General features: G+C 46.9%; 47 protein-coding genes and 9 tRNA genes (1 of these 56 cut by a window edge). 47 read left to right on the top strand and 9 right to left on the bottom strand.

Annotation, left to right across the window (positions count from 1 at the left end):
• The first annotated feature begins 342 nt into the window (after positions 1-342).
• The 10 genes from MMG82_RS03470 (at position 343) to MMG82_RS03425 (ending at position 4,535) form a co-directional block, all read left to right on the top strand.
• On the top strand, positions 343-1,557 hold the full coding sequence (locus MMG82_RS03470) for an FAD-dependent oxidoreductase (RefSeq protein ID WP_241406465.1): 1,215 nt from the start codon (positions 343-345) through the stop codon (positions 1,555-1,557).
• Positions 1,558-1,724: 167 nt separating this feature from the next.
• Entirely contained in the window at positions 1,725-2,312 is a 588-nt protein-coding gene (gene pth, locus MMG82_RS03465) for an aminoacyl-tRNA hydrolase (RefSeq protein WP_037415200.1), read from the top strand.
• 137 nt (positions 2,313-2,449) lie between these two features.
• Positions 2,450-3,541, top strand: a complete 1,092-nt coding sequence (gene ychF / locus MMG82_RS03460; protein ID WP_037431408.1) for a redox-regulated ATPase YchF — start codon at positions 2,450-2,452, stop codon at positions 3,539-3,541.
• 207 nt (positions 3,542-3,748) lie between these two features.
• Positions 3,749-3,825, top strand: a tRNA-Met gene (locus MMG82_RS03455).
• A 54-nt stretch (positions 3,826-3,879) separates the two neighbouring features.
• Positions 3,880-3,964: transfer RNA gene (locus MMG82_RS03450), tRNA-Leu, on the top strand.
• A 45-nt stretch (positions 3,965-4,009) separates the two neighbouring features.
• Positions 4,010-4,084, top strand: a tRNA-Gln gene (locus MMG82_RS03445).
• A 22-nt stretch (positions 4,085-4,106) separates the two neighbouring features.
• Positions 4,107-4,181, top strand: a tRNA-Gln gene (locus MMG82_RS03440).
• A 1-nt stretch (position 4,182) separates the two neighbouring features.
• Positions 4,183-4,259, top strand: a tRNA-Met gene (locus tag MMG82_RS03435).
• A gap of 81 nt (positions 4,260-4,340) precedes the next feature.
• Positions 4,341-4,425 (top strand) — tRNA-Leu (locus MMG82_RS03430).
• A 35-nt stretch (positions 4,426-4,460) separates the two neighbouring features.
• A tRNA-Gln gene (locus MMG82_RS03425) sits at positions 4,461-4,535 on the top strand.
• Between the two features lie 291 nt (positions 4,536-4,826).
• On the opposite strand, the gene MMG82_RS03420 is transcribed toward MMG82_RS03425, so the two are convergent.
• Entirely contained in the window at positions 4,827-5,462 is a 636-nt protein-coding gene (locus MMG82_RS03420) for a hypothetical protein (protein ID WP_047540206.1), read from the bottom strand.
• 411 nt (positions 5,463-5,873) lie between these two features.
• On the opposite strand from MMG82_RS03420, the gene MMG82_RS03415 reads away from it, so the two are divergent.
• From MMG82_RS03415 to secF, 7 genes are all read left to right on the top strand, one after another.
• Positions 5,874-6,470, top strand: a complete 597-nt coding sequence (locus MMG82_RS03415; RefSeq protein ID WP_047535327.1) for a PepSY-associated TM helix domain-containing protein — start codon at positions 5,874-5,876, stop codon at positions 6,468-6,470.
• 16 nt (positions 6,471-6,486) lie between these two features.
• Positions 6,487-6,999: a DUF2271 domain-containing protein gene (locus MMG82_RS03410; RefSeq protein WP_037415282.1), complete on the top strand. Its 513-nt coding sequence runs from the start codon at positions 6,487-6,489 to the stop codon at positions 6,997-6,999.
• Between the two features lie 29 nt (positions 7,000-7,028).
• The gene (locus MMG82_RS03405; protein WP_037431543.1) at positions 7,029-7,847 is read left to right on the top strand and encodes a DUF4198 domain-containing protein; all 819 of its coding nucleotides are present in this window, start codon (positions 7,029-7,031) and stop codon (positions 7,845-7,847) included.
• Between the two features lie 265 nt (positions 7,848-8,112).
• Positions 8,113-8,589: a transcription elongation factor GreA gene (gene greA / locus MMG82_RS03400; protein WP_011071421.1), complete on the top strand. Its 477-nt coding sequence runs from the start codon at positions 8,113-8,115 to the stop codon at positions 8,587-8,589.
• 295 nt (positions 8,590-8,884) lie between these two features.
• Entirely contained in the window at positions 8,885-9,394 is a 510-nt protein-coding gene (locus tag MMG82_RS03395; protein ID WP_047540209.1) for a hypothetical protein, read from the top strand.
• 377 nt (positions 9,395-9,771) lie between these two features.
• Positions 9,772-11,646 carry a protein translocase subunit SecD gene (gene secD, locus MMG82_RS03390; RefSeq protein ID WP_047535332.1) on the top strand — a complete coding sequence of 625 codons (1,875 nt, stop codon included), beginning with the start codon at positions 9,772-9,774 and terminating at the stop codon, positions 11,644-11,646.
• Positions 11,647-11,648: 2 nt separating this feature from the next.
• Complete coding sequence (secF, locus tag MMG82_RS03385) at positions 11,649-12,533, top strand: protein translocase subunit SecF (protein ID WP_037415220.1); 885 nt, start codon at positions 11,649-11,651, stop codon at positions 12,531-12,533.
• Between the two features lie 56 nt (positions 12,534-12,589).
• On the opposite strand, the gene yhbY is transcribed toward secF, so the two are convergent.
• Positions 12,590-12,889 carry a ribosome assembly RNA-binding protein YhbY gene (gene yhbY / locus MMG82_RS03380; protein WP_011071425.1) on the bottom strand — a complete coding sequence of 100 codons (300 nt, stop codon included), beginning with the start codon at positions 12,887-12,889 and terminating at the stop codon, positions 12,590-12,592.
• Positions 12,890-12,979: 90 nt separating this feature from the next.
• Between yhbY and rlmE the strand changes: the two genes are divergently transcribed.
• The 14 genes from rlmE to rpsO all read left to right on the top strand — a co-directional run bounded on the left by rlmE (position 12,980) and on the right by rpsO (position 26,278).
• Positions 12,980-13,609 carry a 23S rRNA (uridine(2552)-2'-O)-methyltransferase RlmE gene (gene rlmE, locus MMG82_RS03375; protein ID WP_011625490.1) on the top strand — a complete coding sequence of 210 codons (630 nt, stop codon included), beginning with the start codon at positions 12,980-12,982 and terminating at the stop codon, positions 13,607-13,609.
• 29 nt (positions 13,610-13,638) lie between these two features.
• On the top strand, positions 13,639-15,612 hold the full coding sequence (ftsH, locus tag MMG82_RS03370; protein ID WP_037429699.1) for an ATP-dependent zinc metalloprotease FtsH: 1,974 nt from the start codon (positions 13,639-13,641) through the stop codon (positions 15,610-15,612).
• 158 nt (positions 15,613-15,770) lie between these two features.
• Positions 15,771-16,604, top strand: coding sequence for a dihydropteroate synthase (gene folP / locus MMG82_RS03365; protein WP_047535337.1), 834 nt, complete (start codon positions 15,771-15,773; stop codon positions 16,602-16,604).
• A 74-nt stretch (positions 16,605-16,678) separates the two neighbouring features.
• Entirely contained in the window at positions 16,679-18,016 is a 1,338-nt protein-coding gene (glmM, locus tag MMG82_RS03360; protein WP_047535342.1) for a phosphoglucosamine mutase, read from the top strand.
• Between the two features lie 193 nt (positions 18,017-18,209).
• Positions 18,210-18,992, top strand: a complete 783-nt coding sequence (tpiA, locus tag MMG82_RS03355; RefSeq protein ID WP_011071430.1) for a triose-phosphate isomerase — start codon at positions 18,210-18,212, stop codon at positions 18,990-18,992.
• A gap of 1 nt (position 18,993) precedes the next feature.
• Entirely contained in the window at positions 18,994-19,326 is a 333-nt protein-coding gene (secG, locus tag MMG82_RS03350) for a preprotein translocase subunit SecG (protein WP_011716140.1), read from the top strand.
• An 11-nt stretch (positions 19,327-19,337) separates the two neighbouring features.
• Positions 19,338-19,424, top strand: a tRNA-Leu gene (locus tag MMG82_RS03345).
• An 83-nt stretch (positions 19,425-19,507) separates the two neighbouring features.
• Positions 19,508-19,584: transfer RNA gene (locus MMG82_RS03340), tRNA-Met, on the top strand.
• A gap of 168 nt (positions 19,585-19,752) precedes the next feature.
• Complete coding sequence (gene rimP / locus MMG82_RS03335; protein WP_037415241.1) at positions 19,753-20,208, top strand: ribosome maturation factor RimP; 456 nt, start codon at positions 19,753-19,755, stop codon at positions 20,206-20,208.
• A gap of 29 nt (positions 20,209-20,237) precedes the next feature.
• Entirely contained in the window at positions 20,238-21,737 is a 1,500-nt protein-coding gene (nusA, locus tag MMG82_RS03330; protein WP_037415246.1) for a transcription termination factor NusA, read from the top strand.
• Between the two features lie 25 nt (positions 21,738-21,762).
• Positions 21,763-24,420, top strand: a complete 2,658-nt coding sequence (gene infB, locus MMG82_RS03325) for a translation initiation factor IF-2 (RefSeq protein ID WP_037415258.1) — start codon at positions 21,763-21,765, stop codon at positions 24,418-24,420.
• A gap of 66 nt (positions 24,421-24,486) precedes the next feature.
• Entirely contained in the window at positions 24,487-24,930 is a 444-nt protein-coding gene (rbfA, locus tag MMG82_RS03320) for a 30S ribosome-binding factor RbfA (RefSeq protein WP_047535354.1), read from the top strand.
• The gene (gene truB / locus MMG82_RS03315) at positions 24,930-25,883 is read left to right on the top strand and encodes a tRNA pseudouridine(55) synthase TruB (RefSeq protein WP_047535357.1); all 954 of its coding nucleotides are present in this window, start codon (positions 24,930-24,932) and stop codon (positions 25,881-25,883) included. Before rbfA ends, truB begins: the two co-directional genes overlap by 1 nt.
• A 125-nt stretch (positions 25,884-26,008) precedes the next feature.
• Entirely contained in the window at positions 26,009-26,278 is a 270-nt protein-coding gene (gene rpsO, locus MMG82_RS03310; protein WP_037415266.1) for a 30S ribosomal protein S15, read from the top strand.
• Positions 26,279-26,364: 86 nt separating this feature from the next.
• Here the strand turns inward: rpsO and MMG82_RS03305 are convergent, their stop codons facing one another.
• Positions 26,365-28,419: an EAL domain-containing protein gene (locus MMG82_RS03305; RefSeq protein ID WP_047535359.1), complete on the bottom strand. Its 2,055-nt coding sequence runs from the start codon at positions 28,417-28,419 to the stop codon at positions 26,365-26,367.
• A 195-nt stretch (positions 28,420-28,614) separates the two neighbouring features.
• Here MMG82_RS03305 and pnp point away from each other — a divergent pair, with 195 nt between their 5' ends.
• The 11 genes from pnp (at position 28,615) to deoD (ending at position 41,863) form a co-directional block, all read left to right on the top strand.
• Positions 28,615-30,714: a polyribonucleotide nucleotidyltransferase gene (gene pnp, locus MMG82_RS03300; protein WP_037415351.1), complete on the top strand. Its 2,100-nt coding sequence runs from the start codon at positions 28,615-28,617 to the stop codon at positions 30,712-30,714.
• Positions 30,715-30,905: 191 nt separating this feature from the next.
• On the top strand, positions 30,906-31,808 hold the full coding sequence (gene nlpI, locus MMG82_RS03295; protein WP_047535362.1) for a lipoprotein NlpI: 903 nt from the start codon (positions 30,906-30,908) through the stop codon (positions 31,806-31,808).
• A gap of 99 nt (positions 31,809-31,907) precedes the next feature.
• Positions 31,908-33,488: a peptide chain release factor 3 gene (gene prfC / locus MMG82_RS03290; RefSeq protein WP_037415348.1), complete on the top strand. Its 1,581-nt coding sequence runs from the start codon at positions 31,908-31,910 to the stop codon at positions 33,486-33,488.
• Between the two features lie 69 nt (positions 33,489-33,557).
• Positions 33,558-33,740 (top strand): hypothetical protein, encoded by a 183-nt coding sequence (locus MMG82_RS21655; protein ID WP_306299126.1) that lies wholly within the window; start codon positions 33,558-33,560, stop codon positions 33,738-33,740.
• Between the two features lie 10 nt (positions 33,741-33,750).
• Positions 33,751-34,515, top strand: a complete 765-nt coding sequence (locus MMG82_RS03285; protein WP_172587603.1) for a TatD family hydrolase — start codon at positions 33,751-33,753, stop codon at positions 34,513-34,515.
• Positions 34,516-34,691: 176 nt separating this feature from the next.
• Positions 34,692-35,951 carry a NupC/NupG family nucleoside CNT transporter gene (locus MMG82_RS03280; protein WP_037415347.1) on the top strand — a complete coding sequence of 420 codons (1,260 nt, stop codon included), beginning with the start codon at positions 34,692-34,694 and terminating at the stop codon, positions 35,949-35,951.
• Positions 35,952-36,299: 348 nt separating this feature from the next.
• A complete protein-coding gene (locus tag MMG82_RS03275; protein WP_037415346.1) occupies positions 36,300-37,139 on the top strand; it encodes an outer membrane protein OmpK in 840 nt (279 codons plus the stop codon).
• A 411-nt stretch (positions 37,140-37,550) separates the two neighbouring features.
• Positions 37,551-38,321, top strand: coding sequence for a deoxyribose-phosphate aldolase (deoC, locus tag MMG82_RS03270; RefSeq protein ID WP_047535365.1), 771 nt, complete (start codon positions 37,551-37,553; stop codon positions 38,319-38,321).
• Positions 38,322-38,505: 184 nt separating this feature from the next.
• Entirely contained in the window at positions 38,506-39,837 is a 1,332-nt protein-coding gene (deoA, locus tag MMG82_RS03265) for a thymidine phosphorylase (RefSeq protein ID WP_241406464.1), read from the top strand.
• Between the two features lie 9 nt (positions 39,838-39,846).
• Positions 39,847-41,061: a phosphopentomutase gene (locus tag MMG82_RS03260; protein ID WP_047535370.1), complete on the top strand. Its 1,215-nt coding sequence runs from the start codon at positions 39,847-39,849 to the stop codon at positions 41,059-41,061.
• Positions 41,062-41,152: 91 nt separating this feature from the next.
• A complete protein-coding gene (deoD, locus tag MMG82_RS03255; protein WP_011071449.1) occupies positions 41,153-41,863 on the top strand; it encodes a purine-nucleoside phosphorylase in 711 nt (236 codons plus the stop codon).
• Positions 41,864-42,031: 168 nt separating this feature from the next.
• On the opposite strand, the gene MMG82_RS03250 is transcribed toward deoD, so the two are convergent.
• Positions 42,032-43,243, bottom strand: coding sequence for an AhpA/YtjB family protein (locus tag MMG82_RS03250; RefSeq protein WP_047535372.1), 1,212 nt, complete (start codon positions 43,241-43,243; stop codon positions 42,032-42,034).
• A gap of 43 nt (positions 43,244-43,286) precedes the next feature.
• Between MMG82_RS03250 and serB the strand changes: the two genes are divergently transcribed.
• Complete coding sequence (serB, locus tag MMG82_RS03245; RefSeq protein ID WP_047535375.1) at positions 43,287-44,279, top strand: phosphoserine phosphatase SerB; 993 nt, start codon at positions 43,287-43,289, stop codon at positions 44,277-44,279.
• A gap of 104 nt (positions 44,280-44,383) precedes the next feature.
• The gene (locus MMG82_RS03240) at positions 44,384-45,370 is read left to right on the top strand and encodes an alpha/beta hydrolase (protein WP_047535378.1); all 987 of its coding nucleotides are present in this window, start codon (positions 44,384-44,386) and stop codon (positions 45,368-45,370) included.
• 1 nt (position 45,371) lies between these two features.
• On the opposite strand, the gene MMG82_RS03235 is transcribed toward MMG82_RS03240, so the two are convergent.
• The gene (locus MMG82_RS03235; protein ID WP_047535380.1) at positions 45,372-47,750 is read right to left on the bottom strand and encodes a PilZ domain-containing protein; all 2,379 of its coding nucleotides are present in this window, start codon (positions 47,748-47,750) and stop codon (positions 45,372-45,374) included.
• Between the two features lie 102 nt (positions 47,751-47,852).
• On the opposite strand from MMG82_RS03235, the gene radA reads away from it, so the two are divergent.
• Positions 47,853-49,217: a DNA repair protein RadA gene (gene radA / locus MMG82_RS03230; protein WP_037430274.1), complete on the top strand. Its 1,365-nt coding sequence runs from the start codon at positions 47,853-47,855 to the stop codon at positions 49,215-49,217.
• A 95-nt stretch (positions 49,218-49,312) separates the two neighbouring features.
• Here the strand turns inward: radA and MMG82_RS03225 are convergent, their stop codons facing one another.
• Positions 49,313-49,705: a PilZ domain-containing protein gene (locus MMG82_RS03225; protein ID WP_086024078.1), complete on the bottom strand. Its 393-nt coding sequence runs from the start codon at positions 49,703-49,705 to the stop codon at positions 49,313-49,315.
• Positions 49,706-49,884: 179 nt separating this feature from the next.
• On the opposite strand from MMG82_RS03225, the gene torR reads away from it, so the two are divergent.
• A complete protein-coding gene (torR, locus tag MMG82_RS03220) occupies positions 49,885-50,595 on the top strand; it encodes a two-component system response regulator TorR (protein ID WP_037430273.1) in 711 nt (236 codons plus the stop codon).
• A gap of 28 nt (positions 50,596-50,623) precedes the next feature.
• Here the strand turns inward: torR and torT are convergent, their stop codons facing one another.
• Positions 50,624-51,691 carry a TMAO reductase system periplasmic protein TorT gene (gene torT / locus MMG82_RS03215; protein ID WP_047535384.1) on the bottom strand — a complete coding sequence of 356 codons (1,068 nt, stop codon included), beginning with the start codon at positions 51,689-51,691 and terminating at the stop codon, positions 50,624-50,626.
• A 56-nt stretch (positions 51,692-51,747) separates the two neighbouring features.
• Between torT and torS the strand changes: the two genes are divergently transcribed.
• Entirely contained in the window at positions 51,748-54,840 is a 3,093-nt protein-coding gene (gene torS / locus MMG82_RS03210; RefSeq protein WP_241406463.1) for a TMAO reductase system sensor histidine kinase/response regulator TorS, read from the top strand.
• Positions 54,841-54,927: 87 nt separating this feature from the next.
• On the opposite strand, the gene torD is transcribed toward torS, so the two are convergent.
• Positions 54,928-55,581: a molecular chaperone TorD gene (torD, locus tag MMG82_RS03205; RefSeq protein WP_047537394.1), complete on the bottom strand. Its 654-nt coding sequence runs from the start codon at positions 55,579-55,581 to the stop codon at positions 54,928-54,930.
• Positions 55,582-55,648: 67 nt separating this feature from the next.
• Positions 55,649-57,671, bottom strand: the 3' portion of a protein-coding gene (gene torA / locus MMG82_RS03200) for a trimethylamine-N-oxide reductase TorA (protein WP_172591389.1). It continues 467 nt past the right edge of the window; only the last 2,023 of its 2,490 coding nucleotides appear in the window; the start codon falls outside the window, past its right edge; its stop codon occupies positions 55,649-55,651.

Genomic DNA, 57,671 nt, shown 5'->3' with positions numbered 1-57,671 from the left:
ATCCTATCGGATTATGATACCCACAAAGAAGCTAGGTTTATCGCTATTGATGGGTTTTAGGTTGGTGACTTAGTGCGACATTTGCCATTGGCAACAAGCTATTGCTGGAGCAAATGCCAATGTCTTCACGGATTTAGAGTCGAAATACGTTCAACATTTCCGTGGTGTAGTGATATAGGGCATAATCGAGCCTGTTGCGGTAACTGACGGTAACGTTTACATGGTTGGTGTGGCAGCCAATGCATTATTTACAGCGCAGCTGTTGCGAATGGCGATGGTGTGACAAGGTGTATTTGACAAGTCTAAACAACAATATGAGTGGTAATTAAGATGAGCCGAACAATGAGCCAAACACAGCAATCTGCACCGATAACATCAGAGACTCAATCCTTTGATGTGGTTTTAGTCGGTGGCGGCATGGTGGGCGCGGCAACGGCGATTGGTCTTGCACAGCAAGGACTTAACGTTGCTGTAGTTGAGTCCTTTACGCCCGAGGCTTATTCTCCAGAGCAAGCATTAGATGTACGCGTTTCGGCAATAAGCGTTGCCTCTGAACATTTACTTGAACAGTTAGGCGCATTAGACAGCTTACTTAAGATGCGTAATGTGCCTTATCTTGGCTTAGAGACTTGGGAGCTTGATGGCTGTATTACTCAATTCCATAGTTCACAAATCGGCGCTAGCCATTTAGGCCATATCGTTGAAAACCGTTTAGTGCAGCTCGCTCTGTGGGAGCAAATGCTGCAATGGGAAAATATTCAACTCTTTTGCCCTGAGCGCGTTGCCTACTTTGCGCGTGGTGTTGATACGGTAAGCGTGCACTTACAATCCGGTTATTCACTCGAGGCTAAGCTGTTGGTTGGCGCTGAAGGTGCGAATTCTCAAGTACGCCAATGGGCGGGCATTGGGATTTCGGGTTGGGACTATGCTCAATCGGCCATGCTGATTAATATCCAAACCGCCCAAGGTCAACAAGATGTGACTTGGCAGCAATTTACACCTAGCGGCCCACGTTCCTTGTTACCTTTACCCGGTAATCATGCCTCGTTAGTTTGGTATGATGATGCCAATCGCATCAAACAGTTAATGCAACTGAACAATAAGCAGTTGGCCGACCAAATTCGCCAGCATTTTCCATCTCGTTTAGACAGTGATTTTACGGTTGAGGCAAAGGGCAGCTTTGCGCTCACGCGCCGGCATGCTCAGGCTTATTTTAAGCCAAATGTGGTGATTTTAGGGGATGCAGCGCACACCATTAATCCGCTTGCTGGTCAAGGGGTTAACCTTGGATTTAAAGATGTTGGAGCTTTGTTGACAGCCATCAAGACGGCATTAACTGAGGATAAACCATGGTGGTCAACCGAGGTGTTAAGCCAATATCAAGCAAAACGTTACCTTGATAATCAGCTGATGATGACCACCATGGATGTGTTTTACGCTAGCTTTAGTAATGATATTTTGCCGCTTAAATTACTTCGCAATGGCGCATTAAAATTGGCCAATATCAATTCTCCCATCAAACAAACTGTACTTAAGTATGCGATGGGGCTCAATTAGTTCCTCGTTGTGAGCACTTGCTCACTCGGTATTTGTTGACTTACGCATTGAGTGCTAAAATGCCGCGTTTTTAACGAGTATAAGCGGCATTATTAGCTCAATATGGTCGACCTGTGTGCTTTGCCATCGACCAATTAACGCAGTATTGAGTGCCATTAGTGAGTGTCATGAGCGAAATTAAATTAATCGTAGGGCTTGCCAATCCGGGCGCTGAATATGCCCAGACTCGCCATAATGCGGGTGCTTGGTATGTGGAAGAATTAGCCCGTATTTGTGGTGTGAGCTTAGTCGCCGATAGCAAGTATTTTGGCTTGACAGCCAGAGCCGTATTACACGGTAAAGATGTGCGTTTACTCATACCGACTACGTATATGAACTTAAGTGGTAAAGCCGTAGGTGCTTTAGCTAATTTCTTTCGTATTACACCTGAAGAAATTCTGGTGGCCCACGATGAGCTGGATATGCCACCTGGCGTGGCTAAATTTAAACTCGGTGGCGGCCATGGTGGTCATAACGGCTTAAAAGACATTATTGCCAAATTAGCGAATGATAAAAACTTCTATCGTTTACGGATTGGGATTGGTCATCCCGGCGATAAAAATAAAGTCAGTGGCTACGTATTGGGTAAGGCTCCCGCGAAAGAGCAAGAGCTGATCAATGCTGCCGTAGACGAAGCCGTGCGCTCAACTGAAATTTTATTTAAAGAGGACATGGTGAAAGCCATGACTCGATTACACTCCTTTAAAGCGGAGTAATGTTTGGGTCGGCGCTTTGTTATAGGTCGCTATTCAAACGTCAAGACGATTTATCAATGTGCTGCCAAGGGGCAGTGCGACTAAAACTTGCTGGTGAGTGTGACTTGCCAGCCAATCATCGAGAGAAAGGTAAGAATATGGGTTTTAAATGCGGCATTGTTGGTCTTCCTAACGTAGGTAAATCAACGCTTTTTAATGCGTTAACTAAGGCTGGCATCGAAGCGGCAAACTTCCCGTTTTGTACCATTGAGCCAAACACTGGTGTAGTGCCTGTGCCGGATCCTCGTTTAGATGCGCTGGCGGCAATTGTTAATCCTCAACGTATACTGCCAACCACTATGGAGTTCGTGGATATCGCTGGCCTAGTTGCAGGCGCTTCTAAAGGTGAAGGTTTAGGGAACAAGTTCCTTGCTAACATCCGTGAAACCGATGCTATTGGTCATGTGGTACGTTGTTTTGACGATGACAACATCGTTCACGTTGCAAACAAAGTGGATCCTGCTCGCGACATCGAAGTGATCAATACCGAGTTGGCGCTTGCCGACTTAGATAGCTTAGAGCGCGCCGTTATTCGTCAGCAAAAACGTGCTAAGGGTGGCGATAAAGACGCTAAGTTTGAGGTTGAGGTTCTTGAGAAAATGCGTCCAGTGCTCGATGAAGCCAAAATGCTGCGCTCGATGGATCTTTCTAAGGAAGAATTAGAAGCTGTTGCTTACTTAAACTTCTTAACCTTAAAGCCAACCATGTACATTGCCAACGTGGCTGAAGATGGGTTTGATAATAACCCACACTTAGATGCAGTGCGTGCCATTGCTGAAAAAGAAAACGCCATTGTGGTTTCAGTGTGCGCTGCAATTGAATCTGAACTAGCTGAAATGGATGTTGAAGAACGCGATGAGTTTATGGCAGACCTTGGGTTAGAAGAGCCTGGGTTAGATCGCGTGATCCGTGCTGGTTACCAGTTATTGAACCTGCAAACTTACTTCACTGCGGGCGTAAAAGAAGTGCGTGCTTGGACCGTTTCTGTAGGCGCGACTGCACCACAGGCGGCGGGCGTTATCCATACCGACTTCGAACGTGGGTTTATCCGTGCGCAAGTGGTGGCATTTGACGACTTTATTGCCTATAAAGGTGAAGCTGGCGCCAAAGAAGCGGGTAAGTTACGTGTAGAAGGCAAGACTTATATCGTTCAAGATGGCGATGTGATGCACTTCCTGTTTAACGTATAAGTTAGCCATTATTGGGCTAAGCTTTAGAAAGTTAGGCAAAATACGGGCAACAGAGGCTGATTTAGTGTATCTGTTGCTCAGTTTGGTGAAGTAATAGCCGAACGGTTTGTATCAAGGAAAATAGCGAAAAAAAGCTGTTGACCTCGATACCTCGAATAAGCATAATACGCCCCGTTCCTCGCTACGAGGGGCGCGCAATAACGAAGTGGCAATGTAGCTCAGCTGGTTAGAGCACAGCACTCATAATGCTGGGGTCGCAGGTTCAAGTCCCGCCATTGCTACCATTTCGTTATACTAGCTTTTGCTAGCATCACTTCAGGATGTAAAATTGAAACTGTGCGGGAATGGTGAAATTGGTAGACACGCCAGATTTAGGTTCTGGTGCCGTAAGGTGTGAGAGTTCAAGTCTCTCTTCCCGTACCATTATTTTAAACATCTGCGTTAGCGGGTGATGAAACAAGTTTTAGTTGGGGTATCGCCAAGCGGTAAGGCACCGGGTTTTGATCCCGGCATACCTAGGTTCGAATCCTAGTACCCCAGCCATCATTTCATGTTTCTCAGTTTTTGGGGTATCGCCAAGCGGTAAGGCACCGGGTTTTGATCCCGGCATACCTAGGTTCGAATCCTAGTACCCCAGCCATGGCAATGTAGCTCAGCTGGTTAGAGCACAGCACTCATAATGCTGGGGTCGCAGGTTCAAGTCCCGCCATTGCTACCATATTTAAATCCACGTAAATCAATTGGTTTATCTGGTAAAAATCCAGAGATGCTTGTATGAGTGAATCTGGTACATTTTGATGCGGGAATGGTGAAATTGGTAGACACGCCAGATTTAGGTTCTGGTGCCGCGAGGTGTGAGAGTTCAAGTCTCTCTTCCCGTACCATCAAAATGCAACCTTTACGGTTAAAACAAGTTAATTGGGGTATCGCCAAGCGGTAAGGCACCGGGTTTTGATCCCGGCATACCTAGGTTCGAATCCTAGTACCCCAGCCATAGTTAAAAAGCCCGTCCTTTGACGGGCTTTTTGCTTTCTGTCGTTTGTATATGCTTGTCGAATCATCCTCTGGTTACTTCGCTATTTTTCAATCTTCTTCTCCATTGTTAGTGTGTTATGGCATTGCTGAGTGTTTTGGCGATATGAGAATGACTAATGGCTAAGATGCGCTTAATTGGCTTAGATAGGTGTTTATAGAGATAAAAAAGCCACAGTGTTCAATAAACACTGTGGCTAACACCGATAAAAGTGAAATGCGACTAAAAAGCTCGCCGAGCGTTGAGTAGTGGTTATTGTACGGGTTTTACTTCTTTAACTGCTGTGGGAGCTGCGACTTCGTTCACCGCTTTTTCAAGCACCGTTTCCTGTGTAGCTTTTACATCGCCTGTGGCAACCGCTTTTAGGGGCGCAGCTGCTGGGATTTGTTCTTGCAGTTTTTCCGTGCCAGCTTCTATGGCCTTTTGCTGCAGTTTTTGCGGATCCGTATAGTCAGCCAGTTCTTTTGGCCAGCTTGGAACGAGTTTCTCTGCTTGATTGGTAAACTGCTCAGAGATAATTTTTGGCGAGCCACCCGTTAATAACATCACTGCCATTTGGTTGGTTTCTGAATTCCATACAAATCCGGCTTTTTCGGCCATTTCAGGCACTGGAGTATAAGTCGACACCATATAAAATAAGGGGCCTTCCTGTTGAATTTTGTCGGCAGTTTTTAACAGAGATACTGTGGTCTCATAGTTATCACCGAGTAGCGACTTCATACGATCTTTAATGAGAGGCTGTTCGAATAGCCCGACATCATTAGGATTTAATCCTACTAGGGGTTTTAGCAGTGCCCACATCAGTTGGCCTTGAGGCGACATTAACAACAGTGGAGCAACACAGGCGTTTAGCATTAATGCGAGCCAAATAATGTTAAGGCAACGCATTTTTTTGAGCAGAGTTGTACCCAAGATGATATTTCCTTTGGAAGTACCAGCAAGTCGCCGGCGGCGGATTGTAGCCGATTGTGATTCTGTAAACGAGAGGGGGAAGAGGGTAAATTTTAAGTGTGATTTTAAGTCCAAATGTTGCTTTTTATCTATATGAATTAATTGTAATTCTCCAAATGTTGCAAAGTCTCTTTATTCGAGAGTTTGTCTCCCTTCAAGCTATATCAGCGCTGCTTTTATCTAACGCTACCGTATTGAGTATGTAAAGATTGTAAACTTGGTGCTTTTTGATAATAAATATCATTTACTATCAGTCAATTAATTTTATTTCATACAAGCACTAAGTTCTGCAGTGTTTTGGCGATTTTAGGCAGCAATCCCTGAAATACCTTTTTTGAGAGTCAGTCGTTGAAATTTAAAGTCAGTAAATCATCTCTTTCCTACGCACGCATTATCCATGTCTACGTCTCAATGGCGTTGCTTTTGTTAATGCTATTTTTCGCGATTACGGGGATCACCTTAAATCACCCCAATTGGTTTTCGTCTGCGGATCAAGAGCCACTGCGCGAGCAGTTTGATATTCCCAGTTATTTAATTCCCGCTGCGTCGCAGGAGCCCGAGTGGCGTTTAGCTGCGGGGCATTGGCTTAAAAGTCAATGGGATATGGATATTACCACTGCCGATATCGATGAGGATGAAATCAGCCTAGTGAGTAAGGGGCCTGGTACCTATCGCACAGTCACCCTCGATCTGCTCGACGGCAAAGCCTATATCGAGACCTTAGATTATGGCGTTGTCGCAGTGCTAAATGATCTGCACAAGGGCCGTAATACTGGAAGTGTCTGGGCTTGGGTACTCGATCTTTGTGCGCTGTTGATTATTTTGTTCTCACTCACGGGTGCTTATTTACTGTTACCTCAAACCAAAAGACTAAAAAAATCGTTGTTTTATATGGTGATCGTCAGCTCTGGCTGCGCACTTGTTTATGTTTATTTTGTTCCATAGGGAGAGCCGATTGATGATGCGTCATCTTATTCGCACCACTGCTATCGGTGCGTTGTTTGTGAGTTCTGCGGTATTGGCCGCACCGAAAATGACCGTAGATTTAACCTTGCCAGAAATTACCGAGGGCCAGTATCACAGACCCTATGTGGCTGTATGGGTTGAGGATGCCAAGGGCCAAACCGTTAAAACCATAAGCCTATGGGTATGGGATGAAGGCCATAAATGGCTCAAGGATATTCGTCGTTGGTGGCGTAAAGCCGGACGTGAGGATATGAGCTTTGTCGATGGTATCGCCTCAGCAACACGTCCTGCTGGCCACTACAAAATTGATTGGGACTTAAAAGATGATGCAGGTAAACCTCTTGTTCCTGCCTCCTACACGGTGTTTATCGAAGTGGTGCGTGAGCATGGTGGCCGTGATTTGGTCAGACAAAACTTTGATTTATCGGCGGGGGATTTTACAGCCCAATTACCCGCCACCACTGAAACTGGCGTCATTGATATTCGCTTAAGCGGCATGACTCGCTAAGCCTAGTATTTAACGAAAAGGATGTGAAGATGAAATTACGTTTTGTTGCCTTAGTTAGCGCACTGTGCATCAGCCCATTTGCCAGCAGCCATGACCGCTGGATTCTACCTAGCCACTACAATGTGTCGGCAGAAAGTAATGAGGCAGTTTGGATTACTTCTGATGTTTCCGCTAGTAACCAAGTGTTTATGGTTGATAAGCCTGTTACGGCTAGCGATGTGAAAGTGTATTTACCCGATGGCAAGTCGAGTTCACCAAGTTCGAGCTACACTGGCGGCCGTAAATCAGTTTTTGATGTGCAGCTCTTACAAGACGGCACCTATAAGTTCGAGAAAGAAGTTACGCCTCGGTATTTTTCGGTTTACAAAGTCAAAGGAAAAGAAGAGGTAGTGCGTAGTCGTCTTGATAAAAAAGCGACCGCAGCTGTCATGCCAAAGGATGCCTATGATCTTAAAGGCTCATTAACCGTTGCTAGGGTTGAAACCTATGTGACTCGCAATAAACCAACCGATAAGGTACTGGCACCTAAAGGTGAATACTTAGAATTAGTACCTATCACGCATCCTGCTGATATTGTTGAGAATGAACCTGCAACACTGCAATTTGTTTATGATGGAAAGCCCGTTGAAGGCGTCAGCGTAGCCATTATGAAGGACGGTAGCCTATACCGTAACAAGCCAGAGGAAATTAGCTTAACCTCTGATAAAGAAGGTAAAGTGGCGATGACGTTACCTGCCGCTGGCCGTTATTTATTACATGCCTCTATCGAGCGCCCAAGTCCTGATAAATCCCTTGCCGATAAGACGGTAAGCGAAATCTTTTTGACCTTCGAAGCAGGGCTTGAATAAGCTAAGACTTTATTACTAAAGTGATTAATGCCCACAAACTTAGTTTGTGGGCATTTTTGTTTTTAGCTCTTGCCGTAATTAAGATCGCACTATCATTCTTTACTACTAGCATCTGGGCGCTAGCTTCAGTAAGCTGCAAGGGTGCACAGTTCTTGATGCATCCCACGCGCATAACGATTAGAATAGCGCAATTCCACCCTGATTTTACTGTGTTGACCTTAGCGTCGGCACGGGTTGCTTTTGTTTAAAGGAGACGAAAGAAGTTATGACTAAGGTTCCTATGACAGTTGTCGGTGCAGAACAGCTGCGTAAAGAGTTAGATATGCTCAAGTTTGAACGTCGCCCTAAAATCACTGAAGCGATTGCCTCAGCGAGAGAATTAGGCGATCTGAAGGAAAACGCTGAATACCACGCAGCCCGTGAAGAGCAAGGTATTTGTGAAGCGCGTATCCGTGATATTGAAGGCAAACTTTCTAACGCGCAGATCATCGATGTGACTAAGATGGTGAACAACGGTCGTATTATTTTTGGCGCGACTGTGACTATCTTAAATCTCGATACCGATGCTGAAGTTACCTACCGAATCGTAGGTGACGATGAAGCCAACATCAAAGAAAACCTGATTTCAGTCAACTCTCCGATCGCCCGAGGATTAGTGGGTAAAAATGAAGGGGATGAAGTGTCTATCACGACCCCCGGTGGTTTGACCGACTACGAAATTATTTCGGTGCAATATATCTAAGCTTTTATATCATCAGGTTATTTACCATTGAAAGCCGCTTTTAGCGGCTTTTTTATGTCTTTTTGATACTTAACACGTTGCGCAATAAGTCTCTTTGCAGTGCAAACTTAGAAAGATGGATAAAGTTTAATTTGCCTCTGAGTTGGCAGTTACTTAAGCTGCATGCTTGGAACTTTCTATGTTTTTAATAAAGCTATTCAAGAAAGCGTTGTTTTTCCTGTAAACATTTTTCACGTAAATTGCTGCGTGCACCATTTAGGATCTGAGTTTGATTAAGTTTTGGCGCCAAGGATTAATGTTACTCTGTGTGTCGATCATTTTGATCGCCCATTCGAGTGGCTATGCGCCGCGCAGCTTAACCGCTCAGCATTTTGCGCCTAAAACAGTAGTGACAACTGTGCTGACAGCCGATACGCCGTCAATCACAGCGCAAGAAAATACGACATCGCGCCATTCAACTGAACAATCGACTGCGGACGAGAGTCAAGCGGTTTGCATTGCCTCTGATAAGGTGCAAGCCTCCGATTGTTCCGAGCCTGAATTCGTTAGTCATTCTGACGATTTTAATTTTGCCCCGGTTAACTCCCAGCGCTTTATCAATCTTGTTCAGCATGATATGCGTGAAGTGAAGCCTGTTTACCAGTTGGCCTTTGAGTTTGAACCAGAGCCTGCGCCCGCATTAGGGGAAAATATTCGCCTCGATGCTCGCCCGGATTGGACCCTCTTAGCCGAATCTTCACCCGCGCGGATCTCCGGCTGGAAAGTCTCCAACCTCCAATATCGCTTTAGTCAGCAAGCCGCTTAATTCACCGCTCCCTGTTGCAAGTTAGCAAGGCTTATCCATAACGATACCGTTTGAGTTTGTCATCTGAACCATAGGTCGTTAAGGATGCCTTTGATTAACTTTGCATTTTGTCATCCGAAACCTGTACCCGATAACCTAGCCTCAAAGCCTGCGGAATGATAGCCGCTGATATGACTGAATTGCATTGGATTAAACGCATTCGGTTTAGACGGATTTGAATCGGTTATCACCACTGAGTTTGCTGCGTTTAGCGTACTCTTTGTTGAATTCGTGTTTACAGGTTTCACCGTACATACAGTGATTGTGCGCTCATGTTTGAAGGCGTTAATACGCCACTGATTACTATCCGAGCGTGCAAAACTATGCGAGTGATATCTATGGATAAAATTCAGAGTAAAAAGCTGCTAAATCATTATTCAGCTTGGAAATACGTTGTGCTAATTGTCACGATTATTGTGATGTTATTTAGCGCTTTACCGACTTGGTATGGTGAAGACGCCGCAGTGCAGGTGGGCGCTAAAGCAGGGCTTAACTTAACCCCTATTGAACTGCGGGATAAATTAAAAGCGCAGGGCGTTGAGGTGAAGCGTATCGAAGTTAAGCATGCCCAACATGGCAACGCCAATAGCTCAGAAGATGGGCAAACCCTTATTGTACTGAATGATGACAGCGAGCAAACCTTAGTGAAGACCTTAGTGTCATCCATGGTGAGTGAGCCGAAAGAACTCACGCTGGCATTGGTGAGTGCTGCGCCGAGTTGGCTGCAAAATATGGGTTTTGAACCGATTAAGCTCGGGCTTGATTTACGCGGCGGGGTGCAATTTTTGCTGGATGTGGATGTACAACCTGTCTACCAAGCCCAAGCAGATGCCCTAGTCGAATCCTTAAGACAATTTTTACGCGAACAACAAATCCGTGGCGCCAGTGTGCGTATTGACAACACGCGCGATGATGCCGGATTACAAATAGCGGTTGCATTAACGGATGCTTCAGCATCAGACAATAACGCCCGTGCTGCCATACGTCAGTTTATCCAGCAAAGCTATCCAACTTGGCAATTAACCAATGGGGATAATGGCTTAGTGGTCAAACTTGCTCAAGATGAGCAAATTAAGTTACGTAATTTAACGGTGCAGCAAAACCTGCAAATCATGCGTAGCCGTATTGAAGAGTTGGGGATCACTGAGGCTCTAGTGCAGCGTCAGGGTGAACACCGTATCCGCATCGAGCTGCCTGGTGTGCAAGACCCCGCCGCCGCGAAAAACGTGATTGGTGCGACCGCAAGCTTGGCCTTTTTTGAGGTTAAAGAATCGGGTTCAGTGAACGCGCAGGTGCTGAAGGACAAATCTGGCAATCCCGTTTATGTGGCACGCACGCCCGTATTAGGTGGCGATCATATTGTCGATGCCCGTGCCAATATTGGTGAAATGGGCATGGCCGAAGTGAACATTCACCTCGACCGTATTGGCGGGCAGAAGATGTCGGAGTTCTCCCGCGCCAATATCGGTAAGCCGATGGCAACATCCTATAGCGAATATAGCCGGGATGAGCAGGGCAAAGCTAAGCAAACACAACAGATCATTAGCGTCGCGACCATCCAATCCCAACTAGGTGATCGTTTCCGTATTACTGGTGCAGGGACTTATCAAGAAGCGCAACAATTAGCGCTGCTGCTGCGTGCAGGTTCAATGACGGCGCCTGTAACAATCGTTGAAGAACGCACGATTGGCCCAACACTTGGTGCTGAAAATATTGAAAACGGCTTTGCCGCACTCGGTTTAGGTATGGGGATTACCTTGCTGTTTATGGCGCTCTGGTATCGCCGCCTCGGTTGGGTGGCAAACGTGGCACTGATTTCTAATATGGTGATCCTGTTTGGCCTACTAGCGCTTATTCCTGGTGCAGTACTGACCTTACCTGGTATTGCAGGTCTAGTATTGACTGTCGGCATGGCGGTCGATACTAACGTGCTGATATTCGAACGGATAAAAGATAAGTTAAAGGAAGGACGAAGCTTTGCCCTTGCCATCGATACTGGTTTTGATAGTGCATTTTCAACCATTTTCGACGCCAACTTCACTACGATGATCACCGCAGTTGTGCTCTATTCCATCGGTAATGGTCCGATCCAAGGTTTTGCCTTGACCTTAGGCTTAGGTCTTCTGACCAGTATGTTTACCGGTATTTTTGCTTCAAGAGCCTTGATTAACCTTGTTTATGGGCGTGATGCGCGCCGTCATGTGAGGGTATAAAAATGAAGAATATTAATCTGACTAAATGGCGTTATATTTCGAGCGCTATCTCGATCTTTTTAATGCTGGCCTCACTTACTATCATCGGCGTGAAGGGTTTTAATTGGGGCTTAGATTTTACTGGCGGGGTGGTAACCGAAGTACAACTTGATAAAAGAATCACCACTAGCGAATTGCAGCCATTACTGAACGCGGCTTATCAGCAAGAAGTGACTGTGATATCTGCCAGTGAGCCTGGTCGCTGGGTATTGCGTTATGCCGACACTGCACAAAGCAATGTGGATATTGCGCAAACCTTAGCGCCACTGGGCGAAGTGCAAGTGCTAAATACCAGTATTGTCGGCCCGCAGGTGGGTAAAGAGCTGGCAGAGCAGGGGGGACTCGCGTTATTAGTCGCTATGTTAGCTATCCTAGGCTATTTGAGTTATCGCTTTGAATGGCGCCTCGCCTCTGGTGCGCTATTTGCGTTAGTACACGACGTCATTTTTGTACTCGCGTTTTTTGCGCTGACACAGATGGAATTTAATCTAACTGTGCTCGCGGCGGTGCTGGCTATCCTTGGCTACTCACTGAATGACTCAATCATTATTGCCGATCGTATTCGTGAGTTATTGATTGCAAAACCCAAACTTGCGATTCAGGAGATTAACAACCAAGCGATTGTCGCGACATTTTCGCGCACTATGGTGACCTCGGGGACCACTCTGATGACGGTTGGAGCACTATGGATAATGGGCGGTGGGCCGCTAGAAGGATTCTCAATAGCCATGTTTATCGGCATTTTGACCGGCACGTTCTCCTCGATATCAGTCGGGACCTCCTTGCCAGAGTTTCTCGGCTTAGCCCCTGAGCACTATCAAGTTAAACCCATTAGCGATACACCGTAGACGTTAAAACAAAACGGCCACTCATTTGAGTGGCCGTTTTGTTTAAGGCTGGAAAATTATTTCGCTCTTGGCAAAGCAATTTTCATTTCTGGTGATTGACGATAAATCACCAGAATATGACCAATAAGTTGCACTTTTGCAGATTGAGTTTCACGTACTATGGCATCAACGATGGCATTTTTTAGCTCTCTGTCGGCAGAGGCTACTTTCACTTTAATCAATTCATGATAAGCGAGTGCGCTTTCAATTTCAGCGAGTACACCTTCAGTCAATCCATTGGCACCAAGCAGCACCACTGGCTTTAAATTATGCGCCAGACCTTTTAAATGCTGTTTTTGTTTGGTTGTTAAGTTCATTTCTACCAACTTTTGCTGAGTTACTGTTGAAAAAACGCTATTCTACCCTTATATAGCCTTTGTGTAACTCTCAATTGTTGCGGATTTTAAATGTCAGGTAAAAAACGTACGGCCAGTTCCAATCGCTGGATGCTGGAACACTTTGATGATCATTATGTCAAACTAGCACAGAAACGGGGATTGCGTTCTCGCGCTGCGTTTAAGCTTGAAGAGCTTCAGCAAAAGGATCAATTGATCCGCCCAGGTATGACGGTTGTTGACTTAGGGGCCGCTCCAGGTGGCTGGTCACAGGTTGCTGTTAAGCTAGCTGGAGACAAAGGTAAAGTTATCGCCTGTGATATTTTACCTATGGATCCCATCGTCGGCGTGGATTTCTTGCAAGGGGACTTTCGTGAAGAGAAAGTGCTCGAAGCATTGCTAACTCGCGTCGGTGCGGATAAGGTTGACGTTGTATTGTCTGATATGGCGCCCAACATGAGTGGTTCAGATGGTGTCGATCAGCCGCGCGCCATGTATTTAGTCGAGTTGGCGTTAGATATGTGTCATCAAGTGTTGGCACCTAACGGCAGTTTTGCGGTCAAAGTCTTTCAGGGGGAGGGGTTTGACGAATATATGAAAGCGGTTAAAGAGGCATTCAAAGTCGTAAAAACACGTAAACCGGACTCGTCGCGGGCACGCTCCCGTGAGGTCTATCTTGTGGCGACAGGGTACAAGTTGTAGTACCCTAGCGTTAATCATCGCAAGACTTTATGAGGTCTAGTAATTTGAGTGACATGGCAAAAAATCTAATACTCTGGGTTGTCATCGCCGTTGTGCTGATGTCAGTGTTTCAGGGTTACTCCCCCTCTTCTTCGTCATCGCAGAAGATGGATTATTCTACTTTCCTAGACAATGTTCGTGATGGACAAGTCGCCAGCGTTGAAGTGAAAAGTGACCAACGTACTATCGAAGGTTCTAAGCGCACGGGCGAAAAATTCACGACCATCATGCCACTGTATGACCAAGATTTAATTAATGATCTTGACCGTAAAGGCATCACCATGAAAGGCCAAGAAGCCGAAGAATCGGGGTTCTTAACCCAGATCTTTATTTCTTGGTTCCCGATGTTGCTGCTGATTGGGGTATGGATTTTCTTTATGCGCCAGATGCAGGGCGGCGGTGGCAAAGGCGCTATGTCCTTTGGCAAGAGCAAAGCCAAGCTGATGAGCGAAGACCAAATCAAGACCACTTTTGCTGACGTTGCTGGCTGTGATGAAGCCAAAGAAGAAGTGAAAGAGCTGGTCGATTATCTGCGTGATCCAACCAAATTCCAAAAACTGGGTGGCCGTATTCCAACGGGCGTGCTCATGGTTGGCCCACCAGGTACAGGTAAAACCTTGCTTGCTAAAGCGATTGCTGGCGAGTCAAAGGTGCCTTTCTTTACCATTTCGGGTTCTGACTTCGTGGAAATGTTCGTCGGTGTTGGTGCATCTCGTGTGCGTGATATGTTCGAACAAGCGAAGAAATCAGCCCCTTGTATTATCTTCATCGACGAAATCGATGCCGTAGGTCGCCAACGTGGCGCAGGCTTAGGTGGTGGTCACGATGAGCGTGAGCAAACCCTTAACCAAATGCTGGTTGAGATGGACGGCTTCGAAGGTAACGAAGGGATTATCGTGATTGCGGCGACCAACCGTCCTGACGTATTGGACTCTGCGCTGCTGCGTCCAGGTCGTTTTGACCGTCAAGTGGTTGTTGGCTTGCCAGATGTTCGCGGTCGTGAGCAAATCCTTAAAGTGCATATGCGTAAAGTGCCACTTTCTGAAGATGTTAAAGCGAGTGTGATTGCCCGTGGTACGCCAGGTTTCTCCGGTGCCGATTTAGCCAACTTAGTTAACGAGGCTGCACTGTTTGCGGCGCGCGGTAACCGCCGTGTGGTCGGTATGGAAGAATTCGAGCGTGCAAAAGACAAGATCATGATGGGTGCTGAGCGCCGCTCTATGGTGATGTCGGAAGCCGAAAAAGAAATGACGGCATACCACGAAGCGGGCCACGCGATTGTGGGCTGTTTAGTGCCAGAGCATGACCCTGTGCACAAGGTCACCATTATTCCACGTGGTCGTGCACTCGGCGTGACCTTCTTCTTACCTGAGGCCGATGCGATTAGCCAAAGCCGTCGTAAGTTAGAAAGCCAGATTTCGGTTGCCTACGGTGGTCGTTTAGCCGAAGAGCTGATCTACGGTAGCGAAAAAGTGTCTACAGGTGCTTCGCAAGACATTAAATACGCCACATCGATTGCCCGTAATATGGTGACCCAATGGGGCTTCTCCGACAAGCTTGGTCCATTACTCTATGCCGAGGAAGAAGGTGAAGTGTTCTTAGGTCGTAGCATGGGTAAAGCCAAGGCGATGTCCGATGAGACTGCGACGCTTATCGATGCTGAAGTGAAGGCCTTTATCGACAAAAACTACGGCCGTGCCAAGCAAATTCTGCTGGATAACATCGATATTCTGCATTCGATGAAAGACGCGCTGATGAAGTATGAAACCATTGATTCACTGCAAATTGACGATTTGATGAACCGTCGTGAAGTGCGTCAGCCTGCTGATTGGCAAGCAGATGACAATGGTTCAAATGACAAAGGCAATGGCAAAGGTGAACCTGCGGTTAAAGTCGACGAAGTGGTTAAGTCAGCGCCTGTTGAGTCAGAGCTGAAAGATGCCGATGAGTCACCCGCTAAATAACGTTTGTTAATTGAAAGAGAACCCCGTTAAGGGGTTTTCTTGTTTTATCTTGCTAGAAAATTGACTGCGCTGTCATTCAATATAAATCAGTTACATGAGTGAACTGCGCAGAATACGGATGAAACGCGCTAGCAAGCTGTCCCAAATGGAGTCAATGCGTGTTTGAATTAATTGCTGGAACCAAACGCTTATCCTTAGCTTCGCCCGTAGTCATGGGCATTCTGAATGTTACTCCCGATTCTTTTTCCGACGGTGGAAAGTTTTCTTCTTTTGAACTGGCTTGCCAGCATGCCGATGAAATGGTTGCTCAAGGAGCGCTCATCATCGATATCGGTGGCGAGTCGACAAGGCCTGGGGCGGCCGATGTGAGTGTTGATGATGAACTCGCACGGGTGGTCCCTTTGGTAGAATATGTCGCGAAACACCATGATGTGTGGATTTCGGTTGATACCAGTAAACCAGAAGTGATGCGACAGGCGGTAAATGCTGGCGCGCACTTAATCAACGATGTTCGGGCGTTATTGGAGCCTGGGGCACTAGAGACTGCGGCGCAGTTGAATGTGCCCATTTGTTTGATGCACATGCAGGGCGCGCCGCGTACTATGCAATCGGCGCCCGAATATCACGACGTTGTTGCCGATGTCTTTAAATTCCTCAATGAGCGTATTCAAGCCTGTTTGGAGGCTGGGATCCCGCGGGAACGGTTGTTAATCGACCCAGGTTTTGGCTTTGGTAAAACCTTAGAACATAACTATGAACTGCTAGCAAAGTTAGAGCGTTTTGCGCAGTTTGAACTGCCGATATTGATAGGTTTATCCCGTAAGAGCATGATAGGAAACCTCCTTGCTAGGCCGACCTCTGAGCGCTTAGCTGGGAGCCTTGCTGGCGCCATGATAGCGGCCCAGAAAGGGGCACATATTATTCGTGTCCATGATGTCCCTGAAACTGTCGATATGCTGAAAGTGTTACAAGCGACACAGGCATATCTATAGAGGCTATTTTTGTTAAGTATTTCATTAATATTATGATCCCAATCGAAGGGACACATTGAAGTTTGTGGGGCGATATGAGCGAACGTAAATTTTTTGGAACCGATGGTATTCGTGGCAAGGTAGGTTCAGGCCAGATGACACCCGAGCTGGCATTAAAGTTGGGTTGGGCTGCTGGACGGGTGTTATCCCGTAGCGGCACTAAGAAAGTGATTATTGGTAAAGATACCCGTATCTCGGGGTATATGTTTGAATCAGCTTTAGAGGCTGGCCTTTCGGCAGCAGGTTTGAATGTGATGCTGATGGGGCCCATGCCAACGCCAGCGGTGGCTTATTTGACTCGTACTTTTCGCGCCGAAGCTGGTGTGGTAATTAGTGCTTCCCACAACCCTTACTATGATAACGGCATTAAGTTTTTCTCAACTGATGGCAGTAAGCTTGATGATAATCTTGAGCTTGAAATTGAAGCCGAATTAGAAAAGCCCTTAGAGTGTGTTGAATCACATCTGTTGGGCAAAGTGTCACGAATTGAAGATGCTCGCGGTCGTTACATCGAATACTGTAAAGGTAATTTCCCTGCAGATCACACATTAACAGGGTTAAAAATTGTCGTCGATTGTGCCCATGGTGCTACTTATCACATCGCACCAGCGGTATTTCGCGAGTTAGGCGCCGAAGTGATTGCCATTGGTGATAAACCAAACGGAGTCAATATCAATGACAAAGTCGGCGCAACGTCCATGGCGAAGATTTGCGAAACTGTTTTGGCCGAAAGTGCCGATTTAGGGATTGCGCTCGATGGCGATGGTGACCGAATTATGATGGTCAATAGCAAAGGTGAGGTGATCGATGGCGATCAAATTCTTTATATCCTTGCCTGTGATGCCAAGGCTCGTGGTGTGTTACGCGGAGGTGTGGTTGGGACGTTAATGTCTAACCTTGGCCTCGATTTAGCACTTCAGGCGTTGGATATTCCCTTTGCTCGCTCTAAAGTGGGCGACCGTTATGTGATGGAGTTACTCAAAGAACTCGATTGGCGTATCGGCGGTGAAAACTCGGGGCATATTCTTAACCTCGACCATGGCACGACCGGTGATGGTATTGTTGCTGGTATTTTGGTGCTGGCGGCCATGCGTCGTCAAAATGCAACCTTAGAGCAGTTAACTGCGCCAATGGAAATGTTGCCACAGGTGTTGGTGAATGTGCGTTTTGAAGGCGAACATGATCCATTAAGCTCTGATAAAGTTAAAGCTGCTCAAGCTCAGGTTGAATCACAACTGGGTGCTCGAGGTCGCGTATTGCTACGCAAATCTGGTACTGAACCGTTAATTCGCGTGATGGTCGAAGGTGATGATCACAATGCTGTGTTAGCGCACGCTAATTTGATTGCAGATGCGGTAAAATCGGCGAGCTAATCAAACCAATCTTTAGTCGAGTGCAGCTGATACCGATTAAAAATGAAGGTGTTAGCTGCATTAATGAGCAGGAATAGGGTTTGGCGTGTAAAAAGTAAGCACTCCAACCTAATATCTGAAAAATTTCGAATTTAGCTATTGTAACTTAATAAGTGGTTCGCTATTATTCACGCCGCTTTCAGAGGAGACAGTGATGGCACTCAGACGTCCTATGGTAGCTGGCAATTGGAAGATGAACGGCAGTGCGGCGCTAGCCCAAGAGTTGTTTAAGAAGTTTGCCTCAAAGCTCCAAAATGATTCAGCTGAAGTGGTTTTATGCCCGCCTTCTATCTATCTAGAAAGCGTAAGGCAACTGCTAGAAGCAAACAAGGAAGCGTTAGACGGTTCACTTGTTAGGATGGGCGCTCAAAATTTAAGTCAACATGACTTTGGCGCTTATACCGGAGAAGTTTCGGGTCAGATGCTTAAAGATTGCGGATGTCGATATGTGATTATCGGGCATTCAGAACGTCGCCGTATGTACGGAGAGACGAGTAATATCGTAGCGGAAAAATTTGCCGCTGCACAAAAGCACGGTTTAACCCCTATCTTATGTGTGGGTGAATCGGGTCCAGCACGTGAAGCAAGACGTACCTTCGAGGTAATTGCAGAAGAGTTGGACATAGTAATCCAGAAAAATGGCACTATGGCTTTTGATAACGCCATTATCGCTTACGAGCCATTATGGGCTGTAGGGACTGGTAAAAGTGCGACACCAGAGCAGGCACAAGAAGTACATGCGTTTATACGCAAGCGTCTCTCTGAAGTGTCTCCGTTTATCGGAGAAAATATCAGGATTTTGTACGGTGGCAGTGTGACACCGAGTAATGCAGCAGATTTATTTGCCCAACCTGATGTTGATGGTGGACTGATTGGCGGTGCCAGTTTAAACTCTACCGAGTTTTTAAGTCTGTGTACTATAGCGATGAGCGCATAATATGTATGAAGTTTTAGTGGTTGTTTACTTGTTGGTTGCATTAGGTTTAATTGGCCTAATCTTAATCCAGCAAGGTAAAGGAGCTGATATGGGTGCCTCTTTTGGCGCCGGTGCATCAGGTACCTTATTCGGTTCAAGCGGTTCAGGTAACTTCCTGACACGCACAACGGCGATTCTTGCCATTGCGTTTTTCACGTTAAGTTTGCTGATCGGCAACTTAAGTGCAAACCACGCAAAAAATGAAGATGCATGGAAAAATTTAGGTGCTGATGAACAGGTTACCCAGCCAGTTGATCAAGCAACCGAAAAGTCAGAAACCAAAATTCCTGACTAGTAAAAGGTGTCGCCGAGGTGGTGAAATTGGTAGACGCGCAGCCTTGAGGTGGCTGTGTCCTAACGGACGTGCGGGTTCAAGTCCCGCTCTCGGCACCATAATTAAACTAAGTAAGTCAAAACAAGAACTGACTTAGTTATTGCAAGCAAAGACGATAGTCAATATACTTGCACACAGTTGACGCGGGGTGGAGCAGCTTGGTAGCTCGTCGGGCTCATAACCCGAAGGTCGTCGGTTCAAATCCGGCCCCCGCAACCAGCTCCTAGTAATGAATGTTGTTTAATTCATTATGGTTTACAGGTTCTTGAAGCTAATAACCTCGTCATTACGGGGTTTTTTGTTGTCTGGGACTTTTAAATTTGTCGTATTGTTTACGGCGTTTTACTAGGGCTATTAAGCCCTTTTTTGTTTTTTCGGGGGTCAAATTTGGCAACATTAGAATCCAGACTGGCAGACATGCTCAAAGTGCCTGTGGAAGCACTCGGCTTCCAACTTTGGGGCATTGAATATGTTCAAGCGGGTAACCATTCAGTCCTGCGCGTGTTCATTGATGGTGAGAATGGCATCAATATCGAAGATTGTGCCAACGTAAGTCGCCAAGTCAGTGCTGTGCTCGATGTTGAAGACCCTATTTCTACTGAATATACCTTAGAGGTTTCTTCGCCTGGTGTAGATAGACCGCTGTTCACTGCTGAGCAATATGCGTCCTATATCGGCGAGGATGTCAAGCTTCAACTGACTATGCCTGTCGCGGGCAGTCGTAATTTAAAAGGCGCCATTACTCAGGTTGACGGTCAAATGCTGTCGGTGAAAGTAAATGGTAAAGAGCTGGTTGTCGCCTTGGATAATATCCGTAAAGGCAACATCATCGCAAAGTTTTGATGGTTTCAAGGTGAACGAGGCAAGACAAAATGAATAAAGAGATTCTGCTAGTCGCTGAAGCGGTTTCAAATGAAAAGGCCGTTCCACGCGAGAAGATTTTTGAAGCGCTGGAGACTGCTCTGGCTACCGCTACCAAGAAAAAATACGAAGGTGATATCGACGTCCGTGTTGCTATCGACCGTAAAACTGGCGCTTATGAAACTTTCCGCCGTTGGATGGTGATCGATGACAACGGTGTTGCGTTAGAAAATCCATACCGTGAGATTACGCTGGAAGCAGCACGTTTCGAAGATCCAGAGATTCAACCAGGTGAATTTATTGAAGACCAAATTGAATCAGTGGCGTTCGATCGCATTACTACCCAAACCGCTAAGCAAGTGATCGTACAAAAAGTACGTGAAGCTGAGCGTGCGCAAGTGGTTGAGCAGTTCCAAGACAAAGAAGGTGAGCTGATCACTGGTGTCGTTAAGAAAGCAACCCGCGAAAGTGTAGTTGTGGACTTAGGCAACAATGCTGATGGCGTATTATTCCGTGAAGACTTGATTTCACGCGAATCTTTCCGTCCTGGTGACCGTGTTCGTGCACTGCTTTACTCTGTTCGTCCTGAAGCGCGTGGTGCGCAGTTATTTTTAACTCGCACTAAGCCTGACATGCTGATTGAGCTGTTCCGTGTTGAAGTGCCGGAAATTGCCGATGAACTGATCGAAGTGATGGGCGCGGCGCGTGACCCAGGTGCTCGCGCTAAGATCGCAGTGAAATCGAACGATCGTCGTATCGACCCAATTGGTGCTTGCGTTGGTATGCGTGGGGCACGTGTGCAAGCGGTATCGAATGAACTCGGTGGTGAGCGTGTTGATATCGTATTGTGGGATGATAATCCAGCACAATATGTGATCAACGCCATGGCGCCAGCTGATGTGGCTTCTATCATCGTTGATGAAGACAACCACTCAATGGATATCGCTGTTGAAGCGGAAAGTTTAGCTCAGGCCATTGGTCGCAATGGTCAAAACGTGCGTTTAGCGACTCAGTTAACAGGCTGGGAACTGAACGTGATGACAGTGGAAGACATGAACAAGAAACACCAAGCCGAAAGCGCTAAGGTGAAGAGCTTATTCATGAAATCTCTGGATGTAGATGAAGATTTTGCACAAGTACTGGCTGATGAAGGTTTTACTTCGCTCGAAGAAGTGGCTTATGTACCTGTGTCAGAATTATTGGCAATTGATGGCTTTGATGAGGATCTCGTCGAAGCATTACGTGAACGTGCTAAGGCTGCGATCTCAACTCGAGCGCTCGCATCCGAAGAAGCACTAGATGGTGTGGAGCCAAGTGAAGAGTTATTAGCACTTGAAGGTGTTGAAAGACACTTAGCCTATGTTTTAGCGAGCAAAGGTATCGTGACTCTAGAAGACTTGGCTGAACAAGGCATTGATGATTTGATCGAAATTGAAGAATTGACAGAAGAAAAAGCAGGTGAGCTGATCATGGCTGCCCGCAACATCTGTTGGTTTGGCGAAGAAGCATAAGTCGATCAACAGGGGGATTTAACTGATGGCAGATACTACCGTAGAGAAATTGGCCACGGAAGTGGGTAAAAGTGTTGAACGTCTGATTGAGCAATTCTCTCAGGCCGGAATTAAGAAAGGCCACACTGATAATGTGTCTGAAGCTGAGAAGCAGCAGTTACTGGATTATCTGAAGAAGCAACATGGCGCCGATAATGCGCCGACTAAAATGACGCTGCAACGTAAAACCGTATCGACCCTGAGTGTGGCCGGTAATGGTGGTCAATCTAAAGACGTTAAAGTTGAAGTGCGTAAAACCCGTACTTTTGTTAAACGTGATGTGAGTGACGCAGTGCTTAAAGCGGAAGAAGAGGCTAAAGCCAAAGCAGAAGCCGAAGCGAAGGCCAAAGCAGAAGCTGAAGCGAAAGCGAAGGCAGAAGCCGAAGCTAAGGCTAAAGTGGAAGCAGAGGCGAAAGCGAAGGCAGAAGCTGAAGCGAAAGCAAAAGCGAAAGCCGCAGCGGAAGTGAAAGTAGCCAAAGATATGTCACCAGAAGCTGAAGCAGCTCGTTTGGAAGCTGAACGTTTAAAAGCAGTACAAGAAGCTGCGACTAAACGTAAACAAGACGAAGAAGCCGCCAAAGCGGCAGAAAAAGCGCGTCTGTTAGCAGAAGAAAACTCTAAGCGTTGGGCCGAAGAAGAGCGTCAACGTTTAGAAGCTGAGCGCTATAGCGATCACCATATCACTACCTCTAAAGTGGCTCGCGCAGCTGAAGATTCGTCTGATATGGATGAAGAAAAACGTGGCCGCCGTGCGCGTAACAAAAATACCGCCAAAACCAAACGTGGTGGTAAAGATGCTCGCGATGGTCGCGAAAAACACATGCGTAACCGCAGCACAGCGCCAGAATCAATGGCTCATGGCTTCAATAAGCCAGTAGCAGCCGTTAACCGTGATGTGCGTATCGGTGAAACAGTTACAGTGGCAGAACTTGCTCACTTAATGGCAGTTAAAGCGACTGAAATCATCAAGCAAATGATGAAGATGGGCTCAATGGTTACGATCAACCAAGTGTTAGATCAAGAAACTGCCCAATTAGTTGCTGAAGAAATGGGCCACAAAGTGGTACTTATTCGTGAAAACGAATTAGAGCAACAAGTACTTTCTGAGCGTGACGAAGAAGGTGGCGTGAAGCTTGAGCCTCGTGCACCTGTTGTAACCATTATGGGTCACGTTGACCACGGTAAAACATCGCTCCTTGACTATATCCGCCGCGCGAAAGTGGCAGCGGGTGAGGCCGGTGGTATTACTCAGCATATTGGTGCATACCATGTTGAGACCGAAAACGGCATGATCACTTTCTTAGATACCCCTGGTCACGCTGCGTTTACCGCAATGCGTGCTCGTGGTGCTAAGGCGACGGATATCGTTGTACTCGTTGTGGCTGCCGATGACGGTGTTATGCCGCAAACCATTGAAGCGATTCAACATGCTAAAGCGGGTAACGTGCCATTAATTGTTGCAGTTAACAAGATGGACAAGCCAGAAGCCGATATCGACCGCGTGAAGAGCGAATTGTCTCAGCACGGCGTGATGTCTGAAGAATGGGGCGGAGACAACATGTTTGCCTTCGTATCTGCTAAGACGGGTGAAGGCGTTGATGATTTGCTTGAGGGTATCTTACTCCAAGCTGAAGTACTTGAACTCAAAGCTGTTCGTGATGGTATGGCTGCTGGTGTGGTTATTGAGTCTCAACTGGATAAAGGTCGCGGCCCTGTAGCAACGATTCTGGTTCAAGAAGGTACACTGCGCCAAGGTGACATCGTTCTATGTGGTTTAGAGTACGGTAAAATCCGTGCGATGAAAGACGAGAACGGTCGTTCAATCACTGAAGCTGGCCCATCAATCCCTGTTGAGATTTTAGGTCTGTCAGGTGTGCCATCAGCCGGTGATGAAGCAACCGTTGTGCGTGACGAGCGTAAAGCCCGTGAAGTCGCGCTGTACCGTCAAGGCAAGTTCCGTGATGTGAAATTAGCGCGTCAGCAGAAGTCTAAGCTGGAAAACATGTTCGCGAACATGACCGAAGGCGAAGTGAAAGAACTGAACATCGTTCTGAAGGCAGACGTTCAAGGTTCACTCGAAGCGATTACCGACTCCTTAATGGGTCTGTCTACCGACGAAGTGAAAGTAAACATCATCGCTCGTGGTGTAGGTGCTCTGACCGAAACCGACGCGACTTTAGCTGCGGCTTCTAACGCGATTATGGTTGGCTTTAACGTGCGTGCCGATGCGCAAGCGCGTAAGACTATCGAAAACGAAAGTGTTGACTTACGTTACTACAGCGTTATCTATAATCTGATTGATGAAGTGAAAGCGGCGATGACAGGTATGCTGTCACCTGAATTCAAACAACAGATTATCGGTCTGGCTGAAGTTCGTGACGTGTTCAAATCACCAAAACTGGGCGCAATCGCTGGTTGTATGGTGACTGAAGGCACCATCAAGCGTAGCGCACCAATTCGCGTTCTGCGTGATAACGTGGTGATCTTCGAAGGTGAACTCGAATCATTACGTCGCTTTAAAGATGACGTTAATGAAGTTCGCAATGGCATGGAATGTGGTATCGGTGTTAAGAACTACAACGATGTCCGCGTGGGTGACCAAATCGAAGTATTTGAAACCGTCGAAGTGGCACGTACACTGTAACGATAAAGAGGGCGGCATTAGCCGCCCTTTCAATTTAATGACATTAGCTATTATGGTAACTCTATTATGGCAAAAGAATTCAGTCGTACACGTCGTATAGGCCAGCAGTTACAGCAAGAGCTGGCTGTTGTCCTACAACGCGACATGAAAGATCCCCGTATTGGTTTTGTGACCGTCAATGACGTTGATGTTTCTCGCGATTTAAGTTACGCCAAAGTCTTTGTCACCTTCTTTGAAGAAGACAAAGAAGTTGTGCAAGAAAAGCTGAACGCGCTGATTGCTGCCGCTCCTTATATTCGTACCTTAGTGGCAGGCCGCATGAAATTGCGCGTGATGCCAGAAATTCGCTTTGTTTACGACAGCTCATTGGTTGAAGGTATGCGTATGTCTAATCTCGTCAGCCAAGTCATCAACAGCGATAAAGCCAAACAACAACAGTTTGGTAGCGCTGAAGATGATGTTGTTGATAATGACATTGACGAGAGCGATGACACCGAAGGTAAAGCGTAATGGCAAGACGTTCAAAGGGCCGCTTTATCGACGGTATTGTATTGTTGGACAAGGCCACAGGCATGAGCTCCAACTTTGCATTGCAACGAGTAAAGCGCTTTTTTAATGCCAACAAAGCGGGGCATACGGGGGCGCTCGATCCACTGGCGACGGGCATGCTGCCAATCTGTTTAGGTGAAGCGACTAAGTTTTCCCAGCATTTGCTCGATTCGGATAAGCGTTATCTGGTCACGGCAAAACTGGGGCAACGTACCGATACCAGCGACTCAGACGGCGAAGTCGTACAAACACGCCCGCTCGAGTTTACACAGGCGCAGTTAATGTCCGCCTTAGCGCATTTCCGTGGTGATACTTTGCAAGTGCCATCCATGTATTCAGCGCTCAAATATCAAGGTCAACCCTTGTATAAGTATGCCCGAGAGGGGATTGAAGTGCCGCGTGAGGCGCGTCCAATCACTGTCTTTGAACTGAACTTCATCGGTCTAGAAGGCGATGAGCTAACCTTAGACATTCATTGCTCTAAGGGCACTTATATTCGCACTATTATTGACGATTTAGGCGAAATGCTCGGTTGTGGCGCCCATGTGATCATGCTGCGCCGTACTCAAGTTGCACATTATCCCTACGATAAAATGGTTACTCTTGAGCAGCTAGAAGCCTTAGTCGCTAAAGCACAGGAACAACAACTTGATCCAAGCAGTTTGTTGGATTCGTTACTGTTACCTATGGATACGGCGGTTGCCGATTTTCCTGAGGTCAATGTCCCTGATGCGAGTGCAGCTTACTTAATGCAAGGTCAAGCGGTGCGAGTCGCGAACTTAGAAGCAAATAAGCTGGTACGGATTACCTTAGGGACTGCACGTCGTTTTGTTGGTATCGGTGAGATGAATGATGATGGCTTACTGGCCCCGAAGCGTTTAGTCGTTATTCACGACGAACCTAAAGCATCTTAATGGATTTGCTCGGATATTATTCCACCGCTTTTATTGCGCACGCCAAAGATTATGGGTAGAATAGCGCGCCCTCTGGCTGAGTTAGTGATCGGCTAGGGATTCACATTTTATATTTGGAGAGACACATGTCACTAAGTACTGAAGCGAAAGCAAAAATCCTGGCTGAATTTGGCCGTGGCGCAAACGACACTGGTTCAACTGAAGTTCAAGTTGCGCTGTTAACTGCTCAAATCAACCATTTGCAAGATCACTTCAAAGAGCACATTCACGATCACCACTCACGTCGTGGTCTGTTACGTATGGTTAGCGCTCGTCGTAAGTTATTAGCTTACCTGAAGCGTACCGAAGCTACACGTTACAATGAGCTGATCCAAAAGTTAGGTTTACGTCGTTAATCTCTCGTCGATTAACGTAAAAAAGGAGGCTTAGCCTCCTTTTTTATTGCCTAAAATTCAGTATGTTGAACTATATCCTCAGTACATTAGGCACCACGTAATCCATCAATATTACTAATGGTTGCAGTTTGACTGGCAATATATAGCGTCTCAAACTCAGCCTGTGGTAAAGGTTGGCTAAAGTAAAAGCCTTGACCTATCTGGCACTCATTACTCTTAAGCCAATCGAGTTGCAGCTCGTTCTCAATCCCTTCAGCCACAATAGTTAGGTTTAATTGCTTACCTAACATCAAGATTGTTGATGCAATTGCACTATCCTTGGGAAGATCGGAAACAAAGCAGCGGTCAATTTTCATAGTGGTGATTGGCAGATGGCGTAAGTAAGAGAGGGAGGAATAACCAGTACCAAAATCATCTACCGCGATACCAAATCCTGCCGATTTAAGTTGCTCTAATTTGTTGATAGCAAGTTCTATATCATTCATTAATGAGGTTTCAGTAATCTCTATTTCTAATAACTCTGGTTGAATTTGGTATCGTAGCGCCATTTGTTTGATATCAGAGACTAAGCTTGCGTCGGCAAATTGTTGTGAGGCGACGTTAATTGCGATAGGAATGGCATAGTTATATTTCTTCTGCCACTCCCGCAGTACTCGGCAACTCTGCTCTATCACCCAACGACCGATAGGAATAATAATGCCGGTTTCTTCTGCCACCGGAATAAAGGACATGGGACTAATTAAGCGGCCATCTTTTTGCCAACGAATTAAGGCTTCACATCCGGTAATTTTACCTGTTTGCAGATCAAGCTTAGGCTGGAAGTAGAGCAGAAATTCATTATTTTTCAATGCATCATGTAGTGATGCCTCTGTCCTAAGTCTAACCGCAGCTCGTTCTGTCATTTGCTGTTTGAAGAAAGCCCATTGATTAGAACCTGCTGCTTTTGCACTGTACATCGCAATATCGGCATGGCGGATAAGATCTTCGGCGCTATTTCCATCCTCAGGGTAGATAGATATTCCGATAGAAGCCGCAGGGTGAATCGCGTGTTCATTCAATTGGATGGGGACATTAAGTTGCACTAAGAGTTTATCGACAAAGTCAGCAGCTTGGTCAGGAGAGTGAACTGAGTCGGCTAAAATAACGAATTCATCACCGCCTAGGCGAGATACTGTGCCTTTATCACCCACTACACGTTCGAGGATGCGAGCGATACGGGCGAGGAATTGATCGCCAAGGGCGTGTCCTAGGGAGTCATTAATATTTTTAAAGCGATCTAGGTCGATAAACATCAGGGCAAAGCTACGTTTGTGTACTCTAGAGCGTTGGATTGTGACGGCAATTGTTTCGAGCAGTAAAGTACGATTAGGCAATCCGGTGAGTGGATCTCGTGTTGCCATTTTTCGAAGTTTTGACTGAGTTTGACTAAATTGAATTAAGATCTGATTAAATTTCGACGTTACCAGTCCCAATTCATCATCCTTATGGGCATTGGACATGGGCAAGAGGTTTTCGTCGGGCGAATCGGGTGCGATTTTATCGATTGCTTCACTTATCCGGGCTATCGGCTGGGTTAAGAAGCGGTGGAAGACGACAGATAATACCAAGGTGAGCAAAAGTGCACGGGCTAAGGTTGCAAAAAAACTAAACCTGAGTTGGCTAAAGAGGGTATTAGTCAGTTCCTGTGTGTCATAGAAAATAGTCAATGTGCCAATAAGCTGTTGTTTTTGTGTGCCTTCGAAATAGAAGGGACGATACAATGGGCGTGAAATTTCTTTAAGATCATCAAACAGTTTATTACTGAGGCTTATAAAAGTTTGTGAGCTGGTTTTCTGATTATTACTCACTGACACAAACATGGAGCCATCATCGAGTTCGATGACTGCTGAGCCGACATGCTCAACTTTTATTGCACCTTCTAAGGTTTGTCTTGCGAGATTATCATCCAGTGCCCAAACGGCGTTAGCAGAAGGTTGTTCTACCGAATCGAGTAATTCCTGTTGAGTGGTCGTGAGTTGATGTTTGGTGGATACCACCACAAGGGCAATTTCAACAATAAAAATAGCGATAGCAAAAAATAACGCAGTAAAAACGACGAGGTTAGTCTGTTTCCAAGTTAGGGATTTAAAACGACCCGTCATTCAGATCTTCCTTTTAATTGTTATTTTTCACCAGAGGGGATTGCCTATATCACTGTAGAGCATAACTCTTTGTTGATTTAACCACTTTAGTGAAAAGATAGCAGTTTGTCATCATTATCTGCTCTTTATCTATGGTTCATAATTGCAGTATACTTACGCGCGTAATTCAAGGTCATTAATTAAGGAATGGGTCACGTGAATCCAATTGTAAAGAGTTTTGAGTATGGTCAACATACAGTCACCCTGGAAACAGGCGTTATAGCGCGTCAAGCTGATGCAGCCGTGTTAGCGAGTATGGGTGACACGACAGTGTTAGTCACTGTTGTAGGTAAAAAAGAAGCTGAAGCAGGCCGTGACTTCTTTCCTCTGACTGTTAACTATCAAGAAAAGAGCTACGCAGCGGGTAAAATTCCTGGTGGTTTCTTTAAGCGTGAAGGCCGTCCTTCAGAAGATGAGACATTAATCGCTCGCCTGATCGACCGTCCAATTCGTCCTCTTTTCCCCAATGGTTTCACCAACGAAGTTCAAGTTATCATCACTGTGGTATCTGTCGATCCACAAATCGAGCCAGATATTATTTCGATGATCGGTACTTCGGCGGCGCTTGCCATTTCGGGTATTCCATTCAGCGGTCCATTAGGTGCGGCGCGTGTGGGTTACATCAATGGCGAATACGTACTGAACCCAACAGTGACTCAGTTAGAAAGCAGCCAACTAAACTTGGTTGTTGCAGGTACTGAGAGCGCGGTATTGATGGTTGAGTCAGAAGCTCAAGCCTTACCAGAAGAAGTGATGTTAGGCTCAGTAGTTTATGGTCACGACCAACAACAAGTGGTTATCAAAGCGATTGCTGAATTCAAAGCAGAAGCCGGTAAACCTGCTTGGAATTGGACTGCTCCAGTGCAAGATGAAACGCTGGTTGCTCAAATTAAAGCGCTTGCTGAAGCGGGTTTAGGCGATGCGTATAAAATCCAAGTAAAGCAAGATCGTTATGCTCAAGTTGCTGTTGTTAAAGCTGCAACGAAAGAAGCGTTATTAGCAAGCAATCCTAACATTGATTTACGTGAAGTTGATGGTCTGCTCGGTAGCTTAGAGAAGAAAGTGGTTCGTGGTCGCATCATCCGTGGTGAGCCGCGTATCGATGGTCGTGAGCCAGATATGATTCGCGCATTAAGCGTATTGGCAGGCGTATTACCACGTACCCACGGTAGTGCACTGTTTACCCGTGGCGAAACCCAAGCGCTGGTGACTTGTACTTTAGGTACTGAGCGTGACGCACAGAAGATTGATAGCATTATGGGCGAGCGCACTAGCCGCTTCATGCTGCACTACAACTTCCCTCCTTATTCTGTTGGTGAGACAGGTATGGTGGGTTCACCTAAGCGTCGTGAAATCGGCCACGGCAAGTTAGCATGGCGCGGTATCAACGCAGTAATGCCATCTGCTGAAGAGTTCCCATACAGTGTGCGTGTGGTTTCTGAAATCACTGAATCTAACGGTTCAAGCTCTATGGCATCAGTCTGTGGTACGTCTCTTGCGCTGATGGATGCGGGTGTACCTATCAAGACTTCTGTAGCGGGTATCGCTATGGGTCTAGTGAAAGAAGGCGATGACTTTGTGGTTCTGTCTGACATCTTAGGTGATGAAGACCACTTAGGTGATATGGACTTCAAAGTAGCCGGTACCCGTGACGGTGTGACTGCACTGCAGATGGATATCAAGATCGAAGGTATTACCAAAGAAATCATGGAAATTGCACTGCAACAAGCCTATGGCGCACGTGTACATATCCTAAACGTGATGGATCAAGCGATTGGTTCGCACCGTGATGATATCTCTGACCATGCTCCACGTATCACAACTATCAAGATCAACCCAGAGAAGATCCGTGATGTTATCGGTAAAGGCGGCGCGGTAATTCGTGCACTGACCGAAGAAACCGGCACGACTATCGAGCTTGAAGATGACGGTACAGTAAGAATTGCTTCTTCTAATGGTGAAGCCACCAAAGAAGCTATCCGTCGTATCGAAGAAATCACTTCAGAAGTTGAAGTGGGTCGTATCTACAACGGTAAAGTTATCCGTATCGTTGACTTCGGTGCCTTCGTTAACATTCTGCCTGGTAAAGATGGTTTAGTGCACATTTCGCAAATCAGCGATGAGCGTGTTGCTAATGTCTCTGACCACCTTGAACTGAACCAAGAAGTCACCGTTAAAGTGATGGAAGTGGATCGTCAAGGCCGTGTAAGACTGTCAATCAAAGAAGCACAGACTAAAGAGCCAGCTGCTGAATAATGGTCTAAACAGACATTATCGGTGTCAGTTTCGACGTGACGTGACTAAAAGGAGATCAATTGATCTCCTTTTTGTTTGTTTGGGTTTAATAAAGTTGTGTTTAATGCTATTCCTCAATAGCAGTCCAGTTGTGGGATTGCTATCATGAACATTCTTCTGCGTGAGTTGGGAATCTAAAAAGGTAGAAATGGATGAGTCTTAAAATTAGAACCGCTGTTGTTGCTGTGCTGGCGGGTGCCAGCTTGATGTTGGCTGGATGTGCGACCACTCAATCCCCCTTAGACAACCAAAATGACGTTGAAGGTAAATTGGTTATCGCCCCAGTGATGACTGATTATAAAGTCGAGGTGACCCTTGCTAAGCTCAATGAGATTTTATCAGCTGTTGAATTGACCAACGAGCAGCGCGCTCGTTTCCATTACGATCGTGGGGTAATTTACGACAGCGTGGGCTTGCGTTTAATGGCGCGCATTGATTTTATGCAAGCGCTAAAATTGCAACCAGACTTAGCCGATGCCTATAATTTCCTTGGTATTTATTATACCCAAGAGGGGGAATACGATAGTGCCTATGAGGCGTTTGATGGCGTATTAGAGTTATCGCCAAACTATGATTATGCCTACTTGAATCGTGGTATCGCGCTTTATTATGGTGACCGTAATGATCTTGCCTTAAAAGATATGCAATCCTTCTATGCTGCCGATAATAAAGATGGTTACCGAGCATTATGGTTGTATTTGATCCAATCAAAGGATAATACCGTTGAGGCTAAACGCCAGCTACAGGAACACCGTAAGGGGCTTGAAGCGGATGCATGGTCAACCGTGATTGTTGATTATTATTTGGGCGTTAAGAGTCGTGAACAGGTATTTGCCGATGCCAAGTTAGGCCTCACTCATCCTAAAGAATATGCTGAACGTTTATGTGAAGCTTATTTCTATCTTGCCAAAATGGCCATTGCCAATAAGCAATATCAAGAGGCTGCAAATTATTTCCGCCTCGCCCTTGCGACTAATATTTATGACTTTGTTGAGCATAGATATGCGCGAATTGAGCTGGCAAAGGTCAAAGGGTTGCTCGAAGGCACAAAATAAGTCTTATCGCCCGAGGCTCATCTTGGGCTTTGCCTAGCCAAGCACGCACTGAGGCGCTATAATTTGCGCCTTTTTTAGCGATACGAGTGCATAGGTTAAATGTCAGACAATAAAGTAGAGGTCGATAAACGTCGCACCTTCGCGATTATATCGCACCCCGACGCGGGTAAAACCACCATTACCGAAAAAGTGCTGTTATTCGGAAACGCGCTGCAAAAAGCGGGTACCGTTAAGGGCAAAAAGTCGGGTCAGCACGCTAAGTCTGACTGGATGGAAATGGAAAAAGACCGTGGTATTTCGATTACAACGTCTGTCATGCAGTTTCCCTATGGTGGCGCGCTCGTTAACCTACTCGACACCCCTGGCCACGAAGACTTCTCGGAAGATACTTACCGCACCTTAACGGCGGTCGACTCTTGCTTGATGGTTATCGACTCGGCAAAGGGTGTTGAAGATCGTACCATCAAATTGATGGAAGTGACCCGTCTGCGCGATACACCCATCGTGACCTTTATGAACAAACTCGACCGTGATATTCGCGATCCTATCGAACTGATGGATGAGGTCGAGAACGTACTTAATATCGCCTGTGCGCCTATTACTTGGCCTATTGGTAGCGGTAAAGAATTTAAGGGTGTTTACCATATTCTGCGCGATGAAGTGGTGCTATACCAAAGCGGTTTGGGACACACGATTCAAGAGCGCCGTGTGATTGAAGGTATCGATAACCCTGATCTGGATAAAGCGATTGGTAGCTATGCCGCTGATCTGCGTGATGAAATGGAACTGGTTCGCGGAGCATCAAACGAGTTTGATCATCAAGCCTTCCTAAAGGGTGAGCTTACACCAGTGTTCTTCGGTACCGCATTAGGTAACTTCGGTGTTGACCATATCCTCGATGGTATTGTGGAATGGGCGCCTAAACCGCTACCTCGTGAAAGCGATGTGCGGATGATCATGCCTGACGAAGAAAAATTCACCGGTTTTGTGTTTAAAATTCAAGCAAACATGGATCCTAAGCACCGTGACCGCGTTGCCTTTATGCGTGTTTGCTCTGGTCGCTATGAGCAAGGCATGAAGATGCACCATGTGCGGATCGGCAAAGATGTTAACGTCAGCGATGCGTTGACCTTTATGGCGGGCGACCGTGAGCGCGCTGAAGTTGCGTATCCTGGTGATATTATTGGTTTACATAACCACGGAACCATTCGTATCGGCGATACGTTCACTCAAGGTGAAAAGTTCCGCTTTACCGGTGTACCTAACTTTGCGCCCGAAATGTTCCGCCGTATTCGTCTGCGCGATCCGCTCAAGCAAAAACAATTACTTAAGGGCTTAGTTCAGCTATCTGAAGAAGGGGCTGTGCAGGTGTTTCGTCCCTTAGATACCAATGACTTGATCGTGGGTGCCGTGGGTGTACTCCAGTTTGAAGTGGTTGTTGGCCGCTTAAAGAGCGAGTACAACGTTGAGGCGATTTACGAAGGTATTAGCGTTTCAACTGCGCGCTGGGTTTATTGTAAAGATGAGCGTAAGCTAGAAGAGTTCCGCCGCAAGTGTAGCCAAAACTTGGCGCTCGACGGTGGTGATAACTTAACTTACATTGCGCCAACTATGGTTAACTTAAATCTTTCAATGGAAAGATACCCTGATATCGAGTTCGCTAAAACGCGCGAGCACTAACAGGTAAGTAGCTCTAGGGTTAAAGGCGGTGATTCACCGCCTTTTTTGTATCTAAAATTTGTGAGGTGACTGATGATAAGTTGGATAACTCGCGCGTGGCAGGCTTATATCCGTTGGTGCGACAAGATGGGACTCACGCCCGAGAATCGCCGTTGTTGCATGCCAAGATTAGAAGATCCGCCACTAATTCGAACTAAAGCTGATTGTCAAATAAAAGCGCAATCATCGAATGGAGACACAAAAACGGAGTGACAGATTGATGATGCTAGATACTCACGCGCACCTCGATTTTGTCGAGTTTGATAGTGACCGCGATCAAGTCATACAGCGTATGCATCATGCGGGCATCGATAATCTGATTATCCCAGGGGTCTCACCACAACACTGGACTAAACAATTGGCCATTGCTGAGCAATACCAGTGTTATTTTGCCTTAGGGATCCATCCTTGGTTTTGCCCGGAAGATGTTGATAAGGCCATCACAGAATTAACATTACAGGTTGCTCAGTTACGAGAATGTCCCCGTTTTGTTGCCATTGGTGAGTGTGGGTTAGACAAACTTTATGCTGACAATTGGAGCAACCAGTTAGCATTTTTTGACGCTCAGTTGGCGCTTGCTTATGAGCAGAATTTGCCCGTTATCGTCCATGCGGTAAAGGCACATCAAGAGGTGCTATTCCATTTAAAGCGCCATAAACTCCCAAAAGCGGGCGTAATACACGCCTTTTCTGGCAGTCCTGATATTGCACTCGAATACACTAAGCTAGGTTTTAAACTAGGCATTGGTGGTTTAGTGATGAATCCGAATGCGAAAAAACTGCTCAAAACTGTCAGTGAATTACCCTTAGAAAGTTTCCTACTTGAGACTGATTCTCCAGCCATGACTCCGCTAAATGTTACAGAAAAACGCAATCAACCCGCTAATGCTGTACTTTTTATAGACAAAATTGCAACTTTGCAAAAAAAATCTAGTGTTCTAATATCAGAACACTTGGTGTCGAATGCAATGCAACTGTTTGACCTTTAGTTGTTTTTGGTTAAACAGGTGTATGTCGCAATAGCATTTTGCTCTAAGCGATTGAAATTAAACTCCAAAATTTTGATCAAAACGACGATTTTCGACTTTCTCTCGGGTATAATCTGACTCGGAAATAGGTTGATTAACAACATAATTAAAAAGTGTTAACAATAGGGTGATGGTTAATGAATATATTGATGAGCTTAGTAGGGGTGGTCGTCCTACTTGCGATAGGTTTCCTCCTATCGAATAACAAAAAAGCAATTAACTTGCGTACTGTGGGTGGGGCATTAGCCATCCAAGCTGCCTTCGGTGGTTTTGTACTGTACGTTCCTGTCGGTAAAGATATCCTGAAAGGTGTATCTGACGCCGTATCTAGCGTTATCGGTTATGCACAAAACGGTATCGGTTTCCTGTTCGGTGATTTAGCTAACTTCAAACTTGGCTTTATCTTCGCGGTAAACGTGTTGCCAGTTATTGTGTTCTTCTCTTCTCTAATCGCCGTTCTGTACTATTTAGGCGTAATGCAGTGGATCATCCGTATCATCGGTGGTGGTCTGCAAAAAGCATTAGGCACAAGCCGTACTGAATCTATGTCTGCGACTGCTAACATCTTCGTTGGTCAAACTGAAGCGCCGTTAGTTGTTCGTCCATTCATTCCTACTATGACTCAATCAGAACTGTTTGCGATCATGGTGGGTGGTTTAGCTTCTATCGCAGGTTCAGTATTGGCTGGTTACGCGCAAATGGGCGTGCCTATTGAGTACTTAGTTGCTGCGTCATTCATGGCGGCACCAGGTGGTCTATTAATGGCTAAACTGATGCACCCAGAAACTGAAGTTGCTAAAAACGACATGGATGAATTACCAGAAGATCCTGATAAGCCAGCTAACGTATTAGACGCTGCTGCTGCGGGTGCTTCATCTGGTATGCATTTAGCGCTGAACGTAGGTGCAATGCTGTTAGCCTTCGTTGGCTTGATCGCTATGATCAACGGCATCATCGGTGGTGTAGGTGGTTGGTTTGGTGTTGAAGGTTTAACACTGGAACTGATCCTTGGCTATGTGTTCATGCCTTTAGCATTCCTTATCGGTGTGCCTTGGAATGAAGCATTAGTTGCTGGTTCTTTCATTGGTCAAAAGATCATTGTTAACGAATTCGTAGCTTACCTGAACTTTGCTCCATACTTAAAAGACATCGCTGATGGCGGTATGGTTGTGGCTGAAACTGGTTTAGCTATGACCGACAGAACCAAAGCGATTGTTTCGTTTGCACTGTGTGGTTTTGCGAACTTGTCTTCTATCGCGATTCTGTTGGGTGGTTTAGGTGCTATGGCTCCTAACCGTCGTCACGATTTAGCTAAAATGGGTATTCGTGCGGTTATCGCAGGCTCGTTAGCTAACTTAATGAGTGCAACAATTGCGGGTCTGTTCTTAGCTATCTAAGCACAGAAACGTTGGGGAGAGATTCCCCACTAACTAGGTCCTGACCATGCAGGGCAGGACCTAAGTTAATTCAACCATTTTCCAGTAGTGATTCCTGTAGTGAATAGTTTCTCCGATTGTATAGGTCAGATTACAACTAAACTTTAGCTGTGATGCTGTCTTACGGTCGTGACGTACGGTTAAGTTAATTAGTCGTAAACAATAAGTCGCGACTTTGTTCACAATTAAGAATTTTGTGTTCGTGATTTTACGCAAGATTATTGAGATTTTTTTTAATCGAGGTAAAATGCGAGCGCCACAAAAAGAACGCTACCCTAGACGGTAGCAACCAAAATAATGGGGTTGATGATGAAAAACGTTAAAACTTTAGCTTTAGCCGCTACAGCAGTAGCAGCAATCTCTGGCAACGCATTTGCTGCAGACCGTACTGACCTTCACGGTTCTGACTACAAGTGGATGCAGTTCAACGCTATGTACTCTATCGGCGAAAAGCCTGATAACCCAGCTACTGGCGACCAACACAACTACTTAGAAATGGAGTTCGGCGGCCGTTCTGGTGTATTCGATCTCTATGGTTATGTTGACGTATTCAACTTAGCAAACCAATCAAGCAGCAACGGTGACAAGAACCCAGGTTCTGGCACTAGCAAACTGTTCATGAAATTTGCTCCACGTGTTTCTATCGATGCATTAACGGGTAAAGATTTATCTTTCGGCCCAGTACAAGAAGTTTACTTCTCTACTCTGTTCAACTGGGATGGTCTGAACGGTGAAGGCGTTAACTCTACTTTCTGGGGTGTTGGTGCTGACGTAAACGTGCCTTGGTTAGGCAAAACAGGTATGAACCTGTACGGTTTCTACGACATGAACGCTAAAGAGTGGAACGGTTACCAATTCTCTGCTAACTGGTTCAAGCCTTTCTACTTTTTCGACAACAAGAGCTTCCTGTCATTCCAAGGTTATATCGATTACCAATTTGGTGCTGACGAAGACAAGACTGCTTTCGTACCAAAAACCTCTAACGGTGGTAACATCTTCTTCGGTCTATACTGGCACTCAGATCGTTACGCTCTGGGCTATGGCCTGAAAGGCTTCAAAGACGTTTACCTGTTAGAAGACGGTGCTGGTGCACTGGCTCTAGAATCAACAGGTTGGTCACACTACCTGTCTGCTACTTACAAGTTTTAATTTCTTGTAAGAGCCGTTGGAGCCGCGATGGCGGCTCCATCTTTTATGTGTCATGAATCTTTATCTAAACCCATTTATAATTTGAGCAGTGCGTTTATATAAAGGTTTGTGTTTTTCTCGCGCTAAAACGGATTTTTCGCGGAAAAGTAGGAACAAGACATTATTCGTATCCTCTCTTCCGGTCTTCAAGGATTCAAGTCGTGATCACTTATAGTCAATTTAAGTGTCAGGATGCCTAGTGATGTATAGGCAAGATTGAATACCTAATAAATATGTAATTTGCCCTACACAAGTTACTCGGCATCGCCTGAAGGCCCGGCCATATAAAAATAATCAAAATAATGCCACCTCTAAGCGTTGCTTATAAGCGACTGATTTCTGTTTATTTGTTTTTTCTTTTGGAGAGCTATTATGACTGATTTAAAAAAAGCAGCACAACGCGCCATCGAACTTATGGATTTAACCACCTTAAATGATGACGATACCGATCAGAAGGTGATCGACCTGTGTCACAAAGCGGTAACGCCAGCGGGTAATACTGCTGCCATCTGTATCTATCCTCGCTTCATTCCTATCGCACGTAAGACCCTCGATGAATTGGGCGCCGAAGACATTCAAATCGCGACAGTAACCAACTTCCCACACGGTAACGACGATATCGCAATTGCGGTATTAGAAACCCGTGCAGCGGTTGCCTATGGCGCCGATGAAGTGGACGTGGTATTTCCATACCGCGCGCTGATGGAAGGCAACGAAACAGTCGGCTATGAGTTAGTCAAAGCCTGTAAAGAAGCCTGTGGCGAAGTATTGTTGAAAGTAATTATTGAATCGGGTGTATTAGCCGATCCTGCACTTATTCGCCGCGCCTCTGAACTGTCTATCGATGCCGGAGCTGATTTTATTAAGACTTCTACCGGTAAAGTGCCAGTCAACGCGACCCTTGAAGCGGCTGAAATCATGCTGACCGTGATCAATGAGAAGAACACCAAAGTAGGCTTTAAGCCTGCTGGCGGCGTACGTGATGCTGCTCAAGCAGCAGAGTTTTTAGGTGTGGCTGAGCGTATTCTCGGTGCGGATTGGGTTTCTCCACGTACCTTTAGATTTGGTGCTTCAAGCTTACTCAACAGCTTGTTACACACATTAGAATTAGCCGATGCGCCTAAGCCGACTCAAGGCTATTAATCGAACATTGCATCTCGATTAATACCAAAATCGTATATCGAAACTAATTAAGTGTGACCTAAATCTAGTTGGAAACATCAAAACTTCGATAGCATGCAATTGTAATATTGCTACAGTTTTGATGTTTCATTGCAAAGCTAAATAACGGATATGTTGTATTAGTATTTAGCTTGGAGGCAGTATCATGTTTCTAGCTCAAGAAATTATACGTAAGAAACGCAATGGGTTAGCCTTAAGTGCCGAAGAGATCCAGTTCTTCGTTAAGGGCATAACCACTAATGCAGTGTCGGAAGGTCAGATCGCCGCATTAGGCATGGCTGTGTATTTTAATGACATGAATATGGATGAAAGAATCGCTTTGACTACGGCAATGCGCGATTCTGGCACTGTACTCAATTGGCAATCACTTGGTCTTAATGGCCCAGTCATCGATAAACACAGCACGGGTGGTGTCGGTGATGTGATTAGTCTTATGCTCGGCCCTATGGCCGCTGCCTGCGGTGGTTATGTGCCGATGATTTCGGGTCGCGGACTCGGACATACAGGCGGTACGCTCGATAAGTTCGACGCTATTCCCGGTTATCAAACCGAACCTTCGAGTGAATTGTTCCGCAAAGTGGTTAAAGACGTTGGTGTGGCGATTATTGGCCAAACTGGCGATCTGGTCCCCGCCGATAAACGTTTCTACTCCATCCGTGACAACACTGCGACCGTCGAATCCATCTCCCTCATTACCGCCTCTATTCTCTCTAAGAAATTAGCTTGTAGTCTCGATGCATTGGCGATGGACGTTAAAGTCGGTAGCGGCGCATTTATGCCAACTTACGAAGCCTCTGAAGAGCTTGCTCGCAGCATTGCGGCGGTAGCCAATGGCGCAGGTACTAAAACGACGGCCTTACTCACCGACATGAACCAAGTATTAGCCTCATGTGCGGGTAATGCGGTTGAAGTGAAAGAAGCCATCGACTTCTTAACCGGTGCTTACCGTAATCCTCGTCTGTACGCTGTGACTATGGGTCTTTGCGCCGAGATGTTACTCCTTGGTGGCCTCGCGACCGATGAAGCGGATGCCCGTGCCAAGTTAAACCGTGTACTCGATAATGGCCGTGCTGCCGAGATCTTTGGCAAGATGGTTTCAGGCCTCGGTGGCCCCGTCGATTTTGTCGAAAACTACAGTAAGTACTTACCGCAATCGCAAATTATTCGCCCTGTCTTTGCGGATACCCACGGTTATGCCTACAGCATGGATACCCGCGAACTCGGTTTAGCCGTGGTTACCTTAGGTGGTGGTCGTCGCAAACCTGGTGATGCACTCGACTACAGTGTTGGTTTGACGCAAGTCTGTGCCCTTGGCGATAAAATTGATGCTTCTACGCCGATTGCTGTGATCCACGCGCAATCTGAAGAAGCCTTTGCGCAGGCAGAAGAAGCGGTGAAAAAAGCGATTCATATCGATGAAGTCGCTCCAGAAAAAACACCTGAGATCTATGCTTATATTCGAGCTTCGGATCTTTAAGGAAGAATTATGAAACGTACAGTTATAATGATGTTGGATTCCTTTGGCGTGGGCGCTGCTGGTGACGCCGCCAAGTTTGGGGATCTAGGTTCTGACACATTTGGCCATATCGCCAAAGCTTGCGCCGAAGGTAAAGCGGATACTGGTCGTAAAGGCCCATTAGCTCTGCCAAACTTGGCTCGTTTAGGGTTAGCCCATGCCGCGATGGAGAGTACTGGGGCGTTTGCACCAGGCTTTGCGGACAATGTTGAGCTGATTGGTGCCTATGGCCACGCTCAGGAATTAAGTTCGGGTAAAGATACCCCGAGCGGTCACTGGGAAATGGCGGGAGTACCCGTATTATTCGAATGGGGCTATTTTAGCGAGCACCAAAACTCATTCCCTAAAGAGCTGACCGATAAGATTTTGGCCCGTGCGGGACTCGATGGCTTTTTAGGTAACTGCCATGCTTCTGGTACTACTATTCTGGAAGAATTAGGCGAAGAGCACATGCGTTCTGGCAAGCCGATTTTTTACACCTCAGCGGATTCGGTATTCCAGATTGCCTGTCATGAAGGCACATTTGGTTTAGAGAACTTATATCGTCTTTGTGAAATCGCCCGTGAAGAGTTAGAGCCTTATAACATTGGCCGCGTGATTGCGCGTCCATTCGATGGCACTGGCCCAAGCGACTTTGCTCGTACTGGTAACCGTAAGGATTACTCCCTCGAGCCGCCAGCGAAGACAGTATTAGATAAGTTAAAAGCCGCCGGAGGTGAAGTGGTGAGTGTGGGCAAGATTGCCGATATTTACGCTTACTGTGGCATCACCAAAAAGGTCAAGGCAAACGGTTTAGAAGCACTATTTGATGCGACGTTAGCAGAAGTGGAATCAGCGGGTGAAAATACTATTGTATTCACTAACTTTGTTGATTTTGACTCCCACTATGGTCACCGCCGTGATGTAGCAGGTTATGCGAAAGGGCTGGAGTATTTCGACTCGCGTTTACCTGAAATGCTCGCGCTGCTGGATGAGGACGATCTGTTAATCCTCACCGCTGACCATGGTTGCGACCCAACGTGGCAAGGTACTGACCATACCCGTGAATATGTGCCTGTATTGGCCTATGGCGCAGGGCTGAAAGCTGGTTCACTCGGTCGCCGTAACAGCTTCGCCGATATCGGCCAATCTATCGCGAGCTACTTCAAGCTTGAGCCGATGGAGTACGGTGAGTCGTTTATCTAAGTAAACGCGCAAAATCTCGATTTGGCGGCCAGCATTGGGCCGCCAGTAAACAAAGACTTAAGTCTTAATAAAATAAACAGGGGTTATTTCGATGGCAACACCACACATTAATGCTGTAGAGGGCGCATTCGCTGAGACAGTTCTGTTTCCAGGCGATCCATTACGTGCAAAATATATCGCTGAAACATTCTTAGAAAATGTTGAGCAAGTGACTGACGTTCGAAACATGCTAGGTTTTACTGGTACTTACAAAGGTAAACGTATTTCTGTTATGGGTTCAGGCATGGGTATTCCTTCATGCTCAATCTATGCAACCGAATTAATTAAAGACTACGGCGTTAAGAACCTGATCCGCGTGGGTACTTGTGGCGCGATCAGCACTGACGTTAAAGTGCGCGATGTGATCATCGGCATGGGTGCTTGTACCGATTCGCAAGTTAACCGTTTACGTTTCAAAGGCCAAGATTTCGCAGCTATCGCGAACTACGAGCTGATGAATGCCGTGATCGAGTCTGCCAAAGTTAAAGGTACTAAGATCCGTGTTGGTAACGTTTTCTCTGCCGATCTGTTCTACACTCCTGATCCACAAATGTTTGACGTGATGGAAAAAATGGGCGTGTTAGGCGTAGAGATGGAAGCCGCTGGTTTATACGGTGTTGCCCATGAATTCGGTGCCCGTGCATTGTGTGTGGTAACGGTATCTGACCATATCCGTACTGGCGAAAAAACCACTTCTGAAGAGCGTCAAACCACGTTCAACGATATGATCGTGATGACATTAGACGCTGCAATTACGCTGTAATGTGTCGCTAATGCAGTCATAAGACAAGGGTTCGCATTGCGAACCCTTTTTATTACCCTGTCGTCTTTTAGATTAGCCTGCTAAACCGTCCTGCCAAATGTTCGATGGATAAAATCCTGTAATGCGGCGCAGACCAAAGAAGCCTCAGTTTGGCCTGAGACACTTCAGTTAACCCGTTGAGTCTGTGTCTAAATCGCTCGGTTGAACAGGGACTTTCTCAGCGGAGGATTTCGAGGTATTGGTCTTCACGCGGCGGACCGATTTAACCTTAGGTTTATTCGGGGTGAATACTGAGGTTTGTGGCTCTGTGGCCGACGCAACAGTTTGCGTCGACTGCGTTTTAGACTGATGCATAGTGTTGGATGATGAATCATCCTTTGCTCCTATCTCAGGTGCTGTTTCTGGTTTCAACTCAGTTTTCAGATCAGACACTTGCTCTGGCATTTGCTCAGACTCAGTTTTTGTTTCTGTAATGGCTTTGGCCTTCTTCACTTTAGGCTGAATACTGGCTTGATTACTGTTTTCATCCGGCACTTTAGCGTTTTCTGTGATTTTTCCTAAAGGCAAAGTATCTGTAGTTTGTTTATTTTCTTCGGTTTCTTTATTTTCTGTCGGCTTTTGAGCGGCCTCTGTATCACTCGCGATGACTTCATCCAACTGCTCATCTTGATGGCCCGCAGGCTTCGATTCCTCAGCCGCTTCAGGGGTTTTTATGGCTTTATTCTTTTTAGGGTTTTTACGCAATTTGGCGCGGGTGCGGCGACGGTCAAAATCGGCGCGTTTAAAAGATAAAGCGCGGGATAACAACATGCCTATTAGGCCAGCAACCAGCAGCATTATTTGTTGCTGCTCCATATTCAGGTTATGCGCTTCTTTGATTTCATTAAAAAATAGTTTGGTATCGAGCCTAACCTCGACATAACCTAAATTCTTGCCATCCTGAGTCACGGGTTCAACATAGGGCGGATATTTGCTCAGTAGCAGACTCATTTCTTCTGATTCGGGATCTAAGGCATCTTTAGTCAGGCTTTGAGCAAAGGCTAAGCGTATTCCTTGATCGCTAAATATTGCAGCCGACATCACCTTAGGATCTTCAACTAGGGCGCTGGCGAGCCACTGGAGTTGCTCATCATTTTGTAATTGTAGGGCGGGCGCCGCGCTATAGGCCGTTTGCTGCACTAGTAATCTGGCCATCTTTTGCGTTTGGGACTTTAGAAGCAGCTGACCTTGTAGTAGGCTTGTTTGCCACAATTGCACTAAGCCGACCATCAAGGTCAAGGCGATGGCGATTTGGAGCAGTCTACTGATTTTATGGCTTTTCTTTAGCCCTTTAAGATATAACACTTTGACCCTTAATAATGAGAGCGCTTGCCTAATCATAATTGATTCTGCGTGAGCCCGATAGTTGGAGAACACGAGTCCTATGGAAAGCTTGAACCAAAATCCGCTGTTTGTATGGTTAGCAGCTAACCCTTTACCTCGTTTTGAATATCAGGGGCTCAGTTTCGAGGCTTATCAGGAATCGTCTACGCGGTCATCCCAAAGCAGATTTGCTATGCGTCTGATTTACGAAGATTTAAGTCTTGAGGACTCTCTTGCGACTTGGATTGTTTCTCTGGCTGAAAGTCTCAAATTAACCACGCTCTCCATCGCACCTATTCGTCGTCAAGTGGCACTGCATTGCGTCGAATTAGCGCTTCCTGTAGAGCCCAGTGCTGAATTGTTAGCAACCTGTCCATCTCAGGTCGAGTTACATTTAATTCACGGCCCATTACCTAAACTGAGCGAGCCCGGTTTACTGGTGATGGACATGGATTCTACCGCGATCCAAATTGAATGTATCGATGAACTTGCCGCGATGGCTGGGGTCGGCGAGCAAGTGGCGGCGATCACTGAGCGCGCGATGCAGGGCGAGTTGGATTTTGAGCAGAGTCTGCGCCAAAGGGTTGCCCAGCTTCAGGGCGCCGATGCCAAGATTATTCAAACCTTGTGTGATACTTTGCCATTGATGCCGGGTCTTGAGGCCATGTTGACCGAGCTTAAGTCGCACCATTGGCGCCTCGTTGTGGCTTCAGGAGGCTTCACGCCGTTTGTTGGTCACTTAAAACAGCTGCTGAATTTAGATGCGGCCTTTGCCAATGAATTAGTCATAACGGACGGTAAGCTGGCGGGAGCCGTCACCGGAAAAGTCGTCGATGCCCAGTTTAAGGCCGATGTGGTTAACCGTTGTAGCCAAGAATGGCAAATCCCAGTGGGGCAACGTGTGGCGATAGGTGATGGTGCTAACGATATTCCTATGGTGCAGGCGGCTGACTTTGGGATTGCCTTCCATGCCAAACCCAAACTTGCCGCCGCAGCAGATGCTCGGATCCGTAGTTTGGACCTTAGAGTATTGCCTTATCTGTTGCAGTTTTAATAAGTGACTCAGTCGACTATGTGGTGACATTAGAGTAATGACTCTTGTTTTTTGAGGCTTAACTGGTAGTTTAGTGTTCATTAATGGACTACCAGTGACTGACTTTGACTTCAACTCCAGATGAGCATTCTGCTCAAACACTTTCACAAACCTCCCTCTATCTTCCTTATCGGGATGGACAGTTACACCTGCGCCAGTTGTTGCCTATTACTGCTGATTTTTCTAAACCGCCGATCCTGATGTTGCATGGCGCTATGTCAAATGGCCGAGTTTTTTACAGCCAGAGCGGTCGTGGTTTGGGATGTTTTCTTGCTAAGGCGGGTTTTGTGGTTTATGTGCTCGATACCGCTGGACGAGGATTAAGTTTACCAAAAATCAGTCGAGATTTTACCTTAGGACAAGGTGAGGTGATCCGTGAGCAATTGCCATTAGTACAGCAGTCTATTTTGAATATTCATAATCAGGCCTGTCAGGAACAGGGGAAAATATCCCCCTCACGTGTGCATTGGTGCGCCCATTCCTGGGGCGGAGTGTTGATGGCGAGCGCCTTAGCGCGTTACCCTGAACTGCAGCAAAGTGTGCGTTCACTACTCACCTTCGGCAGTAAACGCACTATTTGCGTCAAATCTTTCAAAAAATGGTTGATGGTCGATGTGTTTTGGAATCGCCTTGCCCCAAGTTTAGCGGTTGGGCAGGGATATCTCGCCGCCGATAAACTGCGTGTCGGTATGGATAACGAGAGCCGGGCGTCATTGAATCAAAGTATCGATTGGGTGCGAGGTGAGTGGCGCGATCACGATGACGGTTTTGATTATGCCAAGGCGGCGAAGGTAGCCAACTGGCCCGTCGCTTGGTTTATAGCGGGGCAAAACGATACTGTGCTTGGGCATCCTGAAGATGTCGCCGATATGGTCTCTGAGTGTGGCTTTCGCCAAGTGAAATTCACTTTGCTCTCAAAGGCGAATGGCTTTAAACACGACTATGGCCATGCGGATATGCTGACTCATCTGGATGCGATGAGTGACCATTTTCCGCTGATCCGCGATTGGTATTTAGGCTTTGAACTCGCGGTATTAAAAGACGAGGAATAAGTTAGGCCTGTTTATGTAACACTGGGTATCTTAATTCCACTTCTTGGGTGATATCCAGCAATTCACCTACACCGATAATGCGCCAGAGCTGATCTTCAAGTTGTTTTGCCCTGTGATTTGCATGGATATTGATATATTCCAATTCGCGGCGCAAATACCCCATATCCGGTTTTTCGGTGGCACCTCGATAAATTCGCAGTGCCATAAAGCGTCCAGCCAATTTACTTTGGGTGATAAATGCGACTTTAGCTTGAGCATCACCGACTTCAATCGAGGGTATACATTTTAAATGGAATCGGCCGCGGGACTGACGCGTCAGTTGAATAAAAACTTCAATAAAATCCATATCCTGCTGGGGTTTCATTTGGCGGATGGGGTCGAGAATATCCCGTTTAAAAAAGCCATCCTTGAGCAGCGGAGCGAGGTTATATTGCAACGTATCTGAAGAACCTGCGGCAAAAATATCACTAATTTCATCATGTTCAGTACTGACGCCTAAGCAAGCAACTTGTGCTGATTTAGTCGTTTTTTCAACAAAGTAGGGCACAGAATGGAGTTCGCGTAATAGGATATTTTTAAGTCCATCAGCAAGCTCGTTTGCTTCACTATTATTTTCAGTGAGTTGTTCTAGCTTTTCTTTATTGTGGGCGATTAATTTGTTTAAAAACTCGACACCGACATGGGGCGTATGGCCCATGACAGCGGCTAAATGTAATGTGACGCCATTCTTACGGGTTCGAACTAAGCGGTAGGGTAAATTCTCGAGTTGAGTTTTGCCGGCAATGGTTTGCAGTTTAGGTAAACTGATCATTAAGGGTTTATTGGTTACAAACGTCGTGGGATTGTCGAGCGTGAGCTGCATGCCACGACCTGAGATATCTAAGGTGATTCCTGTTGCTTTTAGGCCACCCTGCGAGACATTGACTAAGGTTTTAAAGGCGAAGCGTGCTTCCTGCCGCCGCTCACTAAATTGCATTGCAATCGGTTTGATTTGGTGGGTGCTGAGCCGTTGCTGGCCGAAAGCTTTTAGGGCATTGGCATTGCTATCATCCTGCCAAGCTTTATAGGTCGCTCTTTCATCCTCGTTGGTCAGATCGATAAGTTGCAGCATATGGCTGAACTGGGCTAATTGTTGCTCCACCAGCGGGCTGTATTTAGCATCATCTCCCGGCAAGGTCGCACGGCGATAGCCTTTAGCATGGTAAATTTTATCAGGAACCAGTTTAAAAATACGCCAGCTTGGTTTGGTTGAAGCAAAACCTAAAAACAATGATACCAAGCCTTTAGCTTTTAATTCGGCTAAGGTCGCCGAATAAAAATACAAGCAGCCTTGGGCGTTGTAGGTAAACGTAAAAAATAACCCGTAGTCAGGATTTTCGGGATAGCTAAGTAGCGCAGAAAGCCGTGCTGATGTCAGCATTGCTGGTAACTGGCTGATATCGTTCTCATCTTGAAAATAATGCACTATCTGCTGATTATCTCGACTCAGCAGCATATGGCTAATTGATTGGGTTTGTTGATTCAAAAATAACGGTAAATGTGGCAAATGCGGCAGATAATGACGCTCGAATCCAAGGCCGGATGCGGTTACTAATACGTCATTAACATCGAGTTTATAACGGAGTTTATAGCCTCGAATCAAATTGCCCAGCATTTCGCCTAGCGCATCAGTGCCACCAATACGCTTCAATCTTAACCAAATAAATTCACCATTAGTTTGGCTATCAACAATGTGGTAATCGACTCCAAGTTGTAGATCGGGGTAATAATATTCTTCACTTAGCTCGAGAAGCTTTACCTTTAGCGGTTTATCGAGGTCAAAAGGATGATTTGCCGCCGCGCGAATGCGCGCACCACCAATGGATAAATCAACGGTGATCCCCGGCATTTCAGGTCTGCCTGGTTGGGAAACGGCAATGCGGATACTGTAATTCATTCGCTCTTCAGTGCGATTAAAATAACTGCCGAGCACAACGCCTGGCACCATAAAGGGTTCGAGTTCGGCGGTATCGCTTTGTTGTGTCACCTGGCGTAATTTTTGTCGCCGAAGTTGATGGGCGGCGATGACGTATTCATATACGCCTAAAGTGTATTTGTTACGGTATAAGGACATGGCCTCTTGCAGGCTATGTTTAGCTGGCTCGTCGAGAAAATGGCGCTGCTGACCCAGCATGACTTCACTACAGGGCAACTCTGACTTATCCCTAAGGTCAATAATCCGCGTGCAGGGCGAGGCTAAACGATTCAACTCCATTTTTAATAAAAAACGGGTGGAATTGTTTTCATCGACAGTCAGCTGCTGGAAAATCTCCTGGAAGTTAGGTTCCATGAGCAGCGGCTTGAGTTGTTCTATGAGTGCACTATGGTTATCTAAACTCATGTAGTGGTCTTTTCTAATGCTGATTTTTTGCGTGCTGTGTTAGTCTAATGTCGGCAGTATTCACAGTTACTTAAATTGATTTTATACAGATTTTAATAAGTTATGGCAAAGAATAAAACCGCGTACGTGTGCAATGAGTGTGGACAGGATTTTCCCCGTTGGCAAGGGCAATGCAGTGCTTGTCACGAGTGGAATACGATAACTGAAGTGCGCTTAGGTGCTGCCTCGCCCGGACGGGGGACTCAGTTTGCCGGTTACGCTGGTGCAGGCAGTAGCGAAGTCAAAACCTTAGACCAAATTGATCTCAATGCTTTGCCACGTATAGTGAGCCACTTTGGTGAACTCGACCGGGTACTTGGAGGCGGCATTGTGCCTGGATCGGCGATTTTGATTGGCGGCCATCCCGGAGCTGGTAAGAGTACTTTGCTGCTTCAGACCCTATGCCATTTAGCCGAGAAAATGCCCGCGCTTTATGTTACTGGGGAAGAATCGCTCCAACAGGTGGCGATGCGGGCCCATCGTCTTGGCTTGCCAACCAATAAACTGAGGATGTTATCCGAAACCAGTGTGGAGTTGATCTGCGAAGTCGCCCTGAAAGAATCACCAAAAGTCATCGTTGTCGACTCTATTCAAGTTATGCATATGAGCGATGTAGCGTCGAGTCCCGGCAGCGTGTCGCAGGTACGTGAATCAGCCTCCTATCTAACCCGTTTCGCGAAGCAAAATGGCATTGCTGTTATTATGGTGGGTCATGTCACCAAAGATGGCAGCCTCGCCGGGCCAAAAGTGCTCGAGCACTGTATCGATTGCTCGGTGATGTTTGAAGGGGATAGCGACAGCCGTTATCGTACTTTGCGCTCCCACAAGAACCGCTTCGGGGCGATCAACGAGCTGGGCGTATTTGCCATGACGGAACGTGGCTTGAAGGAAGTGGCTAACCCATCCGCAATTTTCCTCTCCCGCGGCGAGGAAGAATCCTCGGGCTCCTTGGTCATGGTGGTGTGGGAAGGTACGCGCCCGTTACTGGTTGAACTGCAAGTGCTGGTGGATAATTCTGCCATGTCCAATCCGCGCCGCGTGGCAGTGGGGATGGATGCAAACCGTTTGGCCATGTTGCTTGCGGTGATGCATCGCCACGGTGGCTTGCAAATGTCAGATCAGGACGTGTTTGTGAACGTGGTCGGCGGGGTTAAAGTAACCGAAACCAGTGCCGACTTAACCCTGCTACTGGCTATGGTATCGAGTTTTCGTGGCGATATTTTACCGAGTGATTTAGTGGTGTTTGGTGAAGTGGGCTTATCTGGCGAAATTCGACCTGTGCCAAATGGGCAAGAACGTTTAGTCGAAGCCGCTAAGCATGGTTTTAAACGAGCGATAGTGCCTCGAGCGAACGTGCCGAAAAAACCGCCAGTGGGAATGGAAGTGGTGGGCGTTTCCAAACTATCAGAAGCCCTTGAAGCAATCTAATCTAAAAAACAAACAGTGCCTTAGGCGCTGTTTGTTTTTACTCGGGAGTCAAGCCCGTACCCAATCACTATCCGTGCAATCACTATCCGTGGTGTTTAATCGGCGGAATGATGTTTTTCGACAAAGAGCGCCAATTCACGGTTCAGAATTGAGGCATCGCCTAAGTTAAGCTCAACGATGCGTTTGAGGTGGCTGATGCTGTCGACATCGATAATGTTACATTTAAGCCCAAGTTGGTGATTACGTTGATGCACCAACTCAGTTTCCATTTGCAGCTCAATATCTGAGCCCTGCAGAGTAAAGTTAAGGATGATCGGCTCATCTGAATGGCTAAATCCTGCGGGTTCTTCCACTAAAGCGCCATTTAGGCTGAGATCCAATATTGAGGTTTGCCATTGCTTTTCGCCTTGGTGTATTGACGCACTTGCGGCAAAGAGGATCCGTGAAAAATGTCGTCTTTCATCAATCACTAATTCTTTATCTTTCATAGTTTGTTAGCGCCCACACCAATCAATATGCCTAAGCATATGTCATATTGAGGAGAGTGTAAAAGCTCGGCAGATTTTTGTGCAATAAAGTAATGTAGATCGCATATTTTACCTTTCCTTCATATGCAAATATGAAAAAGTATGAATAATTCAGTTAAGCAAAATAAGAGAAGTTGAACATGGCCTATAGTGTGCTCGTTGTCGATGATGAAGCAGTTATTCGTGCGCGATTGAAGGGATACTTTGAAAAGGAAGGTTATCGTGTGATTGAGGCTGCCGATGGCGAGCAAATGTGGTACGAGTTTAATCGTCAACATATCGATTTAATTATGTTAGATATTAACCTGCCTGGGGTCGATGGCTTAAGTTTAACCCGCGAGTTACGCAGCCGCTCCCATGTGGGGATTATCTTAGTCTCTGGCCGTGATGAATCGATTGATAAAATCGTTGGCCTGGAGATGGGCGCCGATGATTATGTGACTAAGCCCTTCGAACTGCGGGAACTATTGGTGAGGGTAAAAAATCTGCTTTGGCGGATTTCTTTGGTAAAACAAGCCGAACAGGCGCTGGTGCAGGAATTATCACAGCCCGATGATTTGATAAGTTTTGAAGGCTATCAGCTTGAATTAAATAGTCGTAAGCTGCGGCAAGGGGAGGAGCTTATCAAGCTCACTAAGGCCGAATTTGAGTTATTAACCGCCTTTGCTTTGCATCCGCAGCAGGTACTTTCTCGCGAGCGCTTAATGCAGCAAACCAGTCATCGCAATCATGATGTGAATGACAGAACCATAGATGTTATTATCCGCCGTCTACGTAATAAGCTCAATCCCGAGCTCTTTGTCACTGTCCATGGTGAGGGGTATTTATTTGCCGCTAAGGTGGATGACTGATCTCTAACTTAGATCTTGTGTTAAGCGCTCAAGGGCGCACTTGATACAAGGGATAAAAATCCGCTTCGGCGAGACTAAAGCTAAGATCCGATAAGGTATTTTGTGAGGTCGTGCGCTCAACGATAGCAGGACCTATATCGCCAAAAGGCGCGGCGCCTTCGAGTTGTTTTACCGTGACATCGATGGCGAGTTTGCCCTGTAACACGACCAAGTCATCATTGCTGTAGACCACTTTTTGTCGCTTTAAGCCGCGCAGAATCGCGGGGGAGAAGTAACTGCTCACCAGCTTGATGTCTTGCGTCAGCTGTTTTTGTTTGAGGGTACTAACAGCGGCTTCTATCGCCACCGCACTGCCGAGAATATAGTCGGGGCGCTGGGCCTTAAGCAGAATCTGTAATTGATCGCGGTAGAGATTGCGATTGTTATCGGCATGCTGAATCGCACTGATGCTGACATTGCTGCCCTCGAGTGCATGGCGAATGCCTTGTTCGACTAAATCTGTGCCACCGAGGTTTTCAGGGCCCGCTAAGAGGGCCAAGGTGGTCGGCTGGGTGGGCGTATGCGCTTTGGCATCCGCCTTAATAAAATTGCCCGCGCTGAGCCCCATTTGATACCAGTTAACGCCGATATGGGTCTGCACTTGCTCTGAATTAAGTTTATTCACTAGGGCGAGCACGGGTTTGGTTAGCGGCTCGGAAAACTGTTCGAGCAGATTAGGGCTCACTGCGCCGAGTAAAATTGCGTCGTAGTCACCGCTCATGCAGGTGCGTAACTGTTCGAGTTGCTTATCCTGATGGTAGTAGCTGCCCGCTTCGAACAGATCTAAAGATACGCCAAGGAATTTGGCATGTTGGATTAGGCCATAATCGATGCCAATCCAATAAGCGTCCTTCAGGTGAGGGACGAGGACACATAGACGCCAAGCTTGTTGGGCTTTAGTGAGAGGATGATAATCAAGCGCCTGCGCCTGCTGAATTTTGGCATTAAAGGGATGGCGTTGCTCTAATGGCCAAGTTTGGCTGTTGGCATTGGCAGGCGATAAACATAACAGGCCAAAAGTGGTGAGTGTGAGCAAAGCTTGCCAAAATTTTCCCATTGTCTCGTATCATCCACAGTGATCATTTCGAAGGCATTGTAACAGAAGGAACAAGTGTGGCGCCTTTATCTTTATCGCGAAGTAGTTTAACTGGCAGACTCATGCTCGCCTTCGGTGTGCTTGGGGTATTGCTGTTGCTACTGGTTAGCTTAGGTAGCCTGAGTTTACATTGGCTCAAGCAGGCCGACAGTTATCTGTATGAAGAATCCTTACCCGCCTCTCAAGCCGCGCGCCAATTAGTGCAGGCCTCTAATGCCTTATCCGATGGCGTGACCCAGTTAGGCCAAGTGGAGGATGAGCGGCAGCGGGAATTTATCGGCCGTAAGCTCAGCCTTGAAAGCGCCACAATGTTAAATAGCATCAAAGTGTTACTGACACTGGATGTGAACGAAGATAATCATTTATCCGTATTAGCTGGGCAAATCATCGAGCAATTAACCTTATTGGGTAAGAGTGTGGGCCAGCGCCTTACCTTAGGGGATGAGTTGCAGCTTAGGGCCCGTGAGTTATCACTTGCCGCAGCCCATGCCTCTGAGTTATTGCAATCCGAATTGGCGGTAGTCGACTCGGCGATTTTAGCAAAACTCAGCCAAGCTTATCCCGATATGGCGGGGAATAAACGCAGTGGGCAACTGCTTGATGATGTGATTGAACGTGAGCTCGATATCCAAGAACAGCTCAATCGCGCGCTCAAGTTAGTGCATCAAATTGCGCTGCTCAGTCAGTTATTTGAAGCATCCGAATTACAGTCCGAACTGCAATTGAGTGTTCCCCGTTTATTGGCAACCTTTGCCAGCACTGCATCATCTCACCCCATGGCGCAGAATCATTCAAATCATCCAAATCATCCAAATCATCCAAAACAAGGGACGGCTATCGAGCTGGCAACCACAGAGGTGCCAGCGGCAGAGGTGGGTATCGATTTAATGGCGCTCACCACAGTATCTGAGCTTATCCGCGATCCCGGCAGGCTCAATGCGCTAAAGGCGGAACTGGCTGTTCTTCTCCATACCCCCAAAATTATTAAATTACAGCGAGAACTGAGTCAAAGTTTGCAGCGGCAACAGCGGCAGCAGCAGGAGTTAGCGGAAAAACTCTATAGCCTCAATACGCTGGTGGATAGTGCGCTTAATCAACAGCAACAGCGGGCGGAGTTGGCGCGTAGTGATTATTTAATGCAGTTGTCTTACGCCCGCTTGGGGTTGTGGGGCACGGGCATATTAATGTTGGTTATCATAGCAGTCGTGGTTTATCGGGTGATCTATCGCGGCATTGCCTTGAGGTTAAATCAGGCGACCGAGGCTATGTCGCGCTTAAGTTTAGGGGACACCAATGTGAGCCTCGATGCCCACGGCGACGATGAGTTGACCGCCATGGCCAATGCCATCGAGGCATTTAAGCGAAAAACAGCCCACAACCTGAAATTGCAGGCGGATTTACGTCTGGTCGCCGATGAGCTGACCGAGCATAAAAAGGCCCTTGAACAAACCGTGGCCACGCGCACACAGGAATTGGCCGAAGCCAACCTGCGCCTTGATGCGGAGGCCAAAGGCCATGCTAAGGCAAGAATCGTTGCCGAGGAGGCGAGTCAGGCAAAATCCCAATTCCTAGCGACCATGAGCCATGAGATTCGCACCCCACTCAACGGCTTACTCGGGACGCTTACCTTGCTCGGCCATAGTCAGTTACCGCCCGCGCAGCAACAGATGCTCGCGCTGTCGCAATACAGCGGAACGCTGCTGCAAACCGTGCTGAGCGATATTCTCGATTTCTCCCGCCTCGAGCAGGGCAATTTAACCAATGAGCCTAGGCCTACGGATATCAACGCACTGCTCGATGAAGTGCTGGCAATTATGGTAGCGGGCGCCAATTTGGCGGGATTGAGTCTAAGACTTAATCGTCCCCAGTTACCCGCGTGTATCCAGATTGATGGCCCTAAGCTGAGGCAGGTACTGTTTAACTTGATTGGTAACGGCATTAAATTCACCCCCGAAGGCGGCGTGAGTCTGAATGTCAGCGTGCGGGGCGATAAACTCGCTTTTGTGGTGGCAGATACCGGCGTGGGGATTGCGCCCGAGGTGCGCGAGCAATTATTTATGCCTTACTGCGTATTGCCTAATCAGGGGCGCAGCCGTGGGACTGGTTTGGGGCTTGCCATTTGCAAACAGTTAGTTGAACTGATGGATGCACAGGGGCCAGGAATTTGGGTCAAGAGTGAGCAAGGTAAGGGCAGCGAGTTTGGTTTTGAGCTGAGTTTTTCCCAGTGTGATAAGGCATTCGATACGCAAACTCAGGTGCAAAAACGGGTTAATCCCCTGCGGGTGTTAGTGATCGAAGACAACAAGGTCAATGCCATGGTCGCGCAAGGGTTTTTGGCGCATTTAGGCCACAGTTCCAGCTTGGCCATCAGTTGTCAGCAGGCGCTGACGCATGTGAGTGGCGATAAGGCATTCGATGCCGTGATGCTCGATATTCAACTGAGTGATGGTTCTGGGCTAGCATTATTACCACAGCTAAAGGCATTACTGACAAATGACATTGTTAATGAGAGTGTTAATGAGAGTATTAAGTTTGCCGCCTTTACCGCGCAGATGCAGACGGAGGATCTTAGCCTCTATCGGGAGGCGGGGTTTGATACTGTGTTAGCCAAACCCTTGAGCCTGCAAACCCTGACAGAATGGCTGGGCGTTGCTTCGTTGCCAGCGTGTGTGCCATCTTCTTCGGGGAGTGAGAGTCCTGCGTTGCCAGCGAGTCCTTCCTTAACCTTCGCATCTTCGGAGTCATTGGCTCAATCGGCTAAAACCTTATTAGATCTTAATCAGTTACAGCAAGATCTCGAGGTGTTAGGTGTGAAAACATTGAGCGATATGTTGGCGCTCTATCGAACGTCCAGTGCCGAGCAAATTGAGCGACTCTCGGCGCTAAGCTCTGTGGCGGATTTCAGCGAGGGTGCAAAACTATTGCACGCGCTTAAGGGCAGTAGTGCCAGCATGGGACTAAAAGCACTGACTCAGTGTTGTCAGGTATGGGAAAAGCAGCTTAAAACCACAGACGCCCAAAAGCTTGAAATACAGTCGGCCAATGAACTGAGAACCTGCTGGCTGGCATCGATGACGGCATTCGAACAATGGTTAGTCACAGTGGAATAGTGCTTAAGTATCAACGCTCAACGAAATACATAAAAAAGCGGCTCCCAAGAGTAGGAGCCGCTTTCGTTCAACCGCATCAAAAAACAATTAGCTTAAGACTTGTTCTACTGATGAGTTGATTGTCTGTTCCAATAGCAGTTTATCTTGCTTGACCCAAGCCAATGTCAGCGTGGCAAGAGCACTGTAAAAGCCATTGCAGTGCTTGCTATCGCACTCAACAACTTTTACCACAAACTTAGCTAACCAAGAGTCGATGCAAGCATCGAGGAAATTTAACTGGGCAGCATCTTCACTGTGGCAAGCTAAGTGTCCCATATAGGCGAGGATCACGGCTAAGTGATCGGCAGGTTCAGGGAAGTGACTCTGCACTTGCAGTTTGCTCTGGTGTAAAAACTCGCTCATTTGTTGATGCTGCTGCCCAAATAGCAAGGGTTCTTCCTCGGAGCTCAAGTACAGGCTGGCATAGGGCGACGCGCTGTGCTTTGTGCCTACAAGGAATAAACCGCAATAATCGGCGGCAAGTGCGAGCAAGGCCTCATCGCTCGTTAAGCCATTCAGCACCTTCTGTATGCTGACGACTGGCGCACTAAGCTCAGACGCATAACCCAGTTGTGTCCAGAATTGCTGCGCTTGCTCACTGGTGAGTTGCTTAAGGCGCTGCTCATCAATTTCACGGGCAAACAGAGAAGACAGCAGCTGATACACTAAGGCTCTGGCATGATTGATATCGATGTTGCTCATTGCATATTCCTCAAGATTAACAGTGGAATGCGCCTAGTTGACTAGGCGTATCGCATTGTGGGCTCGGTTAGATTTCGACTTCGATAGGACCATCGAAGGAGCTGACCTTAGGGACTTTGCCTTGGTATTTCTCAAACTCGACCAGACAAGTATAGGCTGAGCAGGCTTGCGCCAACTTCGAGGTGCCAATGTCTAAGGTCAGAGTATTCGGGTCGCCATAGCTACACAGGGCACCGATTTCGGCGCCGCCTTCGACGCTGCCATCTTTACCCACTGGACCATACCATGCGCCTTCATGAATTCGCACTACGCCTTTAGGGAAGCGATCCGATACCACTGCGCCCGCTAACAGTTGGCCACGGTCGTTAAAAACGCGCACTATATCGCCATCTTTAATACCACGCGCTTTGGCATCCTCAGGGCTGATATAGATGGGTTCGCGGCCGTTGACTGTATAGGTTTCGCGGTATTCCTTCGACTCACACATTTGCGAGTGCAGACGTTTATCCGGATGGCAAGATTGTAGCCACATAGGATATTTGTCCGAACCTGGGCCACCATGGCTACGCTCGGCTTTTTCCATCCAAATGGGATGGCCTTGGCAGTCGTCATAACCGAACTGTTCAATCTTACGGCTGAAGATTTCAATCAAGCCAGAAGGCGTGCCTAGTGGATTGATTTCAGGATCGTTTCTAAAGTCGGCGTGGCGTGTCCACAGCTCGCCATCGCCAAAGTGCACATAACCTTGCTTCCAGAAGGTGGCAAAATCTGGCATCTCATACTTACCCGCGTTCGCGGCTTTACACTCGTTATAGAGGGTTTCTATCCACTCCATTTCGCTCATATTGCGGGTGTATTCTTTCTCTTTACCCATCAGCGCGGCAAAACGAGTGAAGATTTCAAAGTCTGACAAACTTTCAAACAGCGGCTCGACCATCTTCTGCATCGCCAAAATACCGCGGTTAGCATAGGCGCCGTATACGTCGATATCGTTGCGCTCATAGGTGGTGCAGGCGGGTAGCACTATGTCGGAGAAGCGGCAAGTCGCCGTCCAGTTCACATCGATAGTGACCACGCATTCAAGCTTTTGGAAGGCTTGCTTCATGCGGTTACGGTCTTGATGGTGGTTCCATGGGTTATTACCCGAGAAAATCATCATCTTAATATCGGGATACACTACTTTCGAACCGTTGGCATCAATGGTTTTGCCGGGTTCGAGGATCGCATCAATCCAACGGGCGACGGGAATCGTGCTGCTCGCGCCTTTAAAGTCAGTGCTGTCGAACAGGGGTTTTTGGTTCTCGTCTAAGTTGCGTGGGAAGGCGCCGGGCGCCGCTGCATTTGTTGCAGGCACACCAATACTGGAGTAGTGGTGACCATAGCTGATGCCGCCGCCGGGTAAGCCGATTTGACCTATCATGGTCGCGAGTACTGCGGCCATCCAGTAAGGTTGCTCCCCGTGTTGTTGGCGCTGAATACACCAACCCATCATGATTTGGGTGCGACCCTTGACTAAGGTTTTCGCCAGATCGCGGATGATGTGTGGCTCAACCCCACAGATAGGCGCTGCCCACTCTGGAGTTTTGGCGATACCATCTTTAGTGCCCATCACGTAAGGCACAAACTCTTCGAAGCCTAAGCTGTAGCCTTGGATGAATTTTTCATCGTAAAGCTTTTGGGTGATCATCTCATGGGCGATGGCCAGCATCAGCGTCACGTCAGTCTGTGGGTTGACATACAACTGTTCACAGCCAAGGTAAGCCTGGGTTTTAGTCACCACAGGGTCGATACTTATTACGCGGATCTTGCCCTGTTTGACCTTCTCTTTTAACTGCGCGAGGTAAGCGAAGGCCTCATGGGTTTCAGCGTTCCAACCCACTTGCAGGTTTTTGTAAGGATCGTTTGACCAGAGCACGATAGTGTTGCTGTTTTCTAAGATCAGCGGCCAAGAGGTGCCTTGGGCATACACTTCGGTTGAGCCTAATACATATGGCAGAATGGTTTGGCCAGCACCGGTGGAGTAGTCTCCGATTTTCTTCACATAGTTGCCGTGCATCCCCACCGCGCGCTGCATATGGCTGGTGCTGGAA

Source organism: Shewanella sp. MM_2022_3, assembly GCF_022557375.1.
GTDB classification, from domain to species: Bacteria; Pseudomonadota; Gammaproteobacteria; order Enterobacterales; family Shewanellaceae; genus Shewanella; species Shewanella xiamenensis.
This window is presented reverse-complemented; position numbering and strand designations above follow the sequence as displayed.

Excerpts from the sequence above, each read along its gene's own strand:
- MMG82_RS03305 (WP_047535359.1), bottom strand. The coding sequence starts at position 28,419 with ATGACGGGTCGTTTTAAATCCCTAACTTGGAAACAGACTAACCTCGTC.
- ftsH (WP_037429699.1), top strand. The coding sequence starts at position 13,639 with ATGAGGTCTAGTAATTTGAGTGACATGGCAAAAAATCTAATACTCTGG.
- yhbY (WP_011071425.1), bottom strand. The coding sequence starts at position 12,889 with ATGAACTTAACAACCAAACAAAAACAGCATTTAAAAGGTCTGGCGCAT.
- secF (WP_037415220.1), top strand. The coding sequence starts at position 11,649 with ATGAAGAATATTAATCTGACTAAATGGCGTTATATTTCGAGCGCTATC.
- MMG82_RS03275 (WP_037415346.1), top strand. The coding sequence starts at position 36,300 with ATGAAAAACGTTAAAACTTTAGCTTTAGCCGCTACAGCAGTAGCAGCA.
- radA (WP_037430274.1), top strand. The coding sequence starts at position 47,853 with ATGGCAAAGAATAAAACCGCGTACGTGTGCAATGAGTGTGGACAGGAT.
- truB (WP_047535357.1), top strand. The coding sequence starts at position 24,930 with ATGGCAAGACGTTCAAAGGGCCGCTTTATCGACGGTATTGTATTGTTG.
- MMG82_RS03260 (WP_047535370.1), top strand. The coding sequence starts at position 39,847 with ATGAAACGTACAGTTATAATGATGTTGGATTCCTTTGGCGTGGGCGCT.
- nlpI (WP_047535362.1), top strand. The coding sequence starts at position 30,906 with ATGAGTCTTAAAATTAGAACCGCTGTTGTTGCTGTGCTGGCGGGTGCC.
- ychF (WP_037431408.1), top strand. The coding sequence starts at position 2,450 with ATGGGTTTTAAATGCGGCATTGTTGGTCTTCCTAACGTAGGTAAATCA.
- pth (WP_037415200.1), top strand. The coding sequence starts at position 1,725 with ATGAGCGAAATTAAATTAATCGTAGGGCTTGCCAATCCGGGCGCTGAA.
- MMG82_RS03280 (WP_037415347.1), top strand. The coding sequence starts at position 34,692 with ATGAATATATTGATGAGCTTAGTAGGGGTGGTCGTCCTACTTGCGATA.
- torD (WP_047537394.1), bottom strand. The coding sequence starts at position 55,581 with ATGAGCAACATCGATATCAATCATGCCAGAGCCTTAGTGTATCAGCTG.
- secG (WP_011716140.1), top strand. The coding sequence starts at position 18,994 with ATGTATGAAGTTTTAGTGGTTGTTTACTTGTTGGTTGCATTAGGTTTA.
- prfC (WP_037415348.1), top strand. The coding sequence starts at position 31,908 with ATGTCAGACAATAAAGTAGAGGTCGATAAACGTCGCACCTTCGCGATT.
- torR (WP_037430273.1), top strand. The coding sequence starts at position 49,885 with ATGGCCTATAGTGTGCTCGTTGTCGATGATGAAGCAGTTATTCGTGCG.
- nusA (WP_037415246.1), top strand. The coding sequence starts at position 20,238 with ATGAATAAAGAGATTCTGCTAGTCGCTGAAGCGGTTTCAAATGAAAAG.
- infB (WP_037415258.1), top strand. The coding sequence starts at position 21,763 with ATGGCAGATACTACCGTAGAGAAATTGGCCACGGAAGTGGGTAAAAGT.
- secD (WP_047535332.1), top strand. The coding sequence starts at position 9,772 with ATGGATAAAATTCAGAGTAAAAAGCTGCTAAATCATTATTCAGCTTGG.
- rlmE (WP_011625490.1), top strand. The coding sequence starts at position 12,980 with ATGTCAGGTAAAAAACGTACGGCCAGTTCCAATCGCTGGATGCTGGAA.
- MMG82_RS03285 (WP_172587603.1), top strand. The coding sequence starts at position 33,751 with ATGCTAGATACTCACGCGCACCTCGATTTTGTCGAGTTTGATAGTGAC.
- deoD (WP_011071449.1), top strand. The coding sequence starts at position 41,153 with ATGGCAACACCACACATTAATGCTGTAGAGGGCGCATTCGCTGAGACA.
- glmM (WP_047535342.1), top strand. The coding sequence starts at position 16,679 with ATGAGCGAACGTAAATTTTTTGGAACCGATGGTATTCGTGGCAAGGTA.
- torT (WP_047535384.1), bottom strand. The coding sequence starts at position 51,691 with ATGGGAAAATTTTGGCAAGCTTTGCTCACACTCACCACTTTTGGCCTG.
- MMG82_RS03250 (WP_047535372.1), bottom strand. The coding sequence starts at position 43,243 with ATGATTAGGCAAGCGCTCTCATTATTAAGGGTCAAAGTGTTATATCTT.
- deoC (WP_047535365.1), top strand. The coding sequence starts at position 37,551 with ATGACTGATTTAAAAAAAGCAGCACAACGCGCCATCGAACTTATGGAT.
- greA (WP_011071421.1), top strand. The coding sequence starts at position 8,113 with ATGACTAAGGTTCCTATGACAGTTGTCGGTGCAGAACAGCTGCGTAAA.
- rpsO (WP_037415266.1), top strand. The coding sequence starts at position 26,009 with ATGTCACTAAGTACTGAAGCGAAAGCAAAAATCCTGGCTGAATTTGGC.
- MMG82_RS03405 (WP_037431543.1), top strand. The coding sequence starts at position 7,029 with ATGAAATTACGTTTTGTTGCCTTAGTTAGCGCACTGTGCATCAGCCCA.
- MMG82_RS03395 (WP_047540209.1), top strand. The coding sequence starts at position 8,885 with ATGTTACTCTGTGTGTCGATCATTTTGATCGCCCATTCGAGTGGCTAT.
- tpiA (WP_011071430.1), top strand. The coding sequence starts at position 18,210 with ATGGCACTCAGACGTCCTATGGTAGCTGGCAATTGGAAGATGAACGGC.
- MMG82_RS03420 (WP_047540206.1), bottom strand. The coding sequence starts at position 5,462 with ATGCGTTGCCTTAACATTATTTGGCTCGCATTAATGCTAAACGCCTGT.
- MMG82_RS03470 (WP_241406465.1), top strand. The coding sequence starts at position 343 with ATGAGCCAAACACAGCAATCTGCACCGATAACATCAGAGACTCAATCC.
- serB (WP_047535375.1), top strand. The coding sequence starts at position 43,287 with ATGGAAAGCTTGAACCAAAATCCGCTGTTTGTATGGTTAGCAGCTAAC.
- MMG82_RS03225 (WP_086024078.1), bottom strand. The coding sequence starts at position 49,705 with ATGAAAGATAAAGAATTAGTGATTGATGAAAGACGACATTTTTCACGG.
- MMG82_RS03235 (WP_047535380.1), bottom strand. The coding sequence starts at position 47,750 with ATGAGTTTAGATAACCATAGTGCACTCATAGAACAACTCAAGCCGCTG.
- deoA (WP_241406464.1), top strand. The coding sequence starts at position 38,506 with ATGTTTCTAGCTCAAGAAATTATACGTAAGAAACGCAATGGGTTAGCC.
- rbfA (WP_047535354.1), top strand. The coding sequence starts at position 24,487 with ATGGCAAAAGAATTCAGTCGTACACGTCGTATAGGCCAGCAGTTACAG.
- MMG82_RS03410 (WP_037415282.1), top strand. The coding sequence starts at position 6,487 with ATGCGTCATCTTATTCGCACCACTGCTATCGGTGCGTTGTTTGTGAGT.